The organism is Micromonospora marincola (assembly GCF_056150385.1).
On the sequence record NZ_JAXCFT010000026.1, the window covers coordinates 1 to 57,337 of the forward strand.

Sequence of the window (57,337 nt, forward strand, 5' to 3'; positions counted from 1 at the left end):
CTGCACCCGCATCCCGGTCACCGGCAGCAACCCCAAGGCCAAACGCGTCGAATTCCGCGTCCCCGACCCCTCGGCAAACGTCTACCTCGCCTTCTCCGCGATGATGATGGCCGGCCTCGACGGCATCAAAAGCAAAATCGAACCCCCGGCCCCCATCGACAAGGACCTCTACGACCTGCCCCCCGAGGAATGGGGCGACGTCAAGCAGGTCCCCGGCTCACTCCCGGCAGTCCTCGACTCACTCGAAGCCGACCACGACTACCTGCTCGACGGCGGCGTGTTCACACCCGACCTGATCTCCACCTGGATCGACTGGAAGCGGGCCAACGAGGTCGACCCGGTGCGCCTACGCCCCACCCCGCACGAGTTCGCCATGTACTACGACTGCTGAGCACGCTCGTCAGCACCGGCCGGGCCGGCTCCGCGACAGCGCGGGGCCGGCCCGGCCGTTTCCCGGGGCTCCGGGCGGATCAGCCGGCGGCGTGCCGGCGGCGCAGCCCGGCCCGGGCACCCGCCACCACGACGGCCACCACAAGCGCGGTCATCAGCACCGCGCCCGGCGCCTTGGTGAACCGGGCCAGGTTGGTGCCGTCGGGCAACGTGAGCACCGACGCCACCACGCAGGGCGCCACGAACCAGACCGTCCGGGCCGGCGACGCCACCGCCACCGCGAGCAGGGCCAGCGGCCAGATCGCGTACCAGGGGTGGAAGACCGGGGCGAGCAGCACCGTGGCGGCGAGCGCCAGGCCGGCGCCGAGCAGCGCCACCCGCGTCCGGGCCGTCGCCTCCGGACCCGCCGCCCCCGGGCCGGTGTCGTCGCGCCGGCGCAGCGCCGTCCACGCCCGCCACCAGAGCGCCCCCAGCACCCCGGCCAGCAGCACCAGCCCGACCGCCCGGGCCACCGGCACCGCGTGCGGATGGCGGCCGGCCAGCTCACCGGCGTAGTCGACCACGAAACCGACAGCGGTCGGCGGCGAGGTCCACTGCTGGGAGTCGGCGCTGTGGCCGAGGCCGTCCACCCAGCCCAGCCCGAGGCCGGTGGCGAGCGAGACGACGAGCAGCGTGCCGAGCACCACCGCGGCCAGCCGGCCGCCGTCGCGCACCAGGGCCCGCCAGGTGTGGCGGCCGGGCACGGCGGCGAGCGCCGCGAACGGGAGCACCACCACGGCGGTAGCCTTCACCGCGACCGCCAGGCCCAGCAGCACCCCGGCCACCAGCAGCGCGCGGAGCCGGACCGGCCGGCCGACCAGGACCAGCAGCCCGGCCAGGAGCAGGCCGAACGCGAGCGCGTCGTTGTGCGCGCCGGCCACCAGGTGCACGCCGACGAGCGGGCAGGCCAGCACCAGCCACACCGCCCGCCGGGCCGGCACCCCGGCGGCCCGGGCCAGGCCGGGCAGGCAGTACGCGACGAGCAGCACCCCGGCCACCGCGACCACCCGGAGCAGCACGATCGCCCCGACCAGGCCGCCCCCGGCGAGCACCGCCAGGCCGGCCAGCAGGACGAACAACGGCCCGTACGGCGCTGGGGTGTCCCGCCAGATCGGCGACACCGAATCGGTCCACGGGCAGCCGGCAACGGCGACCCCCACCCGGTACGGGCTGACGCCCTCCGTCCAGGTCCAGCCCTGGCAGACGTACGAGTAGACGTCGCGGCTGCCAAGCGGCGGCCCGGCCAGCAGCGGCAGCGCCCAGAGCCCGGCGGTCAGGTACGCCCACCGGCCGGACGGGGCACCCCAGTGCAGCGACCACCAGGCGCCCACCAGCAGCACGGTCCCCACCAGCCAGCAGCCGAGCGTCGCCGGCCCGTGCGGGGCCTGCCAGATACCGGCGAGCGTGGTCCGCGGCGGGGCGTCGGGCAGTGCCCCGCCAAGCCAACCGGCGACGGTGAGCAGGACCGCACCGGCGAGACCGGCGTAGCGGGCGAGAGCGGCGGCGACCGGCCGGACCGGCGCGTCGGGCTCGCTCACCGGCACACTCCTCAGTCCGCCCCCACCGGCTCCCGCACCTTGCGAGCCGACCGTACCAACCGCACGACCAGCACGATCACGAACAGCGTCATCAACGGCGCGCCGGGCATCTTGGTGAAGCGGGGCAGACCGGTCCCGTCGGCCAGCACCAGGAACGCCGACACCAGGGCGACGATCGAGAACCAACCGGTCCGGCGGGCGGTGGCGGCCAGCACGGCCAGCGGCCAGAGCCAGTACCACGGGTGGAACAGCGGGGCGAGCGCGACCGTGGCGACAAGCGCCAGCGCCGCGTGCCAGAACGGCTCACCCCGACGCCACGCCCGGAACCAGAGCCAGATCAGCAGCACGACCAGCACCATCATGCCGATCGCCCGGGTCGCCGGCAGCGCGTCGACGTGCACCCCGAACGGCGCCAGCAGATAGCCGACGGTCTGCCCGACCGCCGTCGGCGGCGAGGTCCAGGCCACCACCAGCCCGCCCTGCTCAAGGCCGCTGATGAAGCCGAGGCCGAGACCGGCGGCCAGGGTCACGGCGGCCAGCGCGGCCAGCGCGCCGCCGACCACCCACCCGCCCTCGCGGATCAGCGCCCGGATCCGGTACGGCCCGACGATCGCGGCCAGCGCCGCGAACGGCACCACCACCAGCGCGGTGACCTTGATGCCGGCGGCCAGGCCGAGCAGCAGCCCACCGGCGAGCAGCGGACCCGGCCGGCCCGGTCGGGACGCCACCACGGCCAGCCCGGCGACGAGCAGGCCGACCATCATCGCGTCGTTGTGCGCCCCGGAGGCCAGGTGCACCGGCACCAGCGGGCTCGCAAGCGCCAGCCAGAGCGCCCGCTCCGGCGGCACCCCGCAGCGGCGGGCCAGCGCCGGCAGCGCCCAGGCGGTCAGCGCCACCCCGGCCAGGGCGAGCAGCCGGAACAACGCGACAGCGCCCCACAGCGACCCGGTGGCCTTGACCACCGCGCCGGCGAGCAGCACGAACAGCGGTCCGTACGGCGCCGGGGTGTCCCGCCAGATGTACGAGATGGTGTCCAGCCACGGGCAGGGCAGCGCGGACACGCCCTGCTCGTACGGGTTGAGCCCGGCCGAGAAGCTGGCACCCTGACAGGCGTACGCGTACACGTCCCGGCTGCCCAACGGCGGGGCGACGAGCATCGGCAGCAGCCAGATCGCGACCGTGACGAGCACCCACCGGCTGGACGGGATCCGGTCCCGCAGCGACCACCACGCCCAGGCCAGCAGCGCGGTGCCGGCCAGCCACAACGCGATGATCAGCGGCCCGTCCGGGCCCTGCCAGATACTGACCGGGGTGGGCCGCAGGTCGCCGTCGGGCAGGGCGCCGCCGAGGTACGCGGCCACGGCGAGCAGCACCGAGCCCGCCAGGCCGGTCCAGCGCGAGAGGTGGTGAGACACATTCGCCATGCTGCCAGTACGGTGGTCCGCGATCAGGAGGTGGGCATGCGGGGCGGTCGGGTGGTGGCGGTCTCCGCCGCGTCGGCGCTCGTCCTCGCCGCGCTCTACCTGATCCTGCCGGCCACCGGCTCGGACCTGTCCGCCCAGGTCGCCCGCGCCGGTTTCTTCGCCGCGCACGGGCCGGCCCTGGTCGACCTGCGCTGGTACGGCGGGGTGCACCCGTGGGGCTACAGCCTCGTCTCCCCGCCGCTGATGGCGCTGCTCGGGGTACGCCCCACAGGCGCGCTCGCGCTGCTCGCCTCGGCCACCGCGTTCGCGGCGCTGCTGGTCCGCGTCCGGGTGCCCCGGCCCCTGCTCGGCAGCCTGGTCGGGGTGGCCACGATCGCGGGCAACCTGGTCTCCGGCCGGGTCACCTACGCCCTCGGCGTCGCGTTCGGCCTGGCCGCGCTGCTCGCCCTAACCCTGCCCACCGCCTCGACGCGGTCCCGGACCGCCCGCCCGACCGGTCCGACGCCCAGCTCACGACCCACCGCGACGGCCGACCCCACCGGTCCGACGCCCGGCTCGCTGCCCGCCGGCGCGGCCGACCCCACCGGTCCGACACCCGCCGAAGCGGTCGGCCGGGTCGGGCTGTTGCGGGCCGGGGCGGCCGGCGTGACCGCGCTGCTCGCCTCGGCGGCCAGTCCGGTGGCCGGGCTGTTCGTCGGGCTCGTCGGCGTCGCGCTGCTGCTCACCCGCCGGTGGGCCGACGGCCTGCTGCTCGCCGTGCCGGCCGCCGCGCCCCTCGCCGTGACCGGGCTGCTGTTCGGCGAGGGCGGTTGGATGAACATCAGCCGGTCCGACACGGTGCACGCGGTGGTGACAAGCCTGCTTGTGGCGGCGCTTGTGGCGTACCGGCCGGTGCGGGTGGGCGCGCTGCTCTCGGCGGCCGGGGTGCTGGCGGCGGCGCTGCTGCCCACCCCGGTCGGGTTGAACGCCACCCGCCTGGTGGTGATGTTCGCGCTGCCGGTGCTGGCCGCCGCCGCGACGCCTCCCGCATGGCTCGACCCCACTCGGCTCGGCGCTGGCCGGCTCGCCGGTGGCCGGCTCGGCGCTGGCCGGCTCGGCGCTGGCCGGCTCGGCGCTGGCCGGCTCGGCGCTGGCCGGCTCGGCGCTGGCCGGCTCGGCGCTGGCCGGCTCGCGGGACGGTTTCCTCGGGGTGTCGGGGTGGTCACGCTTGCCGCGCTGCTGGCGGTGGTCTGCTGGTGGCAGCCACCGGTGGTCACGGCGGACGTACGCAGCTCCGGCGATCCGACGGCCGACCCGGCGTACTTCGCGCCGCTGCGCGCGGAGCTGGGCCGGCGCGGGCTCACCGGGCGGGTGGAGGTGCCCCCGACCCGCAACTACTGGGAGGCGGCCCGCCTCGGCGAGGTGCCGCTGGCCCGGGGCTGGCTGCGTCAGGCCGACATCGACCGCAACCCGTTGTTCTTCACCACCGTCCCCGGCGCGCCCGGCACCGGCGTCCCGCTGACCGCCGACAGCTACCGGGCCTGGCTGCTCGACAACGCGGTGCAGTACGTCGCCGTGCCCGACGCCGAGCTGTCCTGGGTGGGGCGGCCGGAGGCGGAGCTGGTGGCCGCCGGCCAGCCGTACCTGACCGAGGTCTGGTCGGACCGGCACTGGCGGCTGTACGCGGTCGCGGCGCCCACCCCGCTTGTCGGCGCCCCCGGCGAGCTGGTCCGGCAGGACGCCGCCTCGGTCACGTTCCGCGTCTCCGCGCCGGGCCCGGTCCGGATCCGGGTCCGCCACGACCGCTGGCTGACCGTCACCGGCGACGCCACGCTCTCCCCCGACGGCGACTGGCTCACCGTGACCGTCCCCCGCCCCGGCACGTACACCCTCACCGGCTGATTCCAGCATGATCCACACCAGTTCGGCGAGGTGGCGGTGTCAACAAGCAACCCGCCACGCCACCTCACCCGAGCCATGCGGAAGAGCGGGTGATCATGAAGCTGACGGCACCCACGGAGATCAACACCGCCGGCAACTTCATGATCACGGCACTGGAGGTGGGGTCGATCTTGGACTTGTGGCGGTGGATCGACGAGAGCTGGCGAGGACGGGACCGCACGGTGTTAAGCGGGGGCCCCTGCTATGCAGAATGCGTTAACAGGGGGCCCCGCCTTTCAACTCAGGGGGGCTTCGAGGATGCGCTGCACGACGGTACGGGAGTGGCGGCCGGTGCGCAGGTACTCGTCCAGGAACTCGCCCGGGTCCTCGTGGCCGAGCAGGCGCACCACGCCGGCCAGCTCCACCCCGTGCCGGGGCAGTTGGTCACCGGCCCGGCCCCGCACCAGCATCAGCGCGTCGCGGACCTGGGCGGCGAGCGTCCAGCCGGCGGCCAGCTCGGCCGCTTCCTCCGGGTAGAGCAGGCCGGCGTCGCGGGCCGCGGCCAGGACGTCGAGCGTACGGGTGCCGCGCAGCGCGGGCAGCCGGCCGGCGTGCCGGAGCTGGAGTAGCTGCACCGCCCACTCCACGTCGGCGAGCCCGCCCCGGCCCAGTTTGGTGTGGGTGGCCGGGTCGGCGCCGCGGGGCAGCCGCTCGGTCTCCACCCGCGCCTTGATCCGGCGGATCTCCACCACCTGTTCGCGGGTCAGCCCGTCGGCCGGGTAGCGCACCGGTTCGACCATCGCCTCGAACTCGGCGCCCAGCTCGGCGTCGCCGCAGACGAACCGGGCCCGCAGCAGCGCCTGCGCCTCCCACACCTTCGACCAGCGCGCGTAGTACTGGGCGTACGCGGCCAGGCTGCGGACCAGCGGACCCTGCCGGCCCTCCGGCCGCAGGTCGGCGTCGACGCCGAGCGGCGGGTCGGGGGCGGGCGCGGAGAGCAGCCGGCGCAACTCCTCGGCGATCGCGTGCGCGGCGGCGCTCGCCGCGCTCTCCTCCACCCCCGGCGGCGGGTCGTAGACGAAGAGCACGTCGGCGTCGGAGAGGTAGTTGGACTCGTACCCGCCGAGGCGGCCCATGCCGATCACGGCGAAGCGCAGCCCCGGCGGGCCGGGCTGGGCGGCCCGGGCGGCGCGCAGCGCGGCGGTCAGGGTGGCGTCGGTGACGTGGGAGAGGGCGGTGCCGACCGCGCTCACGTCCACCATGGTGGGCCGGCGTTCCCCGCCGCCCACCGGGCGCGGGGTGAGCGGGGCGAGCGACCCGGCCCGGCTGAGCACGTCGGCGGCGGCGATCCGGACCAGCTCCCGGCGGCGCAGCGCGCGGACCGCACGGGTGGCCTCGACCGGGTCGTCGTGCCGGGCCGCCGCGGCGACGAAGCCCTCGACGAGCGTCTCCCGGGGGCGCGGCGTCAGCTCGCTGTCCTCGGCCAGCAGCCGCAGCGCCTCGGGCTCCCGGGCCAGCAGGTCGGCGGCGTAGCGGGAGGAGGAGAGCACCCGGGCCAACCGGCGGGCCACCGGACCCGAGTCGCGCAGCAGGCGCAGATACCACGGGGTGCTGCCCAGCTTGTCGGAGACCTGCCGGTAGTTGAGCAGCCCGCGGTCCGGCTCGGGGGCGTCGGCGAACTCGTCCAGCAGCACCGGCAGCAGCGTGCGCTGGATCGCGGCGGTGCGGCTGACCCCGCCGGTGAGGGCCTGGAGGTGTCGCAGCGCCCCGGCCGGGTCGGCGAAGCCGAGCACCTCCAGGCGGTGCCGAGCCGCTTCCGGGGCCAGCCGCAGGCCCTCGGCCGGCACCCGGGCCACCGATTCCAGCAGCGGCCGGTAGAGCAGCTTGGCGTGCAGCCGGCGTACCTCGGTGGCGTGGGTGACCCAGCCGGCACGGAACTCCTCCATGGCGCTGCGGCCCGGGGTGGCCGCGTAGCCGAGCGCGGCGGCGAGCCACCGCAGCGCGGCCGGCTCGGTCGGCACGGTGTGGGTGCGACGCAGGCCCTGGAGCTGGAGCCGGTGCTCGACGGCGCGCAGGAAGCGGTAGCCGCGCAGCAGCGCCTCACCGTCGGCGCGGCCGACGTAGCCCCCGGCGACCAGGGCGCGCAGCGCCGGCAGGGTGCCCGGCACGCGCAGCGACTCGTCGCCGCGGCCGTGCACGAGCTGGAGCAGTTGGACGGCGAACTCGATGTCGCGCAGCCCGCCCGGACCGCGCTTGATCTCGCGTTCCAGCTCCTTCGGCGGGACGTTGTCGAGGATCTTGCGGCGCATGGACCGGACGTCGGAGACCGCCTCCGGCCGCTCGGCGGCGGTCCAGACGAGCGGGGCGAGCGCCTCGGTCCACTCCCGGGCCAGCTCCGGGTCGCCGGCTGCCGGGCGGGCCTTGAGCAGCGCCTGGAACTCCCAGGTGCGGGCCCAGCGGCGGTAGTAGGCCAGGTGGCTGGCGAGCGTCCGGACCAGCGGGCCCCGGTTGCCCTCCGGACGCAGCGCGGCGTCGACAGGCCAGGCGACCAGCCCGCAGACGTGGATCAGCCGGGTGGCGATCTGGGTGGCGGCGGTCAGGTCGTCGTCTCCGGCGGCGACGAAGATGACGTCGACGTCGGAGACGTAGTTGAGTTCGTCGCCGCCGCACTTGCCCATCGCCACCACCGCCAGCCGGGGCGGGACCGTGCCCTCGGGCAACTCGTCGACGGCGATGTCGTAGGCGGTGGCCATGGTGGCGTCGGCGAGCCGGGAGAGCGCCGCCATGGTCTGCTCCAGGCCACGCCCGCCGGTCAGGTCGGCCGCCGCGATCCGCAGCAACGCCAACCGGTACGCGTGCCGCAGCAGCGGGACCGCGCCGGTGAGTGTGGTCAGCTTGGCGGCGGCGGTCAGGTCGAGCCGGCCGTCAGCGGTCGGGGCGAGCCCGTCCGGCTCGGTGGCAAGGACCGCCCACTGCCCGGGGTTCGCCACCAGGTGGTCGCCGAGCGCCGAGGAGGCGCCGAGCACCGCGACCAGGCGGCGGCGCAGGCCGGAGTCGCCGGCCAGGGCGTCGCGGACCGCGGTCTCGTCGCCGAACCGCCGCTCGGCCTCGACGAGCCGGTGCAGCTGGCGCAGCGCCAGGTCCGGGTCGGCGGCCCGGGACAGCGCGGTCAGCAGCTCGGCGGCACGGTCGTCGGCCGGTTCCTGGGTGTCCGGGCGCCACAGGGCGAGCCCGTCCGGGCCGAGCAGGTCGACCGCGCGCGCCCCGCCGGCGCCCTCGGCGAAACCGTAGCGGGCCAGGCGCCCGCGGGCCGGCCGGGTCACCTCAGGCCCCGAGCAGCGGCAGGCTGCGGCGCGGGTTGTCGTCGCCCAGCTCGCCGAGCGCGAGCGCGGCGAACCGGATCGCGAACGGTTGCCACGCCTCCTCGACATCGGCCATCGCCCGGTCGCACGCGGCCACCACAAGCTCCGGGTCGAAGCCCAGCTCGGCAAGCATCGCGGAGTCGCGGGACCAGTCGGCGATCATCGCGGTGTCGCACTCGATGTGAAACTGGAGCCCCCACGCCCGGTCGCCGAGGCGGAACGCCTGGTGCGGATAGCGGGTGGACGCGGCCAGCAGCGTCGCGCCGTGCGGCAACTCGGTGATCTCGTCGGCGTGCCACTGGAGCACGTCGGGCATCAGCGGCACGTAGCGGAACAGCGGGTCGGTCTCGGCCGCGTCGCGCCGGCCCACCACGGTCGGCCCGACCTCCGGCCCGGACGGGCTGCGTTCCACCTGGCCGGCGTGCGCGGTGGCGAGCAACTGCGCGCCGAGGCAGATCGCCAGCGTGGGCACCCGCCCACGGACCGCCTTGCGCAGCAGCCCCTCCACCGCCGGGAACCAGGGCGCGCCGGGGCTGCCGTCGGCCAGCGGGTGGGCCTGCTGTTCGCCGCCGAGCACCACGAGCGCGGCGTACCCCTCCAGGTCGGCGGGGAGCGCGTCGCCCGCGTGCGGGCGCAGGACGCGCAGCTCCAGACCCCCCTCGGTGAGCCACTCACCCAGGCGGCGGAGGTCGTCGGTCGGGTCGTTCTCGATCACCAGCGCGGTCGCCACGACGTCGAGGCTAGCCGGTGTGCCCACGCGCGAGCGGTGCGGCTCGGCGGCACTAGGCTCGCGGACGTGCCCACCGACGACTGCCTGCGCCCACCGGCCCTGCGTCCCGGCGACGCGGTGATGCTCGTGTCGCCGTCCGGGCCGACCCGTCCCGAGCGGGTGGCCCGCGGCATGGAGCTGCTCACCGGTTGGGGCCTGCGCCCGGTGCCCGCGCCGAACGCGTACGCCCGGCGGGGTTACCTGGCCGGCGACGACGCGCAGCGGGCCGACGACCTGAACCTCGCGTTCGCCGACCCGGAGATCCGCGGCGTGATCTGCACCCGGGGCGGGTACGGCGCGCAGCGGGTGGTCGACGCGATCGACATGGCGGCGGTACGCCGTGACCCGAAGGTGGTGGCCGGCTTCTCCGACATCACCGCGTTGCAGTTCGCGCTCTGGCGGGGCGCCCGGCTGGCCGGGGTGCACGGTCCCGGCGCCGCCTGGCGGGACGAGCGCACCCCGATCCGCTCGGCGGAGTCGCTGCACGCCGCGTTGATGACCACCGAACCGGTGACCGTCGCGGCGGTCGAGACGGAGGAGACGTACCCGGTGCGGGTGCCCGGCCGGGCCGAGGGCCGGCTGCTCGGCGGCAACCTGTGCCTGATCACCGCGTCGATCGGCACCCCGGACATGCCCGACCTGACCGGGGCGATCCTGCTTGTCGAGGAGGTGCAGGAGCCGCCCTACAAGGTCGACCGGATGCTGACCCACATGCGTCGCTGCGGTGCCCTGGCCGGCGTGGCCGGGGTGGCGCTCGGCCAGTTCACCGAGTGCGCCGACGGCTGGGACACCACGGTGGTCGACGTGCTCACCGACCGCCTCGGCGACCTCGGCGTACCGGTCCTGGGCGGCCTCCCCATCGGCCACGGCCCGGCTCAGCTAACCGTCCCGATAAACACCCAGGCCACCCTGAACACCACCGAGGGCACCCTGACGGTAACCCCCGCCGTCCGCTGACCCTGGTCCTTCCCCGCCGATCATGAAGTTGGCGGCAGTTGTCGATCTCTGAGTCGCCGCCAACCTCATGATCGATCTCAGCGGGGGGTGAGGTGGGCTACCGCGCCGGTTTCCAGGGCGGTCCAGACCGATGCGTCTGGGGTGAGTGTCAGGCCGTGGGGTTCGGCGGCGGGACTGGGCAGCGGGTAATGAGTGAATTGGCCGTCGGGGGTGACGTGGGCGACGCGGTTCGCGGCCCACTCGGTGAACCAGCAGCCGCCCGCCGGGTCGGCGACGATCGCGTGCGGGCGGGCCGCCCGGTCCGGCAGCGGGAACTCGTCGACGCGCCCGTCCGGGGTGATCCGGCCGACCTGCCCGGCGGCGATCTCGACGAACCAGAGCGCCCCGTCGCCGCCCCGGGTGATGCCGACCGGCCCGGCGGCCTCGGTGGGCAGCGGGTGCAGCGTCACCGCGCCGTCCAGGTCGACCCGGGCGATCGCGTTCGCCTGGTGGAGCGTGAGCCAGAGCGCGTCGTCCGGCCCGGCGGCAAGCATCGACGGGAAGCCCTTGGCCACCGGCAACGGGAACGTGCTGACCGTACCGTCGACTGCCACCCGACCGACCGTGTCGTCGCCCATGCCGGCGTACCAGAGCGCGCCGTCCGGTCCGGCGGCCAGGCCGCACGGGGCGCAGCCGGGCGGGAGCGCCACCGAGTCGACCCGGCCGTCGACAGTGATCCGGCCGAGCCGGTGGTCGCCGGAGCGGGTGTACCAGAGCGCGCCGTCGGGGCCGGTGGTGATGATCAGGGGCCGGCTCTCCGGCGGGGCGGCCCGGTAGGTCCGCACGTCGCCGTCGAGGCCCAGTCGGGCGACGCCGCCGGAGCCGGCCAACGTCAGCCAGAGCGCGCCGTCCGGCCCGACCGTGATCGAGTACGGGCCGGAGCCCGGCCCGGTGAGCGCGACCTCGCGGATGACGGGCTGTGTCATGGCGTGACCTCTCGTCGGGAATCCGCCCAGCCTTCCCACCGTCGGGGTGACCGCGCAACCACATTTGTCCCGGTCCTGGGCCGCAATTGCCAGCTCGCTGACAGGTTCGCCACGGGTTGCCCCCAGCTCCGGCGGTCACTGTCGGTGACGTCATCGCACTACCACCGTGAAGGAGACCCGCATGATCCGCACGACACGGAAGCGCCTGCTGGTCGGCCTGGCCGCCGCCGGAGTGCTCGGCGCCGGGATCGCCGCCCCGACGGTGGCGCTCGCCGACGACAACAGCCCGAGCCCCTCCCCGAGCGCCAGCACCGACACGCGCGACGACCACCGCGCCGACCGGCAGTCCGAGTTCGCCGACGCGCTCGCCAAGGAGTTGGGCGTGCCGGCCGACAAGGTCACCGCCGCCCTGGAGAAGTTGCGCGACCAGCGGCAGGCCGACCGGCCGGACCGACAGGCCGACCGGCCGGAGCGGCCGAAGCCGCCGTCGACGGAGGACCGGCAGGCCGCCCTGAAGGAGCGGCTGGACCAGGCCGTCGAGGACGGCAAGCTGACCCAGGAGCAGGCCGACGCCGTACTCAAGGCCGCCGAGGCCGGCGTGTTCCCTGGCCCCGGCGGACCCGGTCACCACGGCAGGCCCGGCCCGGAGGGCAAGCCCGACCAGGGCGACAAGTGACCCGGGTGGCCCCGCCACCCCTCGCCGGTCGCTCTCCCTCCTGACCGGCCCGGCGGGGCCACCCTCGCAGGCAAGGAGGGGCCCCCGGTTAACGCCTCCGGTATAGGCGGGGCCCCCGCTTAACGCCGCCCGCCCACGACGGACCGTCAGCGGGGCTGGGTTCGGGTGCGGTTGTTGTCGTCTGGGCGACCACAACCGCACCCGAAGCGCGCTCAGCCCTCGGCCGGCGGGGTGAAGACGCCGAGCAGGTTGCCGGACGGGTCACGCAGCCGGGCGTGGGGCAGGCCGGTCGGGGTGGTCACCGGCGGCGCCACCACCGTGCCGCCGACCTTCTCGGCCTGCCGGCAGCTCTCCGCCACGTCGGTCACCTGGGCATAGAAGATCGCGTAGTTGTCGGCGCCGGAGTCGGTGCCCCGGATCGCGCCGCCGATCCCCCGCTCACCGCCGGCCGCGGTCTGCCGGTACGACCGGCCCGGGCCACCCTGCTCCTCGAAGCTCCAGCCGAACAGGTCGGCATAGAAGCGCTGCGCCTCGTCCGGGCGGTCGGAGCCGATCTCGAACCAGGTCACGGGCGTGCTCGACATGCTGCCTCCTCGCTGCGCCGGCCGGTCGGCCGACGTCGTCAGGAGCCAGCCTCAGGGGTGTCCGCGACAGCGTCCTGTCGGTGTTTCGGCGTCAGGTTCGCCGGATCCTTGACCAGCGGAACCAGCCGACGCACCAGGTCGGGCCGGCGTCTTCCGTGCCGCTGGTCGAAGTCGTCGAGAAAGGACGCCTCGACCGGCACCGTCGCCACGCCGGTCTCGTGTAGCCGAACGACCACGTCCATGAGGATCTCCTCCGTGGTCGAATAACTCGGCGGCAGGGGCGACGCCGCCACCGCCTGGACGACCGCGGCGAGCCGCTTGTCGACCCGCCGATCCACGCCGAGTCCCCGGTACACACAACGCACGATCGCCGCCGACATCTCGGTGGTGACCGGAAGGTCCTGCCGATACACGGCCTCCACCACCTCGGCCACCACCTCGGCGGACGCACCGTCGTCACAGGCCACCCGGTCGAGCAGCAGGCGCAGGAAGGCGCTCCGGTCCCAGTCAGGGACCAGGTCCGTGCCGCGCTCGGCCAGGAACACACACCGCTGGTACACCCGCCGCCGCTCCTCCCACGTCGCCGCGCGCATCGGCAGCAGCCACGCCTCGAGCAGCGCGTGTGCGGCGGACGACGAACCGCCCGCATCTGAACGGACCACCAGGGCCAGCGCCGTGGCGAGCTTGTCGAACATCGGCTCCAGCGCGCTGACGAGCACCGCCCCGTCGACGTCACAGGCGAGGTGGGCGGCGCGGCGGACCCGGGTCAGCAGCTCGGCCGGCAGGCCGAGCCCACCGCCCCACAGCACCGGTGGCGCGCCGGGCGCCCAGAGCGGGTCGGCCTTCGGCGGCACCGCGAGCCGGTCGCCCAGCCGCAATCGGACGTCCCGGTCCGGCCACGCCCCGAGCCGGTCCAGGGCCAGCACGTCGCTGAGGCTCTCCCACTCCTCCGGTGCGAGCTGGGAGCGCCACAACCCCACCTGGGCCCGCCACTCGGCCACCGGGTCCTCCGGAAACAGCGTCCGCCCGACGGTCTCCCCCGCCGCCACCAGGATCAGCAGCAACAGGTTGGCGGTGTAGGCGGCGCACCGGGCGGGCTCCCGCAGGCGACGGGGACGGTAGCCGTCGAAGCGGCGGGCGCCGGTCGCGTACGGCGCGGCCCGGAACAACTGCACCAGCAGGTCGGCCCACGCGAGACCGTCGCGCAACCTCTCCCCGATGAAGCCGAGCACGGTGGTCCGGCCGCTGAGCACGGCGTAGGAGAGCAGGGCGTGCAGCAGATCGTCCTCGACCGGTTCACCGGTCAGCGTGAGGCTGGCCGCCCGCTGCCGGGCGACCAGGTCGTCGACCACCTGCGCGATGAGCCGGGCCACCAGGTATTCGCCGAACGTGGCGTGCAGGAACTCGTAGGTCTCGCGGCGGCGCGTCTCGTCGTCGACGCGGGCGCGGTGGATGAAGAAGAACCGGCCCAGCACCACCTCGGCCGGGGCCAGCGGAGCGCGCAACCCGTCCCGCCGGGCCGACGCCGACACCGACCCGCCGAACGGCAGCGCGGCCAGGTCGGCGTCCAGCTCGGCGGCGCTCACCCACTGCACACCCCGGTTGAACATCGCGAAGGCCACCACGGCGAGCCGGCACAGCTCCGCCTCGACCGCCCGCTCCAGCTCCGGCTCGGGCAGGCCGGCACGTTGCTTGACCACCTCCCGCCGGGCGAAGCGGCGCAGCAGCCGCTCGTACAGCTCGCCGCGGCGCAGCTCGCCGGCCTGGCGCAGGTCGTGGCCCTCGGCGTCGTAGAGGGCCAGCAGCAGCAGCAGCAGCGGCTGCTCGGCGAGGTCCCGATGCGACAGCACGGTGGCCGGGTCGAGCGAGCGGGCGCCGGGTGCCCGGAACGCCACGGCGTTGACCCGGTTCCAGGTCCGCACCCAGGCGTCGACGCGGACCTCGTCGAACGGCTCCAGCCGCACCGCGACCGTGCCGGGTGGCGGCTGGGCGCGGTCGGCCACGCTGGTCCGGCTGGTCACCACCACCGCCACCGGCCGACCCTGGTCGGCCTCCCGCCGTTGGAAGGCGGCCACCCGCCGCAGATAGTCGGTCTGGCTGACGCCGGTGGCCTGCAACAGCTCGTCGAAGCCGTCGAGCAGCACCACCGGCAGCGCGTCGCCGGCCGAGCGGGCCAGCGCCGGCCACTCGACGCGTTCGCCGGTGTCCTGCCGCACCGCCTCCTCGATCTGCTCCTGGATGTCGCCGGCCGCGTGCACGTCGCGGAGCACCACCCGGACCACCAGGAAGTCGGCGGCCGGCAGCCGGGCGGCGACGACGCGGGTGAGCACCGACTTGCCCGAGCCGGGCTGCCCGAGCACCAGCAGCGGGGCCCGGACGGCACCGGGCAGGGTCAAGTGGACGAGGAGCGCCTGCCAGAGGTCGTCGCGCTGTGGCTCGTCGTCCCACCAGCTCTCGTCGCTGGGCCGCGCGGTCGGGTCCAGGTCCGCGATCCGGCATAGCGGCGGCACGTACGCCTCGCCCAGCGTCGGCACCCTCAGCCCGGCCGGCACGTCACCGGAGGCGATTATCGGTCGGTCCAGGTCGGCGGCGTACGCGGCGGCGAGGCCGGCCCGCCGCCCGTCCGGGGCCGACCCGGTGGACAGGTCGGCCAACACCCGGTGCAGGTCGGCCAGGCCCAGCGACAGCCGACGCACCTCGACCCGGGTGGCCTCGTGCTCGTGCAGGTCGACCCAGAAGGACACCTCGGGGAAGTCCGCGGCAAGCCGGTGCAGTAGGGCGACGTATTTGTCGACGGCGGCGGCGGGGAGACCTTCGATGACCTGCACGGTGACCCGCCAGTCCCGGTCGGAGAGCGCGTCGCCGGTCGCCAGCCCATGGAGCAAGAAGTAGAACCGCTTGGCCTGCTGCCCGTACCAGTCGGCGAGCGCCGACCTCAGCGCCGGTTGCGGCAGGTGCGGGCCGGGCGTCGGCGCTGTCATGTCGAACAACGCCGCGGTGAGGTCGTCCGCGGCGTGCCGGGCGCCGGCCAGCATCAACTGGTCCGCCCGGTCGATCGCCAGGTCCAGAAGGTCGAACGGCAGGTCCGCCGCGCTCAGCGCCTCGAAGAAGGCGGTCACCGCGATCACCGCGTGGGCTGCCTCCAGCCGCTGGGTCCGCCCGTACCGGGACAGCCCGGAGCGCTTCTCGGACACCGTGCGCACCAGCTCGTTGCCGAACCGGACGAACTCCGCCCTGGCGTCGAAGATGCCGAGCAGCGCCGGCACCGACGCCGGCGCGGCCAGCAGCGCCCCGCCGGCCAGCTTGTCGAACCAGTCGACGACCCGGCTCTTCTCGCCGCCGAGCAGGCGGATGGCGTCGGCGTAGCTGAGCGTGTCGGGCACGCGGTTCCCCTCCCCGGTACGGCGGACCGGCCAGCCTCCCCCATCCGAACCGGAAACGCTGTCGGGTTTCAGACCAGGCTCAGCGGGCGCACCCGGTCGACCGGGAGGTCGAGGTCCTCCGGGCGCAGCTCCCGGGTCACCGGCTCGGCCAACGGGCACACGGCGCGGATCCGGTCGGTGCGGAAACACCGCAGACCGTCGCGCAGCCGGCACCAGGCGACCAGATACCAGTGCGTCGAGTTGCCCAGGTAGGCGAGCGGCTCCACGTCGCGCAGCGAATCCGTGCCGCCGCGGTCGGCGTACCGCAGGCGCAGCACGCGCCCGGCGGCGACCGCGTCGGCGACGGCGGCCGGGACCGACGTGCCCGGCCCGTCACCGACCAGGTGCACCCGGCCGGCGAGCCGGTGCGCCTCGGCCACCGCGTCGGGCGGCATGACGGCGACCAGCTTGCGCAGCGCGGCGCCGGCGGCCGGGGCGAACGGGGAGCCGCCCAGCCGGTGCAGCGCCACGGCCATCGCCACCGCCTCGGCCGGGGTCAGGTTGACCGGCGGCAGCGTGCGCGCCCGGTCGACCGCGTAGCCGCCGGTGCGGCCCGGCTCGGCCCAGATCGGCACCCCGGCGCCCTGGAGCGCGGAGATGTCGCGCTCGACGGTGCGGGTGCTGACCTCGAAACGCCCGGCCAGCCAGCGTGCGCTGCGCGGGCGCGGCGACACCGCGCGCAGCTCCTCCACCAGGGCGTAGAGACGATCCGTGCGGTTCACCCCCGGGACGCTAGACCGGGGGTACGACACCGTGACCTAGAGCGACAGGTAGCGCTGCCGCTCGTAGGGGGTGACCTCGCGGCGGTACTGCTCCCACTCGGCCCGCTTGTTGCGCAGGAAGAAGTCGAAGACGTGCTCGCCGAGCACCTCGGCGACCAGGTCCGAGCCGGCCATCACGTCGATCGCCTCGGACAGGTTCTCCGGCAGCGCCTCGTAGCCCATGGCGCGACGCTCGGCGCTGCTCAGCGACCAGACGTCGTCCTCGGCGCCCGGGGGCAGCTCGTAGCCTTCCTCGATGCCCTTCAGGCCGGCGCCGAGCATGACCGCGAACGCCAGGTAGGGGTTGGTCGCCGAGTCCAGCGACCGGACCTCGACCCGGGCCGAGTTCGGCTTGCCGTACGCCGGGACGCGGACCAGCGCGGACCGGTTGAGGTGACCCCAGCAGACGTACGCCGGGCTCTCGGTGATCCGGTCCGGCAGCGCCTGCGGGAACAGCCGCTTGTACGAGTTGACCCACTGGTTGGTGACCGCGGTGTATTCGCGGGCGTGGGTGAGCAGCCCGGCGATGAACGACTTGGCGACCTTGGACAGCTTCATCGGGTCACCGGCGTCGTGGAACGCGTTGCGCTCCCCCTCGAACAGCGACAGGTGGGTGTGCATGCCGCTGCCCGGCTGGTCGGTGAACGGCTTCGGCATGAAGCTGGCCTGCACGCCTGTGGAGAGCGCGACCTCCTTCACCACGTGCCGGAACGTCATGATGTTGTCGGCGGTGGTGAGCGCGTCGGCGTAGCGCAGGTCGATCTCCTGCTGGCCGGGGGCGACCTCGTGGTGGCTGAACTCCACCGAGATGCCGATCCGTTCCAGCGCCAGCACCGCCTGGCGGCGGAAGTCACGCGCCACCGCGTGGGTGGTGTGCTCGAAGTAGCCGCCGGTGTCGACCGGGGTGGGCACCGAGCCGTCCTGCGGGCCGTTCTCCAGCAGGAAGAACTCGATCTCCGGGTGGGTGTAGAAGGTGAAGCCCTTGTCGGCCGCCCGGGAGAGCATCCGGCGCAGCACGTGCCGCGGGTCGGCCCAGGAGGGGCTGCCGTCGGGCAGCAGGATGTCGCAGAACATCCGGGCGCTCTCGCCGCTGACCCCACCCTCGAACGGGAACACCTGGAACGTGGTCGGGTCGGGCATGGCCACCATGTCCGACTCGAAGACCCGGGCGAAGCCCTCGATCGCGGAGCCGTCGAAGCCGATGCCCTCCTCGAAGGCCGCCTCCAGCTCCGCCGGGGCCACCGAGACGCTCTTCAGCGTGCCGAGCACGTCGGTGAACCACAGCCGGACGAATCGGATGTCCCGCTCCTCCAGCGTACGGAGGACGAACTCCTGCTGACGGTCCACAGCCACCCCTCGTGACATGTACGTTTTCCACCGGTCGGGTCGGCCCGGCTGACCGCTCAGTCTTCACCGGGCTCGTTACGCCGACGTTACGCCCTTCCCCGCCGGGTCGTCCCGCCGTGTCCCGCCCCCAGAGACGCCGGCACATCAGCCGTCCGGTCAGCCGGCCGGTCAGCCGTCCGCGAGTGGTCGGGGTCTCCCCTGACCGGCCGGATTCGACCGGGACGACTGGGGGAAGATGGGGACATGCCCACCCTGCGTCTCGCCCTGTGCCAGGTCAACCCGACGGTCGGCGACCTCACCGGCAACGCCGACCGGGTCCGCGCGTGGACCCGCGAGGCCGCCGACTCCGGCGCCCAGCTCGTGCTCTTCCCCGAGCTGATGGTGACCGGTTACCCGGTCGAGGACCTGGTCTTCCGCCGGTCCTTCGTCGCGGCGTCCCGGGCCACGCTGCACCGGCTCGCGGCCGACCTGGCCGACGACGGCCTCGGCGACCTGCCGGTGCTTGTCGGCTACCTGGACGCGGACGGTCCGCCGCAGGTGAGTGCCGACGCCGAGCCGGGCCGGGGCGCCCGCAACGCCGCCGCGCTGCTGCACCGCGGCGAGGTGGTGGCCACCTACTTCAAGCACCACCTGCCCAACTACGGGGTGTTCGACGAGGACCGCTACTTCGTCCCCGGCGACACGCTCACCGTGGTGCGTCTCGGCGGGGTGGACGTGGCGCTGACCATCTGCGAGGACCTGTGGCAGGCAGGTGGCCCGTTCGCGGTGGCCCGGCAGGCCGGCGTCGGGCTCGTGCTCAGCATCAACGGCTCGCCGTACGAGCTGGACAAGGACGACGTACGGCTGCCGCTTGTGCGCCGGCGTGTCGCCGAGGCGGGCGCCGCCGTCGCGTACGTGAACATGGTCGGCGGTCAGGACGAGCTGGTCTACGACGGCGACTCCATGATCGTCGACGCGGACGGCACGCTGCTGGCCCGCGCGCCGCAGTTCGTGGAGCACCTGCTGGTGCACGACGTGACGCTGCCGGCGGCGCCGGAGGCGACCGGCGGCGCGTCCGACCTGGCCGACGGGATGCGGCTGGTCCGCCGCGAGGTGCCGGCGGTCCCGCCCGCGCCGGCCGGCCCGGCGGCCACCGGCGGGATCATCGAGCCGGTCGCCGACGACGCCGAGGTGTGGCAGGCGCTGGTGCTGGGCCTGCGCGACTACGTCGACAAGAACCGCTTCCCGTCGGTGGTGCTCGGCCTCTCCGGCGGCATCGACTCGGCGGTGGTGGCGGCCCTCGCGGTGGACGCGCTCGGCCCGCAGCGGGTGGTCGGCGTCTCGATGCCCAGCCAGCACTCCTCCGAGCACTCCCGCGCCGACGCCGAGGACCTGGCCAAGCGCACCGGCCTGGACTACCGGATCGAGCCGATCCAGCCGATGGTCGACACGTTCCTGTCCAACATGTCGCTGTCCGGCGTGGCGGTGGAGAACCTCCAGGCCCGGGTACGCGGCGTGATCCTCATGGCGCTGTCGAACCAGGAGGGCCACCTGGTGCTCACCACAGGCAACAAGAGCGAGCTGGCGGTGGGCTACTCGACGCTCTACGGCGACTCGGTGGGCGGCTACAACCCGGTCAAGGACGTGTGGAAGACGCTCGTGTGGCGGCTGGCGAAGTGGCGCAACGCGGACGCCCCCCGACGCGGCGAGACCCCGCCGATCCCGGAGAACTCGATCGGCAAGCCGCCGTCGGCCGAGCTGAGCCCCGGCCAGCTCGACAGCGACACGCTTCCCGACTACGACGTGCTCGACCCGATCCTGATCGGCTACGTCGACGGCGACCTGGGCCGGGACGGTCTGATCGAGTCCGGCCACGACCCGGCGGTCGTCGACAAGGTGCTGCGGATGGTGGATACCGCCGAGTACAAGCGGCGGCAGTCCGCGCCCGGCACCAAAATCTCCATGAAGGCGTTCGGACGGGACCGGCGGCTGCCGATCACCAACCGCTGGCGCGAGGACGGCTGAGCGCTCCCCGGCCCGTCGGCGGCCGGGAGTGAATTCCTCCACTCCGACCTGCCCTCGGCCGGCCGCCCGGTGCGACGATCGCGGGGAACCCGGGGACCGCGTGCGCGGCCTCGAGGAAGGAGATTGTCATGGTGGAGTCCACCCCGACCGATGTGACCGCCCTCTACGGCGGGCCGGCCACCCGGCGGATCCGCACCCGCGACCTGATCGCCGCCAAGGAGCGCGGCGAGCGGTGGGCGATGCTCACCTCGTACGACCAGTACACCGCCTCGATCTTCGACCAGGCGGGTATCCCGGTGCTGCTGGTCGGCGACTCGGCGGCGAACAACGTCTTCGGCTACGAGACCACGCTGCCGGTGACCGTCGAGGAGCTGCTGCCGCTGGTCCGCGCCGTGGTGCGGGCCACGAAGCACTCGCTGATCGTCGGCGACCTGCCGTTCGGCTCGTACGAGGAGGGGCCGGCGCAGGCGCTGCGCACCGCGGTGCGGTTCATGAAGGACGGCGGCTGCCACGCGGTGAAGCTTGAGGGCGGCCGGCGCTGCGCCGCCCAGATCGAGGCGATCGTCGGCGCCGGCATCCCGGTGATGGCGCACATCGGGTTCACCCCGCAGAGCGAGCACACCCTGGGCGGCTACCGGGTGCAGGGCCGGGGCGACACCGCCGAGGAGGTGCTCGCCGACGCCCGGGCGGTGGCCGGGGCGGGCGCGTTCGCGGTGGTGCTGGAGATGGTGCCCGGCGAGGTGGCCAAGCGGGTCACAGGTGAGCTGCCCATCCCCACCGTCGGCATCGGCGCCGGGCCGGACACCGACGGCCAGGTGCTGGTATGGCAGGACATGGCCGGGTTGCGCGCCGGCCGGGCGCCGCGCTTCGTCAAGCGCTACGCCGACCTGGCCGGCACGCTCACCGACGCCACCCGGCGTTTCGCCGACGAGGTGCGCGGCGGCGACTTCCCCGCCCCCGAACACACCTTCTGAGGTGTAAGGAGGGGGCCCCGCTTAACGCATTCGGTATAGGCGGGGCCCCCGCTTAACACTCGACGGTTAAGCGGGGCCCCCGCCTAACCGCGGGGCGGCGCCGCTCAGAGGTCCGTGACCCGGATGCCGGCGTGCGCCTTGTAGCGCTTGTTGATCGCGATCAGGTTCGCCGTGAACGCCTCGATCTGGTGGGCGTTGCGCAGCCGGCCGGCGTAGATGCCCCGCATGCCGGGAATCCGGGCGGCAAGCGCGGCGACGACGCCGACCAGCTCCCGGTCCTCGGTGCAGATCAGCACGTCGAGGTCGATCCGGTCGACCTCCGGGTCGGCCAGCAGCGGCGCGCTGACGTGGTTGAACGCGGCGCACACCCGGGAGTCGGGCAGCAGCGCGGCGGCCTGCTGCACGGCGCTGCCCTCGGCCACGGCCAGCGCGTACGGGCCCTGCTTGTCGAAGCCGAGCGGATTGACGCAGTCCACGACGATCTTGCCGGCCAGCGGCCCGGCGAGCGCGGCGACGGTGGCGGCGTGCCCGTCCCACGGCACCGCGACGATCACCACGTCGCTGCGCCGGGCGACCTCGTCGTTGTCGGCGCCGGAGACCGTGGCGCCGGAGACCGCGGTACCTGCGGGTATGCCGGGCAGCGCGGCGATCTCGGCGGCGGCCTGGGCGGCCCGGTCGGCGGCGCGGGAGCCGATCAGGACCGTCTGCCCGGCGCGGGCGAACCGGTAGGCGAGTCCACGCCCCTGGTCGCCGGTGCCACCGATGATGCCGACGGTCAGCCCGGAGACGTCGGGCAGCGTGGTCGCGTCGTAAGCCATGCGGTCATCCTCGCAAAGCGCGGCCGGTGTGGCGCGTCGAGGCGCTGTGAGAATCCCCGCGCCGGGCAACCCGGGGCGGGCCGCGTGCCGGGCGTCCGGACGCCACCGCCCGGCACGGCCGACCGCGAGCCAACGCCCGGCACGGCCGACCGCGAGCCGCCGACCGGCACAACCGACCGCGAGCCAACGCCCGGCACGGCCGACTGCGAACCAACGCCCGGCACGGCGAGCGCGAGCCGCCGCACCGGCACCGGCACCGGCACCGGCACGCTCAGGCTCGTTCGAAGGCGACTCGACGCTCGGCCGGGTCGGCGACGGTCAGCCGGACCCGGACGCGCTCGCCGAGCGGCAACTCACCCGTGCAGCGGGCCCGCACCGGCGGCTCGTCAAGCGCGACCGTGCCGCCGGGCGGCCGGCCGGGGCGGCCGTTGCCCGCCGGGCGCGGCTCGTCCACGTCCAGCACCGCCGCCTCGAAGGTCTCCCCCACCCGGTGCGCCAGCAGCACCGCCTCGGCCAGTTCCACCGCGCCCCGGGTGGCCGCGCCGGCGACCCGGTCGGTCGCCGCCATCACCTCCGGCAGCTTCGGCAACGCTTCCCGGACGTGCGCGGGCACCTCGCGGCCGTCGTGCAGGGCCAGGCAGGCCTCGGTGGCGTACCTGTCGGCGAGCCGGCGCAGCGGCGCCGTGACGTGCGCGTACGCGGCAGCCACGCCGCCGTGCTCCGGCTGCTCGGGGGTCGCGCCGTCGAAAGCGGTGTACGCGGCACCGCGCATCAGCTCGGCGGCCTGGTCGACGAAGGCGGCGGCCCGGGGTTGCGACGCGTCCAGCCCGGCGAGCACCCGGCCGACCGAGGTGCCTTCCGGCCAGGGCACGCCGAGTGGGTCGGCGGCCAGGCGTAGCCGCCGCACCGCCTCCGGCTTGGGCCGGGGCATCGTCCGCAGCAGGCCGATCCCGCCGGCGAGCATGATGTCGGCGGCGGCCATGCCGGTAAGCAGCGAGATCTGGGCGTTGTGCTCCTCCATCGCGGCGGGGCCGCGCAGCACCAGTCGCCACCCGTCGCCGTCGGGTTCGACGTCCTGCTCGGGCAGGGGCAGGTTGATCGCGCCCCGGTCCAGCCCGCGGGCGGTGAGCAGCGCGCCGATCTCGGGCAGCAGGGCGATCGGCTCGGGTAGGCGGCCGGCGTCGGCGTCGCGTTGCACGCCGCCGTAGTCGAGCTTGGCGCGGCTGCGTACCCGCGCTCGTTCGAGGGTGACCGCGACGGCGTCGCCGTCGGCGTCCAGGTCGATGGTCCAGAGCACGGCGGCCCGGTCGACGTCGGGCAGCAGGCTGGCCGCCCCCTCGCTGAGCGTGTGCGGGTGCAGCGGCACGTTGCCGTCGGGCAGGTAGATCGTCTGTCCGCGCCGCCACGTCTCCGCCTCCAGCTCACCGCCGGGGCGTACGTGGGTCAGCACGTCGGCTATCGCGTACCGCACGCGGTAGCCGCCACCGGGACGGCGGGCGAGGTGCATGGCCTGGTCGAGGTCGCGGGAGGTCGCCGGGTCGACGGTGACGAACGGGATGTCGGTCCGGTCGGCGACGGCCGGAAGCGGCGCGGCGGCTGCCGCGTCGGCCTCGCGCTGCGCCGCGGCCGGGAAGCTCTCGGGCAGTCCCAGCTCGCGGCGCAGCGCGCCGAAGTCGATGCGGGGCGCAAGTACGCGTCGGATCACCACGCGGTCAATCCTGACAGCGCTCCGCACGTTCCGCTCATCGGCACGGCGGCGCCGCCGGTCAGGCCGGAGGCCGACCGTGTTAGGAAGGGGCCCCTCCTATACCGAATGCGTTAACCGGGGCCCCTTCCTAACACTCAGGCCCGGCGGGGAGACGCCTTGCGCGCGGTGGTGGTCTTGCGGGCGGGCGCCTTCTTGGCCGCGGTGGTCTTCTTCGCGGCGGTGGTCTTACGCGCCGTCGTGGTCTTGCGCGCGGGCGCCTTCTTGGCCGCTGCCTTGCGCGCCGTGGGACGCGTCGAGGCCGTGGTCTTCTTCGCCGTGGTCTTCTTCGCCGCCGTGGTCTTCTTGGCGGTGGTCTTCTTCGCCGCCGAGGTGACCTTCCGGGCCCCGGTGGTCTTCTTCGCGGGCGCCTTCTTCGCCGCCGTGGTCCTCTTCGCCGCGGTGCTCTTCGCCGCGGTGCTCTTCCTGGCCACGGTGGTCTTCTTCGCCGTGGCCTTCTTCGCGGGCGCCTTCTTGGCCGCCGTGGTCTTCTTGGCCGCCGTCGCCTTCTTCGCAGCCGTGGCCTTCTTGGCGGGCGCGCTCTTGGCGGTGGTCCTGGACGCCGGCGCCTTGCGCGCCGCCGACACGACCTTCTTCGTGGCCGCCTTCTTCGCGACCGCCTTTCTGGCCGGCGTCCGTCCGGCGCCGGCGCCCGAGGCGTTCGGCGACGCCTTGGTGACCGTCGTCGTCCTACCCGCGGTGGTTCTCTTCGCGGTCGTCCGTTTCGCGGCCGGGCGGGTGGCCTGCTGTGCTACGGCCATCTCGGTTCCCTTTCCTGGGGACGTGCTCTCGCCCTCGCGGAGCACGGATCACCTCGACGCGGTCCATCCCGCGCCGTCTAGCGGCCCTCCCCGGCCCAACGGGCGTCCTCGGCCTCCCACGCTTCGTTCCGCTCCTGCACCTTCTGCAGGGCGTTCTCCGCGTCGGCGGCTGAGGCGTACGGTCCGAGAACGTGCTTCGCGGGGCACACGTCGGCATCGGTCTCGACCCGGTGGTGTCGCGTGCACCAGTAGTAGTGCCCACCACTTCCGTCGTCGCTCATGCGATCACTGTGCACCGGGAAACGCCCGGCCGCCACCGGAACGCCACAAATAGTCGCCGCGTTCTCCACATTAGACCTCTTCGGGGCGATTCCGGCGGGGAACGGCGGAACACCCTCGACGCCGCTCAGGTGGCGACCGGGACGGGCTCCGGAACGGGTGCGACGGCCCGCGCCGGACGCGCCACCGCGACGGCGTAGGCCACCGCGTAGGGCGTGCAGGCCAGGTAGAACATCGGCTCGACGAGCACCTGGTCGGTGATGAGGAACCGTTCCCACTCGGTCGGGCGGGGCAGCCCGAACGCCGAGTCGGTCCAGCAGGTGAACAGCCACAGCGGCGCGGAGATCCGGTCCACCGCGTCCGGCGGCAGGTCGGTGGAGGGCGCTGTCGCCGGGATGGTGGACACCACCGTGAGGACCACCGCCGCGTCGGCTGCGACAAGCGCGCCCAGCAGGCCGACAAGCCAGGCCGACCGGGTCCGCCCCCGGCGGGCCAGCGCCCCGGCGGCCCAGAGGGCCGGCACGAGCAGCGCCAGCCAGAGCAGCAGCCCGGGCGCCACCTCCGCCAGGCCGCTCTCGGCCCGGCTGGCGAACCATCCGAGCACCACGGCAAGCGTCGCGGCGATCGGCAGCACCACGCCGAGCGCCGTGGGCAGCGCCCCGACGCGTACGGTCCGGCGCGCGGTCCGGGTGACCACGAGCGCGAGCAGCACCCCGAGCCCGGCCACGACGGCGGACCAGATCGGCATCTGCGCCGACGTGGGCCACACCGCGGCGAAGGACAGCCACCCGTAGGTCGCGTTCATCACCACCGCGGCGAGCACGATGACCCCGACGCAGGCCGGCGGCGCGAGCAGCAGAACCCCGGCGGTACGCCACATGCGCCCGGACACCGCGGTCCGGTCGACGACCGGCGTGGCGGCGCGACTGGTCGCCAGGCTGGCGGCGAAGCGGAGCATCGTCCACCGCCTCCCCGTCCGGGCCAGTTCGTGCAGCTCGGCGGCCCACTCCCGGCCCAGCTCGGCCCGCGACTCGGCCGGCCAGCGGCGCACCGCCAGGCGCAGCAGGAGAGCGGCCAGTCGCCCGGTCACCACGCCGGCGCTCCGGCCGGGCCGGCGCCCTCGTGGGGGCGTTCGGCGGGGGCGAGCGCGCGCAGCTCGGCCAGGGCCAGCCGGGCGGATCGGATCCCCTCGCCGGTGAGGCGGTAGTAGCGACGGGCGGGCCGGCCGGCGGCGACCGGGTCGACGTCCTCCCAGTCGGCGGCGAGCCAGTCGGCCGCCTGGAGGCGGTGCAGCACCGGATAGAGCGTTCCGCTGGGCAGGCCGGTGAGCCGCATCAGGTCGAGGCCGTAGCGGGGCGCGTCGGGCTCGGCGAGCAGCGCCGAGAGCACTTTGATCACGGGTATGGTCAGCCGCATCGCCGTACTATATCGCATCTCTACATAGGGTGCCACGCGTACCCGTTTAGCAGGAAGCTCCACGATCGACCATCGGCCGGCGAGTCCCACTTATGGGACCGGCGGCCGGTGGGACGGGACCGCACAGGTGGATCACCAGCCGGCCGGATGCGGCCCGCATCTCGGTGTGCAAGCCTCTACGCAGCATATTCACGGGAGGCGCCGGCTGTCAGCCCGCACGACACCCCGCGCGGCGACCGGCCCACCCGGACGACCCCTGGGGGAGAAACCGTGGGCAACCTCGACGTCGCGTTGAAGAACGCGATGAGCATCGACGGCGCGATCGGCGTCGCGCTCGTCGACTACACAAGTGGCATGACCCTCGGCGTCGCCGGTGGCAACGGCGAGGTCGACCTGACCATCGCCGCCGCCGGCAACACCGACGTGGTACGCGCCAAGATGCGCACCATCGAAATGCTGAAGCTCAACGACGAGATCGAGGACATCCTGATCACGCTCGGCAGCCAGTACCACCTGATCCGGCCGCTGAGCGACCGCACCGGCAAGGGGCTGTTCCTCTATCTCATGGTGAGCAAGAGCCGGGCCAACCTTGCGATGGCCCGGCACCAACTGCGCGCGATCGAGGAGAGCCTGGAGCTGTGACCCGGGTGGAGAACCTCCCACGCCGTACCCCGGGCCGGACGGGCACCCTGCCCCCGCCGCGCAGCCTGCCACCCTCACTTGCGGGCAACCCGGCGCTGCCGTACCCCGCCATCGGGCAGGAGCTGTCCGCGCTGCGGCTCCAGATCCCCGGCGTGCACGGCTGCGTCCTCGGCGGCGTCGACGGCCTGCTCATCACGCACAACCTGCAGAACGACGCCAGCCCCGAGGATCTGGCCGCGCTCGCCGCCACCATGTTCGGGCTGGGCCGTCAGGTCGGGTACCGGCTGGGCCAGGGCGACTTCCAGCAGTCCACGGTCCGCAACGAGAACGGCTACCTCAGCGTCTACGCGGTGAGCAAGCAGGCGCTGCTCGCCGTGGTCGGCACGGACAGCATCAACGTGGCCCGCCTGCACCTGCACGCGCCTACCACCGCGGCCCGCCTGGCCGAACTGCTCGACGGCGTCACCCCGACCACGCCCTGACGCGCCGCCGGTCGCGCCGGCCCCCATGGGGTACGGCGCGACCGGCGCGTCACCTCATCCCAGGGCCCCGCCGGGAAGCCCTCCGCGCCCATCCGCCCGGCGGTCCTACGGGATCGTCTCCACGATCCGCTCGATGAGCAGGGCCGCTCCGACCAGGACCATGGCCGCGCCGGCCACGTCGGTCGTGATCCGAGCGATGCGGGGCCGGGCACCGAGCACGCGATCGGCGGCATAGCCGAGAGGAAGATAGAACAGGGCGACGATGAGGACGAAGATGCCACCCAGGGTCGCGAGCTGCGCCGGCACCGGCCACCCGCCGGCGGTCCTGGTGAACTGCGGCAGGATCGACAGGAAGATCAGGAGTCCCTTAGGGTTCAAGGCGCTCACGCCGACACCCCGCACGAAGTGGCGGCCGGGGGAAGACGCCGGTGGGGCATACGCGTCGACGGGATCGACCCGCCCGCTTCCCCGCAGGGTGCGGACCCCGAGGTGGATCAGGTAGCCAGCCCCGGCCACGGTGAGCCCGGTCAGGGCGACGGGCAGGGTGGCGACGAGCGGACCGACGCCGACCACGACCAGGAGCGTGATGAGCGCGTAGCCGGCCATGAGTCCACCCACGGCGGGCGCGACGACATGGTCGCGCGTCCCGGCGGCGAGCACGAACGCCCAGTCGGGACCCGGGACGACGACGAGCGTGAACGCGATGGCCGAGAAGGCCAGCACGGCGGCGAGTTCCACGATTCCTCCCTTTGACGGGAGAAACCTATCTGCCAGTCGACAGAATGTGTTTCTCTCTTTTGCGGGATAGAACACCAGGTGTGGAAGAATCTCGACCATGGATGCACTGGATCGGAAGATTATTGCTGAGCTGCAAAGAGATGGGCGGCTGAGTCTGACCGATCTGGCCACACGAATCGGGTTGACGGTGTCTCCGACCCATCGCCGGGTGCGCGACCTGGAAGTGTCCGGGACGATCGTGGGCTACCGGGCGATCGTGGACCCGAAGCAGTTGGGGCTCGGCTTCGAGGCCCTGGTGTTCGTCACCATGAGGCAGGAGGACCGCGCCACCCTGCTCGCCTTCGAGGAGGGTGTCGCGGCCGTCCCGAACGTCCTGCTGGCCCAGCGCCTGTTCGGCGACCCGGACTACCTGCTACGCGTGCGGACAGCCGACCTGGATGCGTACGCGCGGCTCGAAGACGACGTGTTGTCGGCACTCCCCGGCGTCCAGCGGTTGAACTCCACGCTCGTCATGAAGAGCTTCGTGCTCGACCGGCCCTACCCGACCCATCTCGGGTAGGGCCGACGGCGCACGGCATCGCCCCGATCACCAGACCGGGTCAGGAGGGACGGCCGGCCTTCAGCGCTGCTGCGGTGTCGACCACACGCCGAGCCTGGTAGCGGGCCGCCTGGAGGGTGACGTCGCCGGGCGGCCCGTCGCCGGCCACGTGGGACGTGCCGTAGGGGTTGCCCGACCGGAACTGGATCGGATCGGTGTAGCCGGGTGGCACGATGATCCCGCCCCAGTGGTAGAAGACGTTCGACAGCGACAGGATGGTGGACTCCTGCCCGCCGTGGAGCGTGTTGGAGGCGGTGAAGGCCGAGTAGACCTTGTCGGAGAGCTTGCCGTGGAACCACAGCGGACCGAGCGTATCGATGAATGCCTTGAGCTGGCTCGACACGTTGCCGAAGCGGGTGGGGGTGCCGAACATGACCGCGTCGGCCCAGTCCAGGTCGTCGCCGACCACCACGTCGACGTCGGCGGTGTCCTGGACGTGCTGGGCCCACTCCGCTCTGGCGTTGATCGCCTCGGCCGGGGCGGTCTCGGCGACCCTGCGCAGGCGTACGTTCGCGCCGGCCTTCGCCGCGCCCTCGGCTGCGGCCCTGGCCAGGGTGTGCACGGTGCCGGTGGCGCTGTAGTAGATGATCACGAGGTTCACTGGTTCCATGCTGGTACGACGAAAAGCCCTTGCCGAACGTCAGGCGGCGCGTCAGATTCGGGTCCCCGGGCACGTCGGTCGGACCGGCGGGACGAGGGCGATCAAGGGAGCCGGCGGCAGCATGACCAACCCCACCGGGCCAGGGCTCGACCGGCCCGATCCAGCGCTGAGCGAGCGGCGTCAGCTCATCAATCTCGCGTACCGGATGCTCGGATCCCTCGCCGACGCCGAGGACGTCGTGCAGGAGACGTACGCCCGCTGGTTTGCCCTGGCCCCCGGGCGGCGGGAAGCGATCGAGGCGCCCGGCGCCTGGCTGACCACGGTCGCCGGCCGGATCTGCCTCGACCTGCTCCGCTCGGCTCGCGCCCGACGGGAACGCTACGTGGGCCAATGGGTACCGGAGCCGCTGCCCGACCGAACGGAGTGGACAAGCGGCCGGACGGATGGTGACCCGGTCGACCGGATCACCCTCGACGAGTCGATCGGCATGGCCTTCCTGGTGGTGCTCGAATCGACAACCCCCGCCGAACGCGTCGCGTTCGTCCTGCACGACGTGTTCCGCTACTCCTTCGCCGAGGTGGCCGAGGTCGTCGGCCGTACGCCGGGGGCGTGCCGCCAGTTGGCCTCGTCCGCCCGCCGCCGCGTCCGCGAGGCGCAGACCCCCGGGGTGCCGGACGCCACGCGGGCCGGCCTCGTCCGGGCCTTCAAGCAGGCGTGGGAGGCAAGCGACATCGACGCGCTCATCGGCCTGTTGGCCCCTGACGCCACCGCGACCGGCGACGGTGGCGGGCGCGTCCGAGCCGAACTCCGCCCGGTCGAAGGGGCCGCGCAGATCGCCAGGTTCTTCGCCGGTCGAGCCCGCACGGCCGCCGGCGTCACGATCCTGGAGCGTACGGTCAACGGTCAGCCCGGTCTGGTGGCGCAGGTGGACGGCGTCGTCGGGGCGGTGCTGGCGTTCGACATCGCGGGCGACCGGATCAGGAACATCTGGACGATCCTCAACCCCGACAAGCTCCGCGCCTGGACGACCGCCTGACCTTGACGAGCGTCACGAGACGCCGCCGGGCCTGGTCCACCCATGTCAGACGCCGAGGCGCGCCGTCCACGCCGCGACGTCGGCGACCGTGGCGTTTCCGCCACAGAGCACCAGGCCCAGCCGGGCATCGTCACCCACCCGGTCGCGGACGAGGCGTGCCGCCGGCAGCAGGCATCCGGCGGCCGGCTCGGCCCACACCTTCGCGTGCTCGGCCAGCTCCACCGTCCCCCGCACCGCCTCGGCGTCGGAGACCACGAGGACGTCACTCACCAGCGCCGTCACGTGGTCGTAGGTGAGCTGCGAGACAGTGGGCGCGCTGAGCGTGGTGACGATCGACGACAGCGGCACCTCGACCGGCCCGCCCTTCGCCAGGGCCTGCGACATCGCCTGCGCGCCCTCGGTCTCCACGCCCCAGACCCGTACCCCCGGCCGGCGTGCCCGCAGCGCCGCCGCCACCCCGGAGATCAACGCCCCGCCGCCGATGCTGACCAGCACATCGGTCAACTCGCCGGCGTCGTCGGCGAACTCCAACCCGACCGTGCCCTGCCCGGCGAGCACCACCGGGTCGTCGAACGGATGCAGCAGGGTCAGGCCGTCCTCCCGCAGCCGGTTCATCAGCGCGAACGCCTCCGACATGCCGTCGGTCAACCGGACGTCCGCGCCGGCCGCGCGGGCCACCTCGACGGCACGCGCCGGCGCCGTCGAAGGCATCACCACGGTCGCCGCCACGCCCAGGGCGCCAGCCATCACCGCGACCGCGATGCCGTGGTTGCCGCCGCTGACGGCCACCACACCCGCCGCCCGCTCGGCGTCGTCCAGGACGAGCAGCTTCGCCGCCGCGCCCCGGGCCTTGAACGATCCGGTACGTTGCAGCAGCTCCAGCTTGGCGGTGACGGGTACGCCGAGCAGCTCGGACAGGCCGGGGCCGGGCACGGTGGGCGTGTGCACCACATGACCGGTGATCCGGTCGGCGGCAGCCTCGATGTCCGCAAGCTCGATCATCAGCGAAGCGTAGCCACACGGGCGGTCGAGCGACCATCGGCACGCGCCTTGATCACGACGCTGAGCTGGCAGGCTGAACTGGTGGGCGACGGACGAGTCGACCTGTACGCCGGATTTTGTGCCCGGCACGCCCGTAGGCGCGCCGGCGGCGGCCATCCATCTCGGCCTGCCGTCGCCGGCAGGCTCCAGCGGCCTACCCGCAGACTCGGGCGGGCAGCCCTCAAGCGTCTGCGCGGGTCGTCATCTTGCGGTGACGGCCCTTTCTTGGCCTTGCTCCGGGTGGGGTTTACCGAGCCACCCCGGTCACCCGGGGTGCTGGTGGGCTCTTACCCCACCGTTTCACCCTTACCGGCCCGTACGGGCCGGCGGTCTGTTTTCTGTGGCACTGTCCCGCGGGTCGCCCCGGGTTGCCGTTAGCAACCACCCTGCCCTGTGGAGTCCGGACGTTCCTCGGCGGCGGGCCGCAGGGCCCGCCGACGCGACCGCCCGGTCGACTCGTCCGTCGCGCCCCCATCCTAACGACGCGCCCACCGTCCCCATTTCCACCCCGGTGGGCAGGGACCCAACGCCAGGTCGGCGAGGTGGCGGTATCCGACGGTCGGCGATACCGCCACCTCGCCGAGCTGGCGAAGTAGGCCGCGAGCGAAGCAGGCAACGAGGCCAACGGCGTACTAGCCTCGGGGGATCATGGACCTCTCCGACGTCGCGCTGCTGCTCGTCGCCGGCCTGGCCGCGGGCACGGTGAACGCGGTCGCGGGCGGCGGCTCCCTGATCACGTTCCCGGCGTTGATCGCGACCGGCCTGCCGCCGGTGGCGGCCAACGTCTCGAACTCGGTTGCGGTCTTCCCGGGGTACGCGGCGAGCGTGGCGGGCAGCCGGGCGGATCTGCCGCGCGGGCGGGCATTGTGGTCGCTGCTGCCGACCGCGGCGGCGGGCACGGTGCTCGGGTGCGTGCTGCTGCTGGCGACGCCGGCCCGCGCGTTCGAGCTGGTGGTGCCGTTCCTGGTGCTGGGTGCGACCGCCGTGCTGGCGTTCCAGGATCCGCTGCGGCGGCTGGTCGGCCATCCGGCGCGGATGAGCCCGCGCCGTCGTACCGTCACCGTGCAGGTCATGGTCGGCCTCGGCACGGTGTACGGCGGCTATTTCGGCGCGGCGCTCGGGGTGATGCTTGTGGCCGGGCTGGCCCTGGTGCTGGATGCGACGCTGGCCCGGGTCACGGCGGTGAAGAACCTGCTCTCGGCCGTGGTGGGGCTGACCACGCTCGTGGTGTTCGCCCTGTTCGGCCCGGTGCAGTGGGTGGCCGTCGCGGTGGTGGCGCCGGCCACCCTGATCGGTGGGTACGCGGGCGCCCGGCTGGCCCGCCGGCTGCCGGCGGTGGTGTTGAAGACGGTCATCGTGGTGTTCGGTACGACGATCGGCCTCTACCTGCTGTGGCGCGCGCTGACCTGACGATCGGTCAGTACGCCTCCCCCACCGGCTCCTCCGGGGCGTGCTCGGCGGTGCGGGCGGCCCGGTTCCAGATCAGCCGTTCGCCGTAGCCGGCCGCCATCAGGTGGCCAAAGGCGAGGTAGACGAGCACGCCCACGGCGAGCACTCCGAAGCCGACCCAGAACGGCAGCGCGAGTCCGTGTTCGGCGAGCTTGCCGGAGATGATCGGCGCGGGCGCGGCGGCGCCCCAGCGGACCAGGTTGAACGCGCCGGTGGCGACGCGGCGGTCGGCGGAGCCGAGGCCGAGGGCCAGATCGGTGAGGTTGGCGTTGGCCAGGCCCATGAACAGGCCGGCGACGACCAGGACGACGAGCGACATGGCGGTGCCGGTGGAGGTGGCGAACAGGACCATGCAGAGCAGCAGGCCGAGGATCGCCACGCCGACGGTCTGCACGGCGCCGATGCGGTGTGCCAGCCGGTGGCCGATCAGCAGGATGCCGGCGGCCAGGCCGAGGCCCCAGCCGGTGAACGCCAGGCCCAGCGGGATGACGTCGAGGCGCAGGAACAGCGGCGTGTAGCCGAGGACCACGAAGAAGACGAAGTTGTAGGCGGCGGTGACCACGCAGAGGGTGATGAACGCGGGCTTGCGGTAGGTGGCGAAGATCTGGCCGACGCGTACCGGTGCCTGTTTGTTCGTGGGTTCGCGCAGCTTGCGGGAGGCGACGCCGAGCGCGAGCACCATGAACACGCCGCAGACGAAGAACGGCAGCCGCCAGCTCACCTCGCCGAGCAGGCCGCCGATCAGCGGGCCGACGGCGAAGCCGAGGCCGAGCGCGGTCTCGAAGAGGCCGACCACCCATTCCCGGTCGTTGGCGAGATTGACGAGCACCACCATGGCGGTGGCGAAGAACATCGCGTTGCCGAGTCCCCAGACGCCGCGCAGCACGGAGAGTTGGACGATGTCGTTGCTGAACGAGGCGAGGATGGCGGCCAGGCCGACCACCGACACGCCTGTGATGAGGACCGGTTTGAAGCCGAACTTCCCGCTGGCCAGGGTGGCCGGGATCATGCCGACGGCCATCACCGCGATGTACGCGGTGAAGAGCAGTTCGACCTGCCAGGCGGTGACGCCGATGGCCTCGCCGATGGCGGGCAGGATGGGGTCCACCACGGCGATGCCGGCGATGGCGAGGAACGCCACGAGCGTGGTGGCGTAGATGGCACTGCGGTTGGGTTCGGATCGCCGATCCACTCCGCAACCTCCCAGATAGCTGTATCGTACATGTAATTTCCTTGTATCATACAGCTATGAGCGATGACGCCGACGTTGGCGCGAAAGAGATCACACTCGGTCGGATCGAGACCGAGGTGGCATTGCTGATGCGGCTGGGCGAGGCCACCCGGCGCGGCACCGGCTCCGTCGAGCACCGACTGCTCGACCGCGCCGCGTACGTGATCCTGCGGCACCTCGACGACGCCGGCCCGCAGAACGTCTCCGCGCTCGCGGCCCGGCTGAACCTGGACGGGTCCACGGTCACCCGGCAGGTCTCCGCGCTCCAGCGGGACGGGCTGATCGCGCGTACCCCCGACCCGGTCGACGGGCGCGGCACGGTGATCTCCGCGACGCCGGCCGGGCTCCAGCGGATGGCGGCCGTGCAGGCCGCCCGCACCCGGCTCTACGGCGAGATGCTGGCGGCCTGGTCCGACGCCGACCGCGACACCCTCGCGGAGCTGCTGCGCCGCCTCAACGAGGCGCTCGACGCCCGCAACCGCCGCCGCTGAGGCGGTTGTTAAAAGGGGCCCCCGCCTATGCAGAATGCGTTAAGCGGGGGCCCCTCCTTCTACGCCACCGGTTCCGGCGCGGAGTCGGCGCGTTCGGCGGAGGCCCGGGGGTCACCCTCGTCGGCGAAGTAGTCGTCAGGGGTGGTGCCGTCCGGGCCGTCGGCCACCTTCGCGGCCCGCAGCGCAAGCGTGACAAGCGCGGCCACCACCAGGTTCACAAGCACCGCCACGATCCCCACGTAGATCGTCTTCTTGGTGTCGAAGCCGAACTCGGAGAGCGGGAACGCCGAACCGGCGAAGTGCTTCTTGCCGGTCGCCGGGTTGCCGATCTGGTAGAGCATCCACATGCCCAGGCCCATGCCGGCCACCCAGCCGGCGATGAGCGCGTCCCGGTGGAACCAGCGGGTGTAGAGGCCCAGCGCCACCGCCGGCAGCGTCTGCAGGATGATCACGCCGCCGATGAGCTGGAGGTCGATGGAGAACTGCGGATCGAGGAAGACGATGCACGCCACCGCGCCGACCTTCACCACGAGCGAGGTGATCTTCGAGACGTTCGCCTCCTGCGCCGGGGTGGCGTCCCGCTTCAGATACTCCTTGTAGATGTTGCGGGTGAACAGGTTCGCCGCCGCGATCGACATGATCGCCGCCGGCACCAGCGCGCCGATGCCGATGGCCGCGTACGCCACGCCCGCGAACCAGTCCGGGAACTGCTGATCGAACAGCAGCGGCACCACCGTGTTGCCGTCCACGCTGCCGGCCTTGGCGCCGGGGAGCGGCTTCACGTCCGCCGCGATCGCCATGTATCCGAGCAGCGCGATCAACCCGAGCAACAGGCTGTACGCCGGCAGCGCCGACATGTTCCGCTTGATCACGTCGCGGTTCCGGCTCGCAAGCACACCGGTGATGCTGTGCGGATACAGGAACAGCGCCAGCGCCGAGCCGAACGCCAACGTCACGTACTGGATCTGGTTGTTGGCGTTGAGCAGGATGCCGTCGCCCGGCGCGGGACTGGCTTGGAACTTCGCGTCGGCGGCGTCGAAGATGCTGCCCCAGCCGCCCAGCTTGTAGGGCAGGTAGATGACGGCCACCAGGATCACGACGTAGATCAACGAGTCCTTGACGAACGCGATGAGCGCCGGCGCGCGCAGCCCGGACTGGTAGGTGTACGCCGCCAGGATCGCGAACGCGATGATGATCGGCAGGTGCCGGGCCACCGCGCTGTCGCCGGTGACGCCCATGGTCTTGAGCACCGCCTCGATGCCCACCAACTGCAACGCGATGTACGGCATGGTGGCGACGATGCCGGTGATCGCGACCAGCAGCGCCAGGACCGGCGAGCCGAACCGGTGGCGGACGAAGTCGGCCGGGGTGACGAAGCCGTGCCGGTGCGACACCGACCAGAGCCGGCACAGCACCAGGAACACCATCGGGTAGATGACGATCGTGTACGGCACGGCGAAGAACCCGGCCGCGCCGGCCCCGAAGATCAGCGCCGGCACCGCCACGAACGTGTACGCGGTGTAGAGGTCACCGCCGACCAGGAACCAGGTGATCCAGCCGCCGAAGCTGCGCCCGCCCAGCCCCCACTCGTCGAGGTGGCCCATGTCCTGCGGCCGGCGCCACCGGGCCGCCACGAAACCCATGGCGCTGACCAGCAGGAACAACACGGAGAAGACGATGATCTCGGTGAGGTGGTCGCGCCACATCAGCGGTCACCCCGCTTCTTCTTCGTCATCTGGTAGACGAGCGTGGTGGTGCCGACACCAAGCAGGATCCAGGCCAGTTGCAGCCAGTAGAAGCGCGGGAACCCGAACAGCCGGGGCGAGTCGGCGTTGAAGAGGGCCGGGATGAGCGGCACCACGATCGGGATGAAGAGCAACCAGTTCCAGGGACTCTTGTCCTTCGCCCGGGAACGCGCCGTATCCAGCGCCTCCGGTTCCGGTGCGGCCATGGGACACCCTCCGGGAAGTCGTAGCCATGTGACGGCCGGAGGCTACGACCCTGTGACCGCGGTCACGTTCGACTGGCGGACGTCGATGCGCCGAACGGCCGCCCGCGTGCGCCGAGCGGCGGCGTACCGTCAGAGATCGCCGAGGTGGGCGGTGTCGTTGACCGAGCGGACCGCGACGCCGCCGTCCGGATACAGGTCCAGCACCGAGACACCCGCGGTGTCCAGGTAGAGCCGGTGCAGGAACGCGTCGCCGGCGGCGAGCGCGTCGCGCAGCACCAGCTTGATCGGCGAGACGTGCGAGACGACCACGACGGTCTCCCCCGGGTACGCCGACCGCAGCCGGTCCACCGCCCGGCCGGTGCGTTCGGCGACCGCCGTGAACGACTCGCCCTCCGGCGGAGCGACCCCGGTGGAGGCGAGCCAGGCGTCCAACTCGTCCGGCCAGCCCTCGCGCACCTCGGCGAAGGTGCGCCCCTCCCAGACACCGAAGTCGCACTCGACCAGGTCGTCGTCGGGGCGTACCGGCGGGTTGCCGACCCGCGCGGCGATGGCCTCGGCGGTCGCCGTACACCGGGACAGCGGCGAGCTGACCACGGCCGCGACGGACGGCGCCAGCTCGGCCACCCGGGCGGCGGTGGCCCGGGCCTGGGCCCGGCCCCGCTCGGTGAGCGGCACGTCGACCCGGCCGGAGTAGCGCTTCTGCCCGGTGCGCTCGGTCTCGCCGTGCCGCACCAGGATCAGCCGGGTGCCCTCCTCGGTCGGGCGGGGCTCCCAGGAGGCGGGGGTGGTGGCCGGGTCGGTGCCGGTGGCCTTCGCGACGGCCGTCTGCCGGCCGCTCGGCCCGGCGGTCGGCGCGGTCCCGGCGGTCGCGGTCGGCGCGGTCCCGGTGGGCGCGGCGGCGCCGGCCGCGGCGGCGTCCATGGCGGCGTTCGCCAGGGCGTCGGCGTGCCGGTTGCGCTCCCGGGGGATCCAGGTGAAGCGGACCGCGGCGAACCGGCCGACAAGCCCGGCGGCCTGCGCCGCGAGCGGACGCAGCCCGGGGTGTTTGATCTGCCACCGGCCGCACATCTGCTCGACCACCAGCTTGGAGTCCATCCGCGCGTCGACCTCGGCCGCGCCCAGCTCGGCGGCGGCCTCCAGCCCGGCGATCAGGCCGCGGTATTCGGCCACGTTGTTGGTGGCCGTGCCGATCCCCGCCGAGCGTTCGGCAAGCACCTCACCGGTCTCCGGGTCGCGGACCACCGCGCCGTAGCCGGCCGGCCCCGGGTTGCCCCGCGAACCGCCGTCGGCCTCGATCACGACCGCGCGCACCGCCACGACGGCTACAGTCCCGACTCGTTGGTCCGGACCATGATCCGGCGGCAGTCCTCGCAGCGGACCACGTCGTCCGGGTCCGCCTTGCGGATCCGGGCCACGTCGGCGCCGGAGAGTTCCAGCCGGCAGCCGCCGCAGCGACCGCCGGTGAGCAGCGCGGCGCCCAGCCCGGTGTCCTCGCGGATCTTGTCGTAGAGGGTGACCAGGTCCGCCGGCAGGTCACCGGCGAGCGGCTGGCGGGAGGTGCGCTTGAACTCCTCCTCCTTGGCGATCTCGGCGAGCGCGTCGTCACGGCGCTGCTCGGCCGCGGTCCGGCGCTCCCGGGCCTCGGCGATCCGCCCCTCGATGCCGTCGAGTACGCCCTGCGCGGTCTCCCGCTGCTCCATCAGCTCCAGCTCGGCGTCCTCCAGGTCGCTCTGCCGGCGGTTGAGCGAGACCAGCTCGTGCTGGAGCGCCTCCAACTCCCGGGCCGGACCGCTGCCCGAGGCCAGCCGGGCCTCGTCCTTGCTCTTGCGCGCCCGCACCTGGTCGACGTCCTTCTCCAGGCGGGCGATGTCCCGGTCCAGGTCGTCGACGGCCACCTGGGCGCGGACCCGCTCGTCCTCAAGCGCCGACAGCTCGCGCGCGAGCGCCTCCAGCTCGGCCCGTTCCGGCAGGCTCCGGCGGCGGTGCGCGAGCTGGGCCAGCGTGGTGTCGATGGCCTGCAGGTCGAGCAGGCGACGCTGCACCTTCGGGTCAGCCTTCACGGTCGGGGCTCCTTGTCGTCCGGTCGGGGCGCGGCGGCGTGCACGGTCCACGGGTCGGTGTCCAGGTCGGACACCACGGTCTCGACGCCCAGCTCGTCGGCCAGGTGGGCGGCCAGGTCGTCCAGCCACGGCCGTTCGGTCGCCCAGTGGGCGGCGTCCAGCAGGGCCGGGCCGCCGGCGGCGAGGTGCTCGCCGGCCGGATGGTGGCGCAGGTCCGAGGTGAGGAACGCGTCCACCCCGGCCGCAGCCGCCTCGGCGAGGAAGCCGTCCCCCGAGCCGCCGCTGACGGCGAGGGTACGAACCATACGCCCGGGATCCCCCGCCGCGCGAACGCCCCAGGCGGTGACGGGGAGCACGGCGGCGGCCAACCGGGTCAGCCCGGCCAGGGTCATCGGGGTGGGCAGCTCGCCGATCCGGCCGATGCCCCGGCCCGGCCCGTCGGCGGGTGAGCCGGGGCGGGGCGGGTGCAGCGGGCGCAGCCCGGTCAACCCGAACCGGGCGGCCAGCGCGTCGGACACGCCCGGGGCGGCCACGTCGGCGTTCGTGTGCGCCACGTACAGCGCGACGTCGGCCTTGATCAGCCGGTGCACGATCCGCCCCTTGAACGTGGTGGCGGCCACCGAGGAGACGCCGCGCAGCAGCAGCGGGTGGTGCGCGACGATCATGTCGGCGCCGGCGGCGAGCGCCTCCTCCACCGTCTCCGGGACCACGTCGACCACGCAGGCGACCCGCCGCACCGGGCGGTCCGGCTCGCCCAGCACCAGGCCGACCCGGTCCCATTCCTCGGCCCAGGCGGGCGGGTAGCGGCGGTCCAGGGCGGCCACCACGTCGGCGACCGTGGGCGGCGATCCGGTTGTGCTCACGGCCGGCCAGCTTACCGGCGTCCGGCGGCGTGCACGTCCACGGCGGTTAAGCGGGGGCCCCGGCACAACCGAATGCGTTAACAAGGGGCCCCGGCTTACACCTCAGGCGACCGGCGCGACAGGCGCGACCGCGTCGCGCAGGGCGTCCAGGCCGGCCTCCCAGGGGAAGGCGTCCAGGTGCCGCTCGCCGGTCCCGGGCGGATGCAGGCGGACGACATCGTCGCCGAAGACCACCCGGACGCCCCACTCGGCGAGCCGGGCCAGGCTGGCCCGGAACGCCGGGTGCGCGGCCATCGCCGCGTTCGTGAACGGTACGGCCGCGATCGGCACCCCGAGCCCCTGCGCCTCGACCAGCAGGCCGAGCGCGAGGGTGTCGGTGATGCCGGCCGCCCACTTGTTGACCGTGTTGACAGTCGCCGGGCAGACGAGCATGGCGTCCGCCGGGGGCAGCACATCCAGGTCACCGGGGTTCTTGTAGTGCGTACGGACCGGGTTGCCGGTCTGCCGGGCCAACGCCGTGCGGTCGACGAACTTCGCGCCGTCAGGCGTGGTGACCACGCAGACCATCCAGCCGTCCGACCGGGCGAGGTCGACCAGCCGACCGACGTGACGGGCCAGCGGCGAACCGCAGGCGATGACGTAGAGCACCCCGCGGTGCCCGTTGCTGGTACGCGGACCGCTCATCCGACCCGGTCCGCGCTCATACTCCGACTCCCATGTGCTCAGCCAACTCCGCAATCGGCGGCGGCGGCGCACCCCGTGTGCGACGCAGCACGTCCGACATCAACTCGTGGGCGATGGGCCGGCAGCGGATCTCCGAGGGCGCGAGCCGGTCGCCCTGCAACAGCATCTCGCCGGCGCTCGCCACGTCGCCGATCTGGGCGTAGCCCCGGGCCAGGTCGAGCAGGTGGTGCGCGCGCCGCTCGGGCAGCAGCGCGTTGAACGCGTGCTCGTTGAGCTGCTGGTGCGTCTCCACCGCCCGCCCGCCGTCACCCAGCTCGACCGCCGCGGCGGCACGGTGCAGCTCCAGGTTGGTCGGGCCGAACGACGTCCAGTAGTGGTTGTGGTCGCCGCCCAGCAGGACGGCCGCCTCCGCGGCGCCGCTGAGCAGGTCGTCCACGGTCGCCGAGTCACCGATCCGGGCGGCGGCCATCGCGCCCTGGAGCAGCAGCATGCCGTAAACCGAGAGGCGCTTGGGGTCGCCGGCGTGGTCGCCGCCGGACGCGAGCCGGTCGGCGATCCGCACGTTGAGTTCCAGCGCCGGGCGGGGGCGGCCCATCGCGACCAGGGCGTTGCAGACCCGGGTGGTGGCGATGCCGGCGAGCAGGGGGTCGTCGGCCCGCTGGGCCACCGCCATCGAGCGGTCGGCGGCCAGCCAGGCCAGGTTGCACTCGCCCAGCTTGCGCAGCACCGACGAGGCGATCTGGTAGACCTGCGCGAGCAGGTGGGCGGCCTCGCGACCCTGGTCGTCACCGCCGTACACGGCGTCCGCGGCCTGCGCGTCACGCAGCAGCTTGGGCAACGCCCGGGTGAGCATGCCGTAGCGGCCGTACTGGTAGGTGAGCCAGGCGTGGTTGACCGCCTTGCGCATGTCGGCGAGCGGCGGCGGGAAGGGCGCCGCGTCGAAGTAGGCGCTCATCGCGTCGTAGCGCTCGAGGGCGGCGCGGATCTCCTCCACCTCGACCTGGTCGATGCAGTTGAGCGCGTCGGTGCGCCGCTCCGGGTCCTTGCCGTGCAGCAGTTGCACGTCGATCTGGAGGATGTCGGCGATCTCGTAGAGCACGGAGAACTTGTCCAGCCGGCGGACGCCGCGCTCCACCTTGTCCACCCAGCTCTTCGACTTGCCGAGCCGGTCGGCGAAAACCTGCTGGGACATCTTGCGACGGCTGCGCCAGTAGGCGACCCGCCGGCCTATGGGTAGTTCGTCCATCCGTGCTTCCTCCCCCGGTCGGCGCCGGCAGTCGGCCTGATGTCCACCAGATCTGCCCTGGTCGCACAGGTTGTGCGTCAGCCGTCCAGCCAATCCTCATAGTTTTCGTGCAAGTTGCACCAGCCGTTCGTCAACTCAACGACTGCGGGTTACGGCAGTGACGGTTTTCGACGTGTGGTGGTTCTCGACGGGGTGGCGGTGGACGGTTCGGTGGGACGAGAGGGGATGGCACACATGTGGGGGAACGTCCGACCGCGCGTCGCTCACCTGACACCGCTGGAACGGGTGCGGCTGCGCCGGGTCGCCGTCCGGTACGCGCTGCACGGCTGGCCGGTCACGCCCGGCGCGTGCCTGGCCAACAGCCGCTTCGTCTGCGGCCGGGCCGGCTGCCCCACCGTCGGCTGCCATCCGGCGCTCGAAGACTGGGACCACGGGGCGAGCGCCGACCCGGCCCGGGTGGCCACCTGGTGGCGCAACCGGCCGCACGGGGTGCTGCTGCCCACCGGACGCGCGTTCGACGTGCTGGAGGTCGCCGCCCACCTCGGTCGGCGAGTGCTGGCGACGGTCGCCAGCCACCCGGCCGGCCCGGGGGTACGCGGGCCGGTGCTTGTCACCCCGACCGGCCGGTGGATGTTCCTGGTCCGTCCCGGCGACCCGCTGCGGCCGGAGCTGGAGCACTGCTTCCACGTGGTGCGGCACGGCACCGGATCGTGGATCCCGGCCCCGCCGACCCGGCTGCCCGAGGGGACGGTGCGCTGGGCGGTCGCCCCGGAGCAGGCCCGGTGGCAGCTCCCCGACTCCTACCTGGTGCAGAACGCGCTGATCGAGGCGTTGCGGGCGGCCGGGGTCACGCTCACCCCGGACCTGTTCCCCGGCCACCTGCCACTGCCTCGGCGCGGTCGCTGACCGACGGTTGCCCGACAGCGACCTCCCCGCCACCGGGCTCGTTGTGTCAGTCGAGGGCGCGCACGCGCCAGAGCGGGGGTTGAGGATGTTTAAGGACGACGCGGCCCGCCACACCGGCGGCACCGAACCACCGCGGCACCGCCGCCGCCCGCACCCGTGGGGCTTCACCCGTCCACGGGGCTCCCGCCCGCCAGGCGGCTCCCGCCCTCCGGGCCCCCGCCCCGCCATCCTCCACCGCCCCCTCCGCTGACCGCACCCCCACCCCACCCGACCCCACCACCGCGTTGATCATGAAGTTGGCGGCGCGGAAAGAGATCGACATCGCCGCCAACTTCATGATCAACGGGCCGGGTCGGGGGCTGGGTGGGGGGCAGGGTGGGGGCAGTGGGGAGGGTGCGGGAGTGTAGGAGGCGGGAGTCGTCCGTTACCGCGGCGTGCTGCCACGGGGTGGGGAGGCGGTCTAGCCAGGTGAGGGCGGTGGGGGTGCCCATGGCGACGGCGGCTGTGGCGTAGGCGTCCGCCTCGCCCAGGTCGGGGCCGACCACGGTCACCGAGCGCAGGCCGACCGCGGGCGCGCCCCGGCGCGGGTCGATGACGTGGTGCCCGCGCTCATACACCCCGGAGGTGGCGACCCCGAGGTCGGTGCCGGTCAGCACCAGGCAGGTGGCCGACGGGTCCCAGGGGTGCCGCACGCCGATCCGCCAGGGCTCACCGGTGGCCGAGTGGCCGCGTACCCGGACGTCGCCGCCGGCGTTCACGCAGTGGTTCGGGGCGCCGGCCGCCACCAGCCGGTCCGAGGCGACCTGCGCCGCCCAGCCCTTCACGTAACCGGACGGGTCCAGCCGGCCGGTGGCGTACGCGTCGAAGAAGCCGTCCGTGGCCGTCCACAGGTCGGCGCAGCGCTCCAGCACGGCCCGCAGGTCGGCGGACGCCTCGGCCAGCGGCAGCTCGCCCCGGTCCAGCCGGCACACCTCGCTGTCGTCCCGGTAGGTGCTGAACCGCGCGTCCACCTCGCGCATCCAGTCGAACGTGTGCGCGGCCAACTCGCGCAGGGTGGCGTCGGGCAGGTCGTCGGCCAGGTCGAGGCTGATCGCCGTACCCATGATGTGCTCGACCCGGCGCAGGCCGGGCCGGGCAGCGGCGGCGGGGGCCAAGCCGTCAGGCCTTGTCGATCGCGCTCTGGAGCGACTGCTTGTAGGCGGTGCTGGTGTAGGTGGCGCCGGAGACGGTGCTCAGGTTGGCGCTCTGCCTGGCCACCACCTCGCCCGAGCTGCCGCTGTAGCGGGCCTGCACGTCGTCGCTGCGCTGCCCGGACTGCCCGCCGAGCGGCATGCCGGTCGCGGTGGCGTCGACGATCCGGCTGCCGCTGAGCGTGATCCGGACCTGGAGCGAGCCGTACTCGTAGCTGACCGACGACCCGGTGACCGTGCGGGTGGTGGGCTTCGGGGCCTTCGTCGTGGCCCTCGGCGCGGCCGGCGCGGTGCTGGTCTTGGTGCCGCCCCGGCTGGCCGGCTTCCGGTCGGCGGACGGGTTGGCGGACGGGTTGGCGGACGGGTTGGCGGACGGCTTCGTCGACGCGCGGGGCGTCGCCGGGACGCTTGGCGCGGCGGACCCGGGGGTGGCGCCGTCCGGCGCGGGTGAGCCGCCCGGGGTGACCGGGGCCAGCGCGGCCGGCACGTCACCGGCGGTGGCCGGCCCGACGCCCGGGCCGCCCTTGAGCACCACCAGGGCGGTGGTGCCGGCGGCCAGTCCGGTGATCGCGAGGAGCGCGCGACGCATGGTGGGTGCCTTCCTACAGCTCGAACGCGGTGAGGTGGATCTGGCGGCGGGGCACGCCCGCCGCCCGCAACACCTTGACGGACTCGTCGACCAGGCCGCCCGGCCCGCACAGGTAGACGTCCCGCCGGGTCAGGTCGGGCACCAGCCGGCGCAGCCCCTCCGGGTTCATCACCTGGCGCGGCCCGGGGTCGTCGCGGCGGCCGATGACGTACCAGACGGAGGTCTGCCGGGCCTGGGCGAGCCAGTCCAGTTCCCGGTGCAGCAGCACGTCGGCGGGCTGACGCGCGCGGTAGATCAGCGCCGCGCCCGGCGGCAGCTCCTCAAGCATCGCCCGCAGCGGCGCGATGCCGCTGCCACCGGCGATGAGCAGGGCCCGCTCCCGGGTGCGGTGCGCCGCGGTGAACGTGCCGAACGGGCCCTCGGCCCAGACCCGGGTGCCCGGGGTGAGGTCCCGCAGGTCGGCGGTGTGCCCACCGACGACCTTCACGGTGAGCCGCAGCCAGCGGCCGTTCGCCGCCGCCGAGGGCGAGAACGGGTGCGACTGCCACCAGCCGCCGGGGTTGAGGAAACGCCAGCGGAAGTACTGGCCGCCGAGCAGGTCGATCTGGTTGAGCCGGTGTCCGGTCAGGTAGATCGAGATGGTGTCCGGGCTCTCCGCCACCACGTCGGCCACCCGCAGCCGGTGCCGCAGGTTGAACGCCAGCGGCGAGACCACCCGGCCCCACAGCAGCGCGGCCACCACGAGCAGGTACGCGGCGATCCAGCCGGTGCGCGCCGGCCCGGGCTCGTAGAGCTGGGCGCCGTTGCTGAACTGGTGCGCGTAGCCGAGCAGCAGGGTGAGATAGCTGGTCAGGTGCAGGGCGTACCAGAGTTCGTAGGGCAACCGGCGACGCACCGCACGCACCGCGGTGAGCCCGACAAGCACCATGACGCCCGCTGCCGCGAACGCGGAGAGCATGTCCTCGTAGTCGGACAGCAGCGCGCCGACCTCGCCGAACACGGAGTTGCGCTCCTGCCGGGCGTAGCCCACCACCAGCAGGGACATGTGGGTCAGCACCGCGACAAGCAGCGTCGCGCCGAGATCCCGGTGCAGCCGGGAGATCCGCTCGCCGCCCAGCGAGCGTTCCAGCACGCCGAGCCGGCTCATCGCCAGCACCTGCATCAGCAGCAGGTAGCCGGCGATCAGGCCGGTGATCCGGCCACCGGCGGTGAGCAGGTCGGCGGTGTCGGCGAGCGAGCCGGCCGGGGTGTCCAGCCACCACGGCGCGACGGCGGCGACCAGGCCGAGCCAGAAGGCCGCCGTCAGGGCCCGCCGGCCGCCGGGTCCGCGGCGCGGCCGGCCGGGTGGTACGGAAGCAGCCGGACGGCCGCCGTACGGGGCGGGGTGCCCGGTACGACGGCCGGCGGCCTGGGTGTCCTGATATGTCACGCGTACATCTTGATCGGGGTGAACTTCTGCCGGGGGAAGACCTTGTCCACCTGGGCGGCGGTCAGGCCGAAGCGGCCCTGGGCCACCGATCCGTAGACGTTGAACATGTTGTTGTACTCCGGCACGTCGCCGCTGTCCAACTTGTCCAGCCCGTTCCAGGTGCCGAGCAGCGAACCGGCGAGCTTGCGCCCGGACAGCACGGTGACCACGCCGCCGTGCCCGTGGTCGGTGCCGCCGCTGTTCGAGGCGACCCGCCGGCCGAACTCGCTGGACACCATGATCGTCACGTCCGACGCCTGATCGCCCAGGTCGGTGAAGAACGCCGCCATGGCGGCGGCCAGTTCGTTGAGCCGCCGCCAGAGCTGGCCGCCCTGGGCGGTGCCCTGGTTCTCGTGGGTGTCGTAGCCGCCCATGCCGACGGTCGCCACCCGCACGTTCGCCCCACCCTTGATGAGCTGGGCGAGCTGCTGGAACGCGTTGCCGACGCCCTCGTACTTGACGCCGGCCGCGGCGGCGTACGGCTTCGCGGCGAGCTTCTGCGCGGTGGCAAGCGCGCCCATGCCCTCGATGACCGCGTCCTCCACCGGGTGGTTGATCCCGGTGAACAGGCCGCGGATCGCCTTCTCGGTGGCCGCGCGGTACTTGTCGTCGCCGTTGAGCCGCAGCTCGCCGACGCTGTTGAGGGCGAGCGCGCCGTTCACGCCGACGAGCGAGCGGGGCAGCGTGCTGCCGATGCCGACGCTGCGGAACGCGGTGCCCTTGCCGAGCGCGTCGACAAGGCTGTCCAGCCAGCCCCGGCCGCCGGTCTCACCGGGCAGGCCGCCCAGGTTGCAGGCGTCGGCGGCCTGGAAGTGGCTGCGGGACAGCCGCGGGTCGGACACCGCCGGCACGAAGCCGAGCTGCCCGGCCTTGAGCCACTTCTCCAGCGGGGCGAACGCGCTGGTCAGCTTGAACCCACGGGCCAGGGCCAGCGAGTCGTTGCCGAGCAGCAGGTCCGGGCGGGCCTTGCTGAGCACCGGGTCGCTTGCCGGCGCGACCAGGCTCAGCCCGTCCAGCCCGCCGTACAGGAAGACGTGGATCAGGGTGCCGGTCTTGGTCGCGGCGAACGACGCCGAGGTGGTGACGAACTGCGCGGTGGCGAGCGCGGTCGCGGTCGCCGCGGCGCCGGCCACGAAGGTACGCCGGGTGACGCCCCGGCCGTCCTGCTGGGCCTCCTCGACCTCCTCCAGCCGGCGGTACCGGTCCGCCTCGGCCGCGTTCTCGGCCGCAACGACGTCCGCCTCCGCGCGCAGCAGCGCCTCGGCCGGGTTGTCGGCCAGCCGCCGCAGGTCGGGGCATTCGGGGTGCAGGGGGTACGGGTTCACGGTCATCTCCATCGAATGCCTCACCGGAGGTGGTGCTGGGGGGACGCGAGGATCGTCCGCGCGACCGCGGCGATGGCCCCGTTGAAGGTGGCGTCGACCTTGGCGCCCTCGGACACCCCGGCCACGGCGAGCACGAGCTTCTTCTCCTTGGCGCTGAGCTTCTGGTGCACGAGCTTCTGGGCCAGCGCGTCCACGTACGCCCCGGCGGTCGTCGGCGGCTTCGCCACCAGCTTCTCCGGCTTGACGTAGGTGAACTGCTTGCGCCAGCCGCCGAGCAGGTCGCCTGCCTCGTTCCAGCCGTCCACCATCGTGCCGGCCGAGGTCCAGGCCAGGTAGACGTCGGCGTAGCCGTCCGGGGTGGGCTTGCCCATCGGGTAGTGGCCCAGCTCGCGCATCTTGTCCTGGATCTGCCGCAGGCCCTGGGCGAACGGCGTGCGCCGCTTGTCGCCCTCGAACCCGGCCGCCGCGTCCGGCCCGACGCCGAGCGACCGGTACGTGGCCACCAGGTACTCCATCGGGCGGCGCACCTTCTGGCCGACCGCGGCCCAGAACTCCGAGGAGCTGAACAGCGTCGCCAGCACCGGCCGGATCTGGCCCTTGTTCGTGGTGTACGCCTTGGCCAGCCGGTCCACGATCGACTTCGGCGGGGTGTCGGAGACGAACCGGGTGGCCAGGTTCTGCGCCACGTACTTCGCGGTCGACGGGTGCAGCGCGATGTACCGGATGTAGGAGTCGATCACCTTGTCGGCGACCTTCGGGTCGTTCGAGTTGTTGGCGTGGGTGAACCCGAGGATCTTCACCTTGCCCACGTAGTGCCGGTCGCCGAAGAACATGTACTTGCCGTCGGCGACGCCGCGCCCGGTCTGGAGCATGGCGGCCTGCCGCACGTCCTTCTCGGTGTAGCCGCCGTCGACGCCGACCGAGTACAGCTCCAGGTTCTCCCGGGCCAGGTTCTCGTTGATCGCGTCCTTGCGCGAGTCGACCTGGTTCAGATAGAGCAGCAGCGCCGGGTGCTTGTTCGCGGCGACGAGCATGTCCGGGTAGCTGCCGAACGCGTGCTTGCGGATGACGTCCTTGTCGAACGCGTTGCGGTAGGTCTCGCCGCCGTCGAAGTCGGCCGCCACGTGCAGGAAGTCGTTCCAGAAGTCGACCATCACCTCGAAGAGCTGGCGGTCGGACCAGATCTGCCGGGCGATGGTGGCGTCCACCGTCTCCCGCGCCGGATCGACGCCGCGCTCGTTGAGCTGGTCCCGCTGGTCGCGGAGCTGGGTCGGGCTGAGCTTGAGCGACGGCAGCTCGGACAGCTTCAGCTCGCCCTTGGTCGGGGCGATCTTCTCCGGTTCGAGCTGCTGACGCAGCCAGTCGTCGATGCCGAGCTTCTTGACGTCGGAGATCATCTTCGGCGTCGGGCCGAAGGTGGTCCGGCTCAACAGGTGACGGATCGGGTCCTTGGCGAGCACCGTCTTCACCGTCACCTGGGTCGCCGCGGCGGCGGCGGCCGGGCTGCCGAAGATCCGGCCGCCGGTCGGGGCGTTGCGCTTGAGCGCCGCGCCCGCCCGGGAACCCATGTAGCTCTCGTTCTGCTCGGTGTAGGTCCGCACCGTGCTGGGCTGCTGGCCGCTCGGCCGGGCCTGGCTGCCGTCGGTGGTCACCGTGCCGGTGGCGTCACCGGCCTCCGCGCCGTCGGTGAACAGGCCACGAAGCTGCGGGGACAGGGCCAGGGCCGCGCCACCGGCGACCACCGCCGCGCCGCCGATCGTGGCGAGGGCACGACGCCGGCCGCGGCGCGGGGCGTCGTCCTCGTCGTCACCCAGGTGGGGCAGTCCCGGGCCGGCCGGCGGCACGTACCCGCCGGCGGGCTGGGCGTAGCCGCCCTGAGCCGGGGCGTACCCACCGAAGCCGCCCTGGGGTGCCGGGCCGGCGGAGGCGAAGCCGTTCGGTCCGACCCACTGCGGACCCGGGGCGGGCTGCGGCGCCGGTGCGGGGTGACCGCCGGCGTACGGCGCGGCGGAGTCCAGGTCGCGGTAGCCGTCCGGGTGGGGGTGCTGGTATCCGTCCCAGCCGCGGTCGTCCCGGGGTCGACGCGGTGGCACGTTCAGGTCGGCCATGTACCTATCCCGTTTTCTTCGAGCGCCGGCACGCCTGCCACCCGGGGGTTGGGTGGGAGGGGCGGCGACGGTTGCCGGAGAGTTGCTACGGGAAAGTAGCCATGCCTCCGCCGCAGCTCAAGGCGGCCCGAAACCGCTCGTGAGCGCACTTAAGACGGTGCTCAGGCCCGGGGGCGGGCCATCCTGCGACCGCACCCCGGCCGGCACCCCCCGGAGCAGGGCCGACCTGCCCGCCGACCGCCCGAACGCGCGGTTTCGCCCCGCACCGCCCCGCCCACCCACGTTCAAGCCCTCAGGGAAACTTAAGGCGCCGCTAAGCGTCCCCTACCCCTCCGCCCCGCGCTCCCCCTCCTTGGCCCGCGCTCACGGAAAGAGTGGCCATCGGCGCGCGGATGACCACTCTTTCCGTGAAACGGGGCGCATGCCGCGAGGGGTGGAGGGCGTGAGGGGGTGGGAATCCGGGTATGCCGCCGAACCGCTGAAGCCGTGAGGGGAAGGCATCGCCATGCTCAGCCAAGAGGATCAGCGCAGGTTCGAACAGATCACCCGCCAACTACGGGAGAGCGATCCGCGGTTCTTCGCCCGGTTGGACAACCGGGTCCGGGGCCGCCGGGGCCGGTACATGATGCTGCTGACAATCGTGCTGTGGGCCTCGCTGCCGGCGATGACCGTGCTGGTCGGGCGGTTGGCCGGGGCGATCTGCGCCATGGTGCTGGTCGCCAACGCCGCCGTGATGTGGCGCTTCCGCCGCCGCCTGATGTGAGCGTAAGGAGGGGCCCCCGCTTAACGCCTCCGGTAGAGGAAGGGCCCCCTATTAACCGTTCGGCGCGCTCCCGAACTCCCGGTACGCGCGGCGCAGCCGCTCGGTCAGGCCCGGGCCGCCGATCTCCGGACCGGGCGGGGGTAGCTGCCGCAGCAGCAGCTCCGAGCCGGTGTCCAGGGTGGGCGGACGGTCGGGCAACGCCACCGGGGCGAGCCAGAACCGGTCCAACTCCTCCGCCGGCTCGACCGCCGGCAGTCCGGCCAGCACCCGGCCGGCGCCGGTCACCGGCAACGCCGCGACCGGCGATCCCGCCTCCTCAGCCGAGCCCGCCGCAGCCGAGCCCGCCGCAGTCGAGCCCGACACGGCCAGGTCCGCCGACGTCCCGGCCGCCGCAGTCGAGCCCGACACGGCCAGGTCCGCCGAGGTCCCGGCCGGCACAACCGGGTCCGCCGAGGTCCCGGCCGGCACGGGCGGCGCGGCCCGAACCGTGTCGCCGGAGCGGACACCGCGCAGCGTACGCAGCCGGTCGAGCAGGTCGCCCCGGGACCGGCCGCGCCAGTGCAGCAACTGGAACGGGTCGGCGTCGAACGCCTCGGCCAGCAGATAGAAGGTGGCCGCCAGATGCTTGCACGGCACCGCGAAATCGGGACAACCGCAGCGCTGCGCCAGCTCGCCGACCTCGGCCGGGAACAGCGGCGCGCCCGCCGCGTCGAACAGCTCCTCCAGCTCCGCCGGCAGGTCACCGGCGAGCAGCCGGGCGCTGAAGAACGCCTGCCCGGCCAGCTCCGCCTCCACCCGCCGCCACACCCTCTCCGGGTACGCCGGAAGCCCGATCCGCACCGGGTACGGGCGTGCCCGGGACCCCTGCACCTCGGCGGTGACAAGCCCCGGCGAGATGTCCAGCCGGAGCACCTGACCCCGGCGCGCGTACGACCGGCCACGGGTGAGCCGGGAGCCGAGCGCGAACGACTCCAGCACCTCCAGGAAACGCCGCGACCACCAGGACTGCCCGATCGCGCCCCTGGCGCTGCGCGCCCGCAGCCCGCCCTCGACCCGGCGCGGCGGCCCGAAATCCTCGAACCGACCGGTGGTCACTCGACCACCGCCCCCGACTCCAACGTGAACAGTTCGCGCAGCGTGTCGGTGGACAGCTCGGTGACCCACTGCTCCCCGCTGCCCACCACCGACCGGGCCAGGCTCCGCTTGTCGGCGATCATCGCGGCCACCTTCTCCTCCACCGTGCCGGCGCAGACGAACTTGCGTACCTGCACCCGCCGGCGCTGGCCGATGCGGAACGCCCGGTCGGTGGCCTGGTCCTCGACCGCCGGGTTCCACCAGCGGTCCACGTGCACCACGTGGTTGGCCGCGGTAAGCGTCAGGCCGGTGCCGCCGGCCTTGAGCGAGAGCACGAACAGCGGCGGGCCGTCCGGCGTCTGGAACTGCGCCACCATGGCGTCCCGCTCGGCCTTGCCGACGCCGCCGTGCAAGAACAACACCTCCCGACCGGTACGCGCCGACAGGTGCCCGCGCAGCATCCCGCCGAACTCGGCGTACTGGCTGAACAGCAGCGCCTTCTCCCCGGCCGCGAGCACCTCGTCGACGATCTCGTCGAGGCGTTCCAGCTTGCCCGAGCGCCCGGCCAGGGCGGAGCCGTCGTGCAGTAGCTGGGCCGGATGGTTGCAGACCTGCTTGAGCCGGGTCATGGTGGCCAGCACCAGCCCCCGGCGCTCGATCCCGTCGCTGGACTCGATCTTCGCCATCATGTCGTCGACCACGGCTCGATAGAGGGCGGCCTGCTCGGCGGTGAGGTTGCAGAGCACCTCCATCTCCAGCTTCTCCGGCAGGTCGGTGATGATCGACGGGTCGGTCTTGAGCCGGCGCAGCACGAACGGGCCGGTGACCCGGCGCAGCCGCTCGGCGACCTCGGCGTCGCCGTGCCGCTCGATCGGCTCGGCGAACCGCTTGCGGAACGTTGCGGCCGGGCCGAGCAGCCCCGGGTTGGCGAACTGCATGATGGACCAGAGGTCGGCGAGGCGGTTCTCCACAGGCGTACCCGTGACCGCGACCCGATGCCGCGCGGGCAGCGACCGGACCGCCTCGGCCTGGCGGGTCGCGGCGTTCTTGATCGCCTGCGCCTCGTCCACCACCACCCGGTGCCAGTCGACGCCGGCCAGGTCGACGGCGTCCCGGGCGGCCACCGAGTAGGTGGTGAGCACCAGGTTCGCCGCTCCGACGGCGGCGGTGAACTCCTCGCCCCGGGCCCGCTCGGCGCCGTGGTGCACGTGCAGCCGCAACTCGGGCGCGAACGTCGCGGCCTCCCGCTGCCAGTTGCCGACGAGCGACATCGGGCACACAAGCAGCGTGGGCCCGGCCTCCGGCGGGTCACCGGCGAGCAGCGCGAGCAACTGCACGGTCTTGCCCAATCCCATGTCGTCGGCGAGGATCCCGCCCAGCCCCAGCGACTGGAGGAAGGCCAGCCAGGCCAGCCCGCGCCGCTGGTACGGCCGCAGCGTCCCGACGAAGCCGGGCGGCGGGTCGGCCGGGGTGAGCCGCCGCTCCGCCTCACCTGCCAGCAGCTCACCGAGTGCCCCGTCGGCGACCACGTCAAGCACGGGCAGCTCACCGCCGCGTTCCTCGCCGGAGAGCCCCATCCGTAGCAGGTCCGCCACGGTCAGCTCACCCGTCGAGCGGAGCAGCCGCAGCCCGGCCTCCAACCGTTGCGGGTCCAGCTCGACCCACCGGCCGCGCAGTCGCACCAGCGGCGATTTCAGGTCGGCGAGCGACGCCAACTCCTCGGCGGTGAGCGGCTGGTCGCCGAGGGCCACCTCCCAGCGGTAGTCGACGAGCGCGTCCAGCCCCAACGTGCCGGCGGTGGCGGCGACCGCACCCGGCGCGGTGCGGCTGCGCGCCCGCAGCCGGGCGCCCAGGCGCGACGAGGAGCGCCGCCACCACGACGGCAGCAGCACCCCGAAGCCGGCCGCGTGCAGCACCGGCGCACCCTCGCGCAGGAACCGGTGCGCGCCGTCGGCGTCCAGCTCCATTCCCTCAGGCGCGGCGGTACGCAGGGCGGCGTCCACCTCCGGCCAGAGCCGGCTCGCCCGGCCCAGCTCGGCCAGGAGCGTCTCCTGCGGGTCCACGCCGCGGGCGGCGAGCGCGGGCGCGGGCCGCTGCCAGATGTGCCCGGCGTCGACCACGAGCCCCGGCTCGTCGGCCGGGTGCAGGCCGAACTCCACCTGCCAGGCGTCACCCTCGACCAGCTCGGCGACCGGGTCGGCGGCCGGTTCGACCAGGCGGAACGTGGCCCGTACCGCTCCACCTGCGGCGTCGCGCTGCCAGGCGTCCAGTTCGGCGCGCAGCGTCGCCAGGGCGGCCGGCTCGGCGGTGACGGCGCGCTCCGGGCCGGTGAGCGCGGCCAGCCAGCCCGGCACCGCGCCGACGCGGCGCATCCCCCGGGACAGCCGGGTGTCGGCCAGGGCCACCCGGGCGGCGGCGTCGACAAGCGCGTCAAGCGCCTCCGCCACCAGCTCACCCGCTCCCACGCCGTCCGCCCGCCCGATCCCCCCGACCGAGCCGGCCGCCGCAACCGGACCCCCCGCCGCACCCTCACCGGCCGCCGCAGGCTGACCCGCCACCGCAGCCCCACCGGCCGCCGCAACCTGACCCGCCACCGCACCCTCACCGGCCGCCGCACCCTCACCAGCCGCCGCATCATGACCCGCCACCCCAGCCCCACCCCCTGTCGCAAGCGGGTCGGCCGCCCCGAGCAGATGCGTGACCCGCGGGCTGCCCGGCGGTTTGGGTGCATCTGTTGTCGCCTGGGCAACAACAGATGCACCCAAAGCCGCCGGCTGCCATTCGCGGGCGGCGCGGGTCGCCGGGGGCAGGGCCAGCGCCAGGTCGCGGGCCCAGGCCGCGTCCGTGCCGGTGAGCAACGGCCGCCAGAGCGCCAGCGCGGTGGCCTCGTCCACCGCCCGCCGCCTACGCCGGGAGGCCGGCGAGTGAGCGGCGACCGGGTCGGCCTCGCCCGCCCGCCGCCCTCGCCCGCCCGCCGCCGAGTGATAAGCGGGGGCCCCGCCTATACCGGAAACGTTAAGCGGGGGCCCCTCCTTACCGAGCAGGGTGGGGAGCAGGCGGCCACGGGTCACCAGGTCGACGGCGAAGTCGGCCAGCTCGGCCAGGTGGCGCAGGCTCGCCCCGACCGGGTCCGGCCGGGGCGCGCGCAGCAGCGCGTAGGCGTCGTCCGGGGCGTACGCCAGGGCGGGGACCCGCCAGCCGGCGCGGGTGACCGGACCGCGGGCCGGGTCGGCGACGGCGGTCCGGACCAGCTCCGGCGAGTCCACCGGCGAGCCGGCGCGGGTGGGCAGGCCGAGCAGTACGGAGACCGGCTGGCCGGGTGGCGCGTCGAGCGCGGCGGCCAGGGTGGCGTGGTCGGCGGCGAAGGGGTGCGGCCGTTCGCGCGGTGCGCGGCCGGGCCGGCGGGGTGCCCGGGGCGGCAGCGTGCTGTCCTCGGCCCACAGGGCGAGCCCGGCGCCGGACAGCCACAGCCCGTGGATGACCAGCACGTGCTCTCCCCCTCGACGACGCCCGGGGGCCAGGATAGGCGGCCGGGCGTGGATATCGTCGGCGCCATGGTCGACCTTCTCGTGATCGGCGGGTTGGGTGTGGACGTCCGCGCCCGGGTGCCCGCGCTGCCGCTGCCCGCCGCCGACTCGCTTACCGTGCCCCCGGTCGAGCTGCGGATCGGCAACACCGGCGCCGGGGTGGCGCTGGCCGCGCACGCGCTCGGCCTGCGGGTGACGCTCGTCGACGTGCTGGGCGCCGACCCGGCCGGCGACGTGGTGCGGGCCGCGTTGGCGCGTACCACGGTGCGGACCGTGCTTGCGTACGCGCCGGCCGGCACCCGACGCTCGGTGAGCCTGGTCGACCCGGCCGGCCGCCGGATGTCGCTCTACGACCCGCGACCCTGGTCCGGTTCGCCGCCGTTCACCGACCGGGAGTTGGCGGCGCTCGTCGCCGGGGCGGCCCACACCCACGTGTCGATCATGGACTGGGCCCGGGACGCGCTGCCGGTGCTGCGCGGCGCGGCGTCGGTCTCCACCGACCTGCACGACTGGGACGGCGAGAACGACTACCACCGGCCGTTCGCCGAGGCTGCCGACCTGGTGTTCGTCAGCGGCGTCAAGCTGGGTGAGCGGGCCGGCGAGGTGGTGGCCGGGCTGGCGCCGCGCACGGTGCTTGTCACCGGCGGGACGGCCGGCGCCACGGTGTACGGCCCGGACGCGCCGCCGGCGCACGTGCCGGCCGCCACCCCGCCCGCGCCGGTCGTGGACACGAACGGCGCCGGGGACGCCTTCGCCGCCCGGCTGCGCGGAGCCGGCCCCCGGGACGCGGCCGGGTACGCCGCCCGGGTGGCCGCCGCCGCGTGCGCCCACGACGGGATGGAATATCCGGACGGGCTCCTGCCCCGCGACTGAGTCTCAGATCGCGCCGGTCTCCCCGTCGGTCAGCTCGCGCAGGATGTCGGCGTGCCCGGCGTGTCGGGCGGTCTCCTCGATCAGGTGCACGAGCACCCAGCGCAACGAGACCTCGCCGAGCTGCGGGTGCGGCACCACGTGGTCGAGGGCGAAGCGGGCGGCGACGGCCCGGGAGCGGGCGCAGGCCGCTTCGTAGGCCGCGGCGAGCGCCTCGACGGTGTCGTCGGGGCCGAGCGTGTAGCTGGCGTCGGCGTCGGCCTGGGAGGTGAGGTAGACGTCGCCCGGCTCCGGCGCGAACAGCCGGGCGAACCAGTTGCCCTCGACCAGGGCGAGATGCTTGAGCAGCCCGGCCAGGGTGGTCAGCGAGGGGACCAGCCGACGGGCGGCGTCGGCGTCGGCGAGGCCACGCGCCTTGCGTAGCACGGTGGCGCGATGGAAGTCGAGGAACGCGTCGAGGATCGCCCGTTCGTCGCCCGTGCGGGCGAGGACCGGACCGAGTGTCGGATCGATCGTCGAGGTCGCCATGTCCGGACCCTAGTCGCCGGGAGGGGCGGCCCGCTGCCCCGCTATCGGCTGCGCGTGCCCTCCGGCCGGGGCAGGATGGGCGCATGGCTTCCTCGGTGCACATCCCCCTGGTCGGCGGCGCGGCCGACGGCGAAACCGTCACGGTCGAGCTGGACGCCAACGGCCGCCCGCCGCTGACCCACCACCACCTGGGGCCGGGCGGGCTGGCCGAGGCACAGATCTACGAGCTGGAGTCGGGCGACCAACCGGCGCACGAGTGGGTCTACGCCTGGCGCGGCCCGGCGGCCTGACCAGGCCGAGCCGCCGGGCGGCTCACGCCGCCGAGCCGCTGGGCTGGCGGGCCGCCGGGTGGCTCACGTCGCCGGGGTCAGCGTCCGGGCCCGGATGCTGTCAAGCACGCTCCGCGTCACCTGCGAGGTGCCCCGCGCCTGGTCGCAGACCTCCGCCACCCGGCGGGCGGTCTCCCCGGCCCGGGCCTCCCGCTCGTCCCAGAGCCGATCCACCTCGGCCAGCAGCGGGCCCTCCACCTCCCGTTCCATGCCGCGCAGCGCCGGCACGCCGAGCCGCTGGGCCAGATCGAAGACCTTGCCGGCGTACGGCAGCGGCAGGAACGGCGTGTTCATCATGGCGGCGAAGATCAGGAAGTGCAGCCGCATGCCGACCGCGAGGTCGAAGTGGCGCATCAGGCCGAGGATCTGCGCCGGGCGGTAGTCGCCGTGCAGGATCCGACCCCGGTCCGCGGCGATCATGTGCGACAGCACCCCGTGCGAGTGCCGGATGTCGTCGCGTTCCATCGGGACGAAGAGGACGTACGCGTCGATGCGGTGCACCAGGAAGTCGCCGATCTGGGCGAGCAGCCGGTGGTAGCCGTCGACGTCGAGACGTTCCGCGGCCCGCCCCGGCTCGCGCACGCTCAGCCCGACCAGCCGGGACCCCGCGGGCACGCCCTCCTCGCGCAGCCACTGCGCGGGGAACTCCTCCGGCGTGAGCAGGAACGCCGGATCACCGGTGACGGTGATCGGGTTGACCAGGCCGGCCTCCTCCAGCACCATCCGCGACTCCTGGTCACGGACGGTCACCTCGACCGCCTGCGCCAACGTCTCGCGCACCATGCCGGTGTCCACGCCGTCGGTGAGCGGGCCGACCCCGACCGCGTACGTGAGCAGCGGCAGGCCCCGCTCCTGGGCGACCCGGACCACCCGTAGGTAGCGCCGGGCCTCCTTGTCGTAGAGGATCCCGCCACCGCCCAGGACGAGCAGGTCGAGCTGGTGGAGCACCTGGGAGGAGTCGACCCGGCTGACGCCCTCCCACGGCACCGCCTCGACGTCGGGGTGCGCCAGCGCGGTGTGCGCCGGGTTGCGGGAGAACACGATGATCCGCGCGTTCGGCTCGTGTTGGCGCAGATCGGCCAGGAGACCCGTAAGGATCGCCTCGTCGCCGAGGTTGCGTCCGCCGTACGAGCCGAGCACGCCGATGGTCAGTCCGGCGCGTTCCCGCATCCGATGCTCCTTCCAGGGGCGTCGCGGTGGCGTTCCCGCTGTTCCCGGTGAGGTAACCCCCAGCTCCCGTGGGGTGCGCGAACCACCCATCGCGCCCAGCAGGTAAGGAGGGGGCCCCGGTTAACGCATTCGGTAGAGAAGGGGCCCCCTCTCACCGCGAGGCGTTAAGCGGGGGCCCCGCCTAACCCCAATGCCGGGTAGTTAAGCGCGGCGGTGGTTCGTCAAGTGGGCGTGTTGGTGCTGAGACTGGCAGCGGGACTCCGGTAGGAGAGGTACGTCCGCCAAGA

Annotated in this window: 48 protein-coding genes, 1 other RNA gene and 3 pseudogenes; 16 read left to right on the forward strand and 36 right to left on the reverse strand. The window is 73.6% G+C overall.

The window, feature by feature from the left end; all coding sequences use genetic code 11:
• A pseudogene (locus tag SM450_RS29215) lies at positions 1–391 on the forward strand (type I glutamate--ammonia ligase); the annotation flags it as partial.
• Positions 392–470: 79 nt separating this feature from the next.
• Here the strand turns inward: SM450_RS29215 and mptB (SM450_RS29220) are convergent.
• Together mptB (SM450_RS29220) and mptB (SM450_RS29225) are read right to left on the reverse strand one after the other, a co-directional pair.
• Positions 471–1,967, reverse strand: a complete 1,497-nt coding sequence (mptB, locus tag SM450_RS29220; protein ID WP_474623002.1) for a polyprenol phosphomannose-dependent alpha 1,6 mannosyltransferase MptB — start codon at positions 1,965–1,967, stop codon at positions 471–473.
• An 11-nt stretch (positions 1,968–1,978) separates the two neighbouring features.
• Positions 1,979–3,382, reverse strand: a complete 1,404-nt coding sequence (gene mptB / locus SM450_RS29225) for a polyprenol phosphomannose-dependent alpha 1,6 mannosyltransferase MptB (RefSeq protein WP_474623003.1) — start codon at positions 3,380–3,382, stop codon at positions 1,979–1,981.
• A 45-nt stretch (positions 3,383–3,427) separates the two neighbouring features.
• Here mptB (SM450_RS29225) and SM450_RS29230 point away from each other — a divergent pair.
• Positions 3,428–4,411, forward strand: a pseudogene (locus SM450_RS29230) (hypothetical protein); the annotation flags it as partial.
• Between the two features lie 1,136 nt (positions 4,412–5,547).
• Here SM450_RS29230 and SM450_RS29235 read toward each other — a convergent pair.
• Positions 5,548–8,574 (reverse strand): bifunctional [glutamine synthetase] adenylyltransferase/[glutamine synthetase]-adenylyl-L-tyrosine phosphorylase, encoded by a 3,027-nt coding sequence (locus SM450_RS29235; protein WP_474623004.1) that lies wholly within the window; start codon positions 8,572–8,574, stop codon positions 5,548–5,550.
• A 1-nt stretch (position 8,575) separates the two neighbouring features.
• Positions 8,576–9,343, reverse strand: a complete 768-nt coding sequence (locus SM450_RS29240; RefSeq protein WP_474623005.1) for a type 1 glutamine amidotransferase — start codon at positions 9,341–9,343, stop codon at positions 8,576–8,578.
• Between the two features lie 66 nt (positions 9,344–9,409).
• On the opposite strand from SM450_RS29240, the gene SM450_RS29245 reads away from it, so the two are divergent.
• The gene (locus tag SM450_RS29245; protein WP_474623006.1) at positions 9,410–10,339 is read left to right on the forward strand and encodes a S66 peptidase family protein; all 930 of its coding nucleotides are present in this window, start codon (positions 9,410–9,412) and stop codon (positions 10,337–10,339) included.
• Between the two features lie 77 nt (positions 10,340–10,416).
• Here SM450_RS29245 and SM450_RS29250 read toward each other — a convergent pair whose 3' ends face one another.
• A complete protein-coding gene (locus SM450_RS29250; RefSeq protein ID WP_474623007.1) occupies positions 10,417–11,304 on the reverse strand; it encodes a Vgb family protein in 888 nt (295 codons plus the stop codon).
• A 181-nt stretch (positions 11,305–11,485) separates the two neighbouring features.
• Here SM450_RS29250 and SM450_RS29255 point away from each other — a divergent pair, with 181 nt between their 5' ends.
• Complete coding sequence (locus tag SM450_RS29255) at positions 11,486–11,980, forward strand: hypothetical protein (protein WP_474623008.1); 495 nt, start codon at positions 11,486–11,488, stop codon at positions 11,978–11,980.
• Between the two features lie 212 nt (positions 11,981–12,192).
• Here SM450_RS29255 and SM450_RS29260 read toward each other — a convergent pair whose 3' ends face one another.
• The 4 genes from SM450_RS29260 to glnA all read right to left on the reverse strand — a co-directional run bounded on the left by SM450_RS29260 (position 12,193) and on the right by glnA (position 18,094).
• Entirely contained in the window at positions 12,193–12,564 is a 372-nt protein-coding gene (locus SM450_RS29260) for a VOC family protein (RefSeq protein WP_474623009.1), read from the reverse strand.
• Between the two features lie 38 nt (positions 12,565–12,602).
• Positions 12,603–15,947: an NACHT domain-containing protein gene (locus SM450_RS29265; RefSeq protein ID WP_474623010.1), complete on the reverse strand. Its 3,345-nt coding sequence runs from the start codon at positions 15,945–15,947 to the stop codon at positions 12,603–12,605.
• A 68-nt stretch (positions 15,948–16,015) separates the two neighbouring features.
• The gene (locus SM450_RS29270; protein WP_474623011.1) at positions 16,016–16,708 is read right to left on the reverse strand and encodes a helix-turn-helix transcriptional regulator; all 693 of its coding nucleotides are present in this window, start codon (positions 16,706–16,708) and stop codon (positions 16,016–16,018) included.
• A 36-nt stretch (positions 16,709–16,744) separates the two neighbouring features.
• Positions 16,745–18,094, reverse strand: a complete 1,350-nt coding sequence (glnA, locus tag SM450_RS29275; RefSeq protein WP_474623012.1) for a type I glutamate--ammonia ligase — start codon at positions 18,092–18,094, stop codon at positions 16,745–16,747.
• A gap of 243 nt (positions 18,095–18,337) precedes the next feature.
• Here glnA and SM450_RS29280 point away from each other — a divergent pair, with 243 nt between their 5' ends.
• On the forward strand, positions 18,338–20,098 hold the full coding sequence (locus tag SM450_RS29280; RefSeq protein WP_474623013.1) for an NAD+ synthase: 1,761 nt from the start codon (positions 18,338–18,340) through the stop codon (positions 20,096–20,098).
• A 128-nt stretch (positions 20,099–20,226) separates the two neighbouring features.
• On the forward strand, positions 20,227–21,072 hold the full coding sequence (panB, locus tag SM450_RS29285) for a 3-methyl-2-oxobutanoate hydroxymethyltransferase (protein ID WP_474623014.1): 846 nt from the start codon (positions 20,227–20,229) through the stop codon (positions 21,070–21,072).
• Positions 21,073–21,176: 104 nt separating this feature from the next.
• On the opposite strand, the gene npdG is transcribed toward panB, so the two are convergent.
• From npdG to SM450_RS29315, 6 genes are all read right to left on the reverse strand, one after another.
• A complete protein-coding gene (gene npdG / locus SM450_RS29290) occupies positions 21,177–21,890 on the reverse strand; it encodes an NADPH-dependent F420 reductase (RefSeq protein ID WP_474623015.1) in 714 nt (237 codons plus the stop codon).
• 271 nt (positions 21,891–22,161) lie between these two features.
• A complete protein-coding gene (locus SM450_RS29295) occupies positions 22,162–23,598 on the reverse strand; it encodes an RNB domain-containing ribonuclease (RefSeq protein ID WP_474623016.1) in 1,437 nt (478 codons plus the stop codon).
• Positions 23,599–23,732: 134 nt separating this feature from the next.
• Positions 23,733–24,395 (reverse strand): histone, encoded by a 663-nt coding sequence (locus SM450_RS29300; RefSeq protein WP_474623017.1) that lies wholly within the window; start codon positions 24,393–24,395, stop codon positions 23,733–23,735.
• Between the two features lie 77 nt (positions 24,396–24,472).
• Positions 24,473–24,676 (reverse strand): hypothetical protein, encoded by a 204-nt coding sequence (locus SM450_RS29305; protein ID WP_281587316.1) that lies wholly within the window; start codon positions 24,674–24,676, stop codon positions 24,473–24,475.
• A 125-nt stretch (positions 24,677–24,801) separates the two neighbouring features.
• Positions 24,802–25,767 (reverse strand): hypothetical protein, encoded by a 966-nt coding sequence (locus SM450_RS29310; protein ID WP_474623018.1) that lies wholly within the window; start codon positions 25,765–25,767, stop codon positions 24,802–24,804.
• On the reverse strand, positions 25,761–26,090 hold the full coding sequence (locus tag SM450_RS29315; protein WP_474623019.1) for a PadR family transcriptional regulator: 330 nt from the start codon (positions 26,088–26,090) through the stop codon (positions 25,761–25,763). Before SM450_RS29315 ends, SM450_RS29310 begins: the two co-directional genes overlap by 7 nt.
• Before the next feature lie 270 nt (positions 26,091–26,360).
• On the opposite strand from SM450_RS29315, the gene SM450_RS29320 reads away from it, so the two are divergent.
• The gene (locus SM450_RS29320) at positions 26,361–26,732 is read left to right on the forward strand and encodes a hypothetical protein (protein ID WP_474623020.1); all 372 of its coding nucleotides are present in this window, start codon (positions 26,361–26,363) and stop codon (positions 26,730–26,732) included.
• The gene (locus SM450_RS29325) at positions 26,729–27,214 is read left to right on the forward strand and encodes a roadblock/LC7 domain-containing protein (RefSeq protein WP_474623021.1); all 486 of its coding nucleotides are present in this window, start codon (positions 26,729–26,731) and stop codon (positions 27,212–27,214) included. Before SM450_RS29320 ends, SM450_RS29325 begins: the two co-directional genes overlap by 4 nt.
• Before the next feature lie 105 nt (positions 27,215–27,319).
• Here the strand turns inward: SM450_RS29325 and SM450_RS29330 are convergent, their stop codons facing one another.
• On the reverse strand, positions 27,320–27,952 hold the full coding sequence (locus tag SM450_RS29330) for a LysE family translocator (RefSeq protein WP_474623022.1): 633 nt from the start codon (positions 27,950–27,952) through the stop codon (positions 27,320–27,322).
• Between the two features lie 97 nt (positions 27,953–28,049).
• Between SM450_RS29330 and SM450_RS29335 the strand changes: the two genes are divergently transcribed.
• Positions 28,050–28,511: an Lrp/AsnC family transcriptional regulator gene (locus SM450_RS29335; RefSeq protein WP_474623023.1), complete on the forward strand. Its 462-nt coding sequence runs from the start codon at positions 28,050–28,052 to the stop codon at positions 28,509–28,511.
• 40 nt (positions 28,512–28,551) lie between these two features.
• Here the strand turns inward: SM450_RS29335 and wrbA are convergent, their stop codons facing one another.
• On the reverse strand, positions 28,552–29,160 hold the full coding sequence (gene wrbA / locus SM450_RS29340; RefSeq protein ID WP_474623024.1) for an NAD(P)H:quinone oxidoreductase: 609 nt from the start codon (positions 29,158–29,160) through the stop codon (positions 28,552–28,554).
• A gap of 112 nt (positions 29,161–29,272) precedes the next feature.
• On the opposite strand from wrbA, the gene sigJ reads away from it, so the two are divergent.
• Positions 29,273–30,187, forward strand: coding sequence for an RNA polymerase sigma factor SigJ (gene sigJ / locus SM450_RS29345; protein WP_474623025.1), 915 nt, complete (start codon positions 29,273–29,275; stop codon positions 30,185–30,187).
• Between the two features lie 45 nt (positions 30,188–30,232).
• On the opposite strand, the gene SM450_RS29350 is transcribed toward sigJ, so the two are convergent.
• The gene (locus SM450_RS29350) at positions 30,233–31,189 is read right to left on the reverse strand and encodes a threonine/serine dehydratase (protein WP_474623026.1); all 957 of its coding nucleotides are present in this window, start codon (positions 31,187–31,189) and stop codon (positions 30,233–30,235) included.
• 89 nt (positions 31,190–31,278) lie between these two features.
• An RNA gene (rnpB, locus tag SM450_RS29355) (RNase P RNA component class A) lies at positions 31,279–31,687 on the reverse strand.
• A 189-nt stretch (positions 31,688–31,876) separates the two neighbouring features.
• Between rnpB and SM450_RS29360 the strand changes: the two genes are divergently transcribed.
• Positions 31,877–32,638 (forward strand): sulfite exporter TauE/SafE family protein, encoded by a 762-nt coding sequence (locus tag SM450_RS29360; RefSeq protein ID WP_474623027.1) that lies wholly within the window; start codon positions 31,877–31,879, stop codon positions 32,636–32,638.
• A gap of 7 nt (positions 32,639–32,645) precedes the next feature.
• Here the strand turns inward: SM450_RS29360 and SM450_RS29365 are convergent, their stop codons facing one another.
• Positions 32,646–33,869: an MFS transporter gene (locus SM450_RS29365; protein WP_474623028.1), complete on the reverse strand. Its 1,224-nt coding sequence runs from the start codon at positions 33,867–33,869 to the stop codon at positions 32,646–32,648.
• 56 nt (positions 33,870–33,925) lie between these two features.
• Here SM450_RS29365 and SM450_RS29370 point away from each other — a divergent pair, with 56 nt between their 5' ends.
• Positions 33,926–34,399, forward strand: a complete 474-nt coding sequence (locus tag SM450_RS29370) for a MarR family winged helix-turn-helix transcriptional regulator (protein ID WP_474623029.1) — start codon at positions 33,926–33,928, stop codon at positions 34,397–34,399.
• Between the two features lie 59 nt (positions 34,400–34,458).
• Here the strand turns inward: SM450_RS29370 and mctP are convergent, their stop codons facing one another.
• From mctP to SM450_RS29405, 7 genes are all read right to left on the reverse strand, one after another.
• Complete coding sequence (mctP, locus tag SM450_RS29375) at positions 34,459–36,105, reverse strand: monocarboxylate uptake permease MctP (protein ID WP_474623030.1); 1,647 nt, start codon at positions 36,103–36,105, stop codon at positions 34,459–34,461.
• Positions 36,105–36,350 (reverse strand): DUF3311 domain-containing protein, encoded by a 246-nt coding sequence (locus tag SM450_RS29380; RefSeq protein WP_474623031.1) that lies wholly within the window; start codon positions 36,348–36,350, stop codon positions 36,105–36,107. Before SM450_RS29380 ends, mctP begins: the two co-directional genes overlap by 1 nt.
• A gap of 129 nt (positions 36,351–36,479) precedes the next feature.
• The gene (locus tag SM450_RS29385) at positions 36,480–37,667 is read right to left on the reverse strand and encodes a bifunctional RNase H/acid phosphatase (protein WP_474623032.1); all 1,188 of its coding nucleotides are present in this window, start codon (positions 37,665–37,667) and stop codon (positions 36,480–36,482) included.
• 5 nt (positions 37,668–37,672) lie between these two features.
• On the reverse strand, positions 37,673–38,410 hold the full coding sequence (locus SM450_RS29390) for a zinc ribbon domain-containing protein (protein ID WP_474623033.1): 738 nt from the start codon (positions 38,408–38,410) through the stop codon (positions 37,673–37,675).
• Entirely contained in the window at positions 38,407–39,273 is an 867-nt protein-coding gene (locus SM450_RS29395; protein WP_474623034.1) for a Nif3-like dinuclear metal center hexameric protein, read from the reverse strand. Before SM450_RS29395 ends, SM450_RS29390 begins: the two co-directional genes overlap by 4 nt.
• 102 nt (positions 39,274–39,375) lie before the next feature.
• Positions 39,376–39,957, reverse strand: coding sequence for a flavoprotein (locus SM450_RS29400; RefSeq protein ID WP_474623035.1), 582 nt, complete (start codon positions 39,955–39,957; stop codon positions 39,376–39,378).
• Positions 39,958–39,973: 16 nt separating this feature from the next.
• On the reverse strand, positions 39,974–41,203 hold the full coding sequence (locus SM450_RS29405; protein ID WP_474623036.1) for a helix-turn-helix domain-containing protein: 1,230 nt from the start codon (positions 41,201–41,203) through the stop codon (positions 39,974–39,976).
• 225 nt (positions 41,204–41,428) lie between these two features.
• Between SM450_RS29405 and SM450_RS29410 the strand changes: the two genes are divergently transcribed.
• Positions 41,429–42,109 carry a bifunctional DNA primase/polymerase gene (locus tag SM450_RS29410; RefSeq protein ID WP_474623037.1) on the forward strand — a complete coding sequence of 227 codons (681 nt, stop codon included), beginning with the start codon at positions 41,429–41,431 and terminating at the stop codon, positions 42,107–42,109.
• Between the two features lie 377 nt (positions 42,110–42,486).
• On the opposite strand, the pseudogene SM450_RS29415 reads toward SM450_RS29410, so the two are convergent.
• The 5 genes and pseudogenes from SM450_RS29415 to SM450_RS29435 all read right to left on the reverse strand — a co-directional run.
• Positions 42,487–43,212: pseudogene (locus SM450_RS29415) on the reverse strand (FAD:protein FMN transferase); the annotation flags it as partial.
• A gap of 55 nt (positions 43,213–43,267) precedes the next feature.
• Entirely contained in the window at positions 43,268–43,888 is a 621-nt protein-coding gene (locus tag SM450_RS29420) for an FMN-binding protein (protein WP_474623038.1), read from the reverse strand.
• Between the two features lie 13 nt (positions 43,889–43,901).
• On the reverse strand, positions 43,902–45,317 hold the full coding sequence (locus tag SM450_RS29425; RefSeq protein ID WP_474623039.1) for a ferredoxin reductase family protein: 1,416 nt from the start codon (positions 45,315–45,317) through the stop codon (positions 43,902–43,904).
• Positions 45,314–46,687 carry a DUF1501 domain-containing protein gene (locus SM450_RS29430; protein WP_474623048.1) on the reverse strand — a complete coding sequence of 458 codons (1,374 nt, stop codon included), beginning with the start codon at positions 46,685–46,687 and terminating at the stop codon, positions 45,314–45,316. Before SM450_RS29430 ends, SM450_RS29425 begins: the two co-directional genes overlap by 4 nt.
• A 14-nt stretch (positions 46,688–46,701) precedes the next feature.
• Positions 46,702–48,789 (reverse strand): DUF1800 domain-containing protein, encoded by a 2,088-nt coding sequence (locus SM450_RS29435; protein WP_474623040.1) that lies wholly within the window; start codon positions 48,787–48,789, stop codon positions 46,702–46,704.
• Between the two features lie 505 nt (positions 48,790–49,294).
• On the opposite strand from SM450_RS29435, the gene SM450_RS29440 reads away from it, so the two are divergent.
• A complete protein-coding gene (locus tag SM450_RS29440; RefSeq protein WP_474623041.1) occupies positions 49,295–49,552 on the forward strand; it encodes a DUF3040 domain-containing protein in 258 nt (85 codons plus the stop codon).
• Positions 49,553–49,603: 51 nt separating this feature from the next.
• Here the strand turns inward: SM450_RS29440 and SM450_RS29445 are convergent, their stop codons facing one another.
• Entirely contained in the window at positions 49,604–50,647 is a 1,044-nt protein-coding gene (locus SM450_RS29445; protein WP_474623042.1) for an SWIM zinc finger family protein, read from the reverse strand.
• Positions 50,644–54,114 carry an SNF2-related protein gene (locus SM450_RS29450; RefSeq protein WP_474623043.1) on the reverse strand — a complete coding sequence of 1,157 codons (3,471 nt, stop codon included), beginning with the start codon at positions 54,112–54,114 and terminating at the stop codon, positions 50,644–50,646. Before SM450_RS29450 ends, SM450_RS29445 begins: the two co-directional genes overlap by 4 nt.
• Before the next feature lie 66 nt (positions 54,115–54,180).
• On the opposite strand from SM450_RS29450, the gene SM450_RS29455 reads away from it, so the two are divergent.
• Positions 54,181–55,026: a carbohydrate kinase family protein gene (locus SM450_RS29455; protein WP_474623044.1), complete on the forward strand. Its 846-nt coding sequence runs from the start codon at positions 54,181–54,183 to the stop codon at positions 55,024–55,026.
• Positions 55,027–55,029: 3 nt separating this feature from the next.
• Here the strand turns inward: SM450_RS29455 and SM450_RS29460 are convergent, their stop codons facing one another.
• Positions 55,030–55,551, reverse strand: a complete 522-nt coding sequence (locus SM450_RS29460) for a DinB family protein (RefSeq protein WP_474623045.1) — start codon at positions 55,549–55,551, stop codon at positions 55,030–55,032.
• An 83-nt stretch (positions 55,552–55,634) separates the two neighbouring features.
• On the opposite strand from SM450_RS29460, the gene SM450_RS29465 reads away from it, so the two are divergent.
• Positions 55,635–55,841 (forward strand): hypothetical protein, encoded by a 207-nt coding sequence (locus SM450_RS29465; RefSeq protein ID WP_474623046.1) that lies wholly within the window; start codon positions 55,635–55,637, stop codon positions 55,839–55,841.
• A 63-nt stretch (positions 55,842–55,904) separates the two neighbouring features.
• On the opposite strand, the gene SM450_RS29470 is transcribed toward SM450_RS29465, so the two are convergent.
• On the reverse strand, positions 55,905–57,050 hold the full coding sequence (locus tag SM450_RS29470; RefSeq protein WP_474623047.1) for a polysaccharide pyruvyl transferase family protein: 1,146 nt from the start codon (positions 57,048–57,050) through the stop codon (positions 55,905–55,907).
• Between the last annotated feature and the right edge of the window lie 287 nt (positions 57,051–57,337).

Bases quoted from the DNA above. Each gene is read 5' to 3' on its own strand.
- SM450_RS29250 (WP_474623007.1), bottom strand. From the start codon at position 11,304: ATGACACAGCCCGTCATCCGCGAGGTCGCGCTCACCGGGCCGGGCTCC.
- SM450_RS29255 (WP_474623008.1), top strand. From the start codon at position 11,486: ATGATCCGCACGACACGGAAGCGCCTGCTGGTCGGCCTGGCCGCCGCC.
- SM450_RS29260 (WP_474623009.1), bottom strand. From the start codon at position 12,564: ATGTCGAGCACGCCCGTGACCTGGTTCGAGATCGGCTCCGACCGCCCG.
- SM450_RS29280 (WP_474623013.1), top strand. From the start codon at position 18,338: ATGCCCACCCTGCGTCTCGCCCTGTGCCAGGTCAACCCGACGGTCGGC.
- panB (WP_474623014.1), top strand. From the start codon at position 20,227: ATGGTGGAGTCCACCCCGACCGATGTGACCGCCCTCTACGGCGGGCCG.
- npdG (WP_474623015.1), bottom strand. From the start codon at position 21,890: ATGGCTTACGACGCGACCACGCTGCCCGACGTCTCCGGGCTGACCGTC.
- SM450_RS29300 (WP_474623017.1), bottom strand. From the start codon at position 24,395: ATGGCCGTAGCACAGCAGGCCACCCGCCCGGCCGCGAAACGGACGACC.
- SM450_RS29305 (WP_281587316.1), bottom strand. From the start codon at position 24,676: ATGAGCGACGACGGAAGTGGTGGGCACTACTACTGGTGCACGCGACAC.
- SM450_RS29315 (WP_474623019.1), bottom strand. From the start codon at position 26,090: ATGCGGCTGACCATACCCGTGATCAAAGTGCTCTCGGCGCTGCTCGCC.
- SM450_RS29335 (WP_474623023.1), top strand. From the start codon at position 28,050: ATGGATGCACTGGATCGGAAGATTATTGCTGAGCTGCAAAGAGATGGG.
- wrbA (WP_474623024.1), bottom strand. From the start codon at position 29,160: ATGGAACCAGTGAACCTCGTGATCATCTACTACAGCGCCACCGGCACC.
- sigJ (WP_474623025.1), top strand. From the start codon at position 29,273: ATGACCAACCCCACCGGGCCAGGGCTCGACCGGCCCGATCCAGCGCTG.
- SM450_RS29350 (WP_474623026.1), bottom strand. From the start codon at position 31,189: ATGATCGAGCTTGCGGACATCGAGGCTGCCGCCGACCGGATCACCGGT.
- SM450_RS29360 (WP_474623027.1), top strand. From the start codon at position 31,877: ATGGACCTCTCCGACGTCGCGCTGCTGCTCGTCGCCGGCCTGGCCGCG.
- SM450_RS29370 (WP_474623029.1), top strand. From the start codon at position 33,926: ATGAGCGATGACGCCGACGTTGGCGCGAAAGAGATCACACTCGGTCGG.
- mctP (WP_474623030.1), bottom strand. From the start codon at position 36,105: ATGTGGCGCGACCACCTCACCGAGATCATCGTCTTCTCCGTGTTGTTC.
- SM450_RS29380 (WP_474623031.1), bottom strand. From the start codon at position 36,350: ATGGCCGCACCGGAACCGGAGGCGCTGGATACGGCGCGTTCCCGGGCG.
- SM450_RS29400 (WP_474623035.1), bottom strand. From the start codon at position 39,957: ATGAGCGGTCCGCGTACCAGCAACGGGCACCGCGGGGTGCTCTACGTC.
- SM450_RS29405 (WP_474623036.1), bottom strand. From the start codon at position 41,203: ATGGACGAACTACCCATAGGCCGGCGGGTCGCCTACTGGCGCAGCCGT.
- SM450_RS29410 (WP_474623037.1), top strand. From the start codon at position 41,429: ATGGCACACATGTGGGGGAACGTCCGACCGCGCGTCGCTCACCTGACA.
- SM450_RS29420 (WP_474623038.1), bottom strand. From the start codon at position 43,888: ATGCGTCGCGCGCTCCTCGCGATCACCGGACTGGCCGCCGGCACCACC.
- SM450_RS29430 (WP_474623048.1), bottom strand. From the start codon at position 46,687: ATGACCGTGAACCCGTACCCCCTGCACCCCGAATGCCCCGACCTGCGG.
- SM450_RS29435 (WP_474623040.1), bottom strand. From the start codon at position 48,789: ATGGCCGACCTGAACGTGCCACCGCGTCGACCCCGGGACGACCGCGGC.
- SM450_RS29440 (WP_474623041.1), top strand. From the start codon at position 49,295: ATGCTCAGCCAAGAGGATCAGCGCAGGTTCGAACAGATCACCCGCCAA.
- SM450_RS29455 (WP_474623044.1), top strand. From the start codon at position 54,181: ATGGTCGACCTTCTCGTGATCGGCGGGTTGGGTGTGGACGTCCGCGCC.
- SM450_RS29460 (WP_474623045.1), bottom strand. From the start codon at position 55,551: ATGGCGACCTCGACGATCGATCCGACACTCGGTCCGGTCCTCGCCCGC.
- SM450_RS29465 (WP_474623046.1), top strand. From the start codon at position 55,635: ATGGCTTCCTCGGTGCACATCCCCCTGGTCGGCGGCGCGGCCGACGGC.
- SM450_RS29470 (WP_474623047.1), bottom strand. From the start codon at position 57,050: ATGCGGGAACGCGCCGGACTGACCATCGGCGTGCTCGGCTCGTACGGC.